The organism is Polaromonas sp., from assembly GCF_029945925.1.
Taxonomy (GTDB): Bacteria; Pseudomonadota; Gammaproteobacteria; order Burkholderiales; family Burkholderiaceae_C; genus Polaromonas.
In genome coordinates, this window is the sequence record NZ_JAQSDN010000009.1 from 1 (window position 1) to 55,890 (window position 55,890).

Annotated in this window: 56 protein-coding genes (1 of these 56 only partly in view); 30 read left to right on the forward strand and 26 right to left on the reverse strand. The window is 64.7% G+C overall.

Annotated features, from left to right (window positions below; all coding sequences use genetic code 11):
- Positions 1–401 precede the first annotated feature (401 nt).
- The 7 genes from PSV40_RS02600 to PSV40_RS02630 all read right to left on the reverse strand — a co-directional run bounded on the left by PSV40_RS02600 (position 402) and on the right by PSV40_RS02630 (position 6,094).
- Positions 402–839: a universal stress protein gene (locus PSV40_RS02600; protein WP_300533801.1), complete on the reverse strand. Its 438-nt coding sequence runs from the start codon at positions 837–839 to the stop codon at positions 402–404.
- 40 nt (positions 840–879) lie between these two features.
- Positions 880–1,161 (reverse strand): DUF427 domain-containing protein, encoded by a 282-nt coding sequence (locus PSV40_RS02605; protein WP_293593505.1) that lies wholly within the window; start codon positions 1,159–1,161, stop codon positions 880–882.
- A 216-nt stretch (positions 1,162–1,377) separates the two neighbouring features.
- Positions 1,378–2,106: a glycine zipper 2TM domain-containing protein gene (locus PSV40_RS02610; protein ID WP_300533804.1), complete on the reverse strand. Its 729-nt coding sequence runs from the start codon at positions 2,104–2,106 to the stop codon at positions 1,378–1,380.
- Between the two features lie 167 nt (positions 2,107–2,273).
- Positions 2,274–2,789 (reverse strand): cupin domain-containing protein, encoded by a 516-nt coding sequence (locus tag PSV40_RS02615; RefSeq protein ID WP_300533806.1) that lies wholly within the window; start codon positions 2,787–2,789, stop codon positions 2,274–2,276.
- A gap of 29 nt (positions 2,790–2,818) precedes the next feature.
- Positions 2,819–4,000, reverse strand: coding sequence for a serine hydrolase domain-containing protein (locus tag PSV40_RS02620; protein WP_300533809.1), 1,182 nt, complete (start codon positions 3,998–4,000; stop codon positions 2,819–2,821).
- An 11-nt stretch (positions 4,001–4,011) separates the two neighbouring features.
- Positions 4,012–5,046: a methionine synthase gene (locus PSV40_RS02625; protein WP_300533812.1), complete on the reverse strand. Its 1,035-nt coding sequence runs from the start codon at positions 5,044–5,046 to the stop codon at positions 4,012–4,014.
- Between the two features lie 43 nt (positions 5,047–5,089).
- Positions 5,090–6,094, reverse strand: a complete 1,005-nt coding sequence (locus tag PSV40_RS02630) for an LLM class flavin-dependent oxidoreductase (protein WP_300533966.1) — start codon at positions 6,092–6,094, stop codon at positions 5,090–5,092.
- Between the two features lie 105 nt (positions 6,095–6,199).
- On the opposite strand from PSV40_RS02630, the gene PSV40_RS02635 reads away from it, so the two are divergent.
- Positions 6,200–6,757: a YaeQ family protein gene (locus PSV40_RS02635; RefSeq protein WP_300533814.1), complete on the forward strand. Its 558-nt coding sequence runs from the start codon at positions 6,200–6,202 to the stop codon at positions 6,755–6,757.
- Positions 6,758–6,916: 159 nt separating this feature from the next.
- Here the strand turns inward: PSV40_RS02635 and PSV40_RS02640 are convergent, their stop codons facing one another.
- A complete protein-coding gene (locus PSV40_RS02640; protein ID WP_300533817.1) occupies positions 6,917–7,810 on the reverse strand; it encodes an ion transporter in 894 nt (297 codons plus the stop codon).
- 162 nt (positions 7,811–7,972) lie between these two features.
- Positions 7,973–9,664 carry a long-chain fatty acid--CoA ligase gene (locus PSV40_RS02645; RefSeq protein ID WP_300533969.1) on the reverse strand — a complete coding sequence of 564 codons (1,692 nt, stop codon included), beginning with the start codon at positions 9,662–9,664 and terminating at the stop codon, positions 7,973–7,975.
- 341 nt (positions 9,665–10,005) lie between these two features.
- On the opposite strand from PSV40_RS02645, the gene PSV40_RS02650 reads away from it, so the two are divergent.
- The 8 genes from PSV40_RS02650 to PSV40_RS02685 all read left to right on the forward strand — a co-directional run bounded on the left by PSV40_RS02650 (position 10,006) and on the right by PSV40_RS02685 (position 20,245).
- Positions 10,006–10,959 (forward strand): tripartite tricarboxylate transporter substrate binding protein, encoded by a 954-nt coding sequence (locus PSV40_RS02650; protein ID WP_300533972.1) that lies wholly within the window; start codon positions 10,006–10,008, stop codon positions 10,957–10,959.
- Positions 10,960–11,243: 284 nt separating this feature from the next.
- Complete coding sequence (locus PSV40_RS02655; protein WP_300533820.1) at positions 11,244–12,410, forward strand: MFS transporter; 1,167 nt, start codon at positions 11,244–11,246, stop codon at positions 12,408–12,410.
- A gap of 11 nt (positions 12,411–12,421) precedes the next feature.
- Entirely contained in the window at positions 12,422–13,111 is a 690-nt protein-coding gene (locus PSV40_RS02660; protein ID WP_300533823.1) for a DsbA family protein, read from the forward strand.
- Between the two features lie 164 nt (positions 13,112–13,275).
- Positions 13,276–13,650, forward strand: a complete 375-nt coding sequence (locus tag PSV40_RS02665; RefSeq protein WP_300533826.1) for a hypothetical protein — start codon at positions 13,276–13,278, stop codon at positions 13,648–13,650.
- Between the two features lie 86 nt (positions 13,651–13,736).
- Positions 13,737–15,017 carry a TolC family protein gene (locus PSV40_RS02670; RefSeq protein WP_300533829.1) on the forward strand — a complete coding sequence of 427 codons (1,281 nt, stop codon included), beginning with the start codon at positions 13,737–13,739 and terminating at the stop codon, positions 15,015–15,017.
- A complete protein-coding gene (locus PSV40_RS02675; RefSeq protein WP_300533832.1) occupies positions 15,014–16,693 on the forward strand; it encodes an efflux RND transporter periplasmic adaptor subunit in 1,680 nt (559 codons plus the stop codon). The genes PSV40_RS02670 and PSV40_RS02675 overlap by 4 nt, the downstream gene beginning before the upstream one ends.
- A gap of 16 nt (positions 16,694–16,709) precedes the next feature.
- Positions 16,710–19,823 carry an efflux RND transporter permease subunit gene (locus PSV40_RS02680; protein WP_300533835.1) on the forward strand — a complete coding sequence of 1,038 codons (3,114 nt, stop codon included), beginning with the start codon at positions 16,710–16,712 and terminating at the stop codon, positions 19,821–19,823.
- A 44-nt stretch (positions 19,824–19,867) separates the two neighbouring features.
- Entirely contained in the window at positions 19,868–20,245 is a 378-nt protein-coding gene (locus PSV40_RS02685; protein ID WP_300533838.1) for a hypothetical protein, read from the forward strand.
- Between the two features lie 12 nt (positions 20,246–20,257).
- Here the strand turns inward: PSV40_RS02685 and PSV40_RS02690 are convergent, their stop codons facing one another.
- Positions 20,258–20,731 (reverse strand): Cd(II)/Pb(II)-responsive transcriptional regulator, encoded by a 474-nt coding sequence (locus PSV40_RS02690; protein WP_300533840.1) that lies wholly within the window; start codon positions 20,729–20,731, stop codon positions 20,258–20,260.
- Positions 20,732–20,801: 70 nt separating this feature from the next.
- Here PSV40_RS02690 and PSV40_RS02695 point away from each other — a divergent pair, with 70 nt between their 5' ends.
- The 10 genes from PSV40_RS02695 to PSV40_RS02740 all read left to right on the forward strand — a co-directional run bounded on the left by PSV40_RS02695 (position 20,802) and on the right by PSV40_RS02740 (position 27,518).
- Positions 20,802–21,446 (forward strand): cation transporter, encoded by a 645-nt coding sequence (locus tag PSV40_RS02695; RefSeq protein ID WP_300533843.1) that lies wholly within the window; start codon positions 20,802–20,804, stop codon positions 21,444–21,446.
- A 138-nt stretch (positions 21,447–21,584) separates the two neighbouring features.
- Positions 21,585–22,034 (forward strand): hypothetical protein, encoded by a 450-nt coding sequence (locus PSV40_RS02700; RefSeq protein ID WP_300533846.1) that lies wholly within the window; start codon positions 21,585–21,587, stop codon positions 22,032–22,034.
- Between the two features lie 111 nt (positions 22,035–22,145).
- Positions 22,146–22,460, forward strand: coding sequence for a hypothetical protein (locus PSV40_RS02705; RefSeq protein WP_300533848.1), 315 nt, complete (start codon positions 22,146–22,148; stop codon positions 22,458–22,460).
- 8 nt (positions 22,461–22,468) lie between these two features.
- A complete protein-coding gene (locus tag PSV40_RS02710; protein WP_300533850.1) occupies positions 22,469–23,887 on the forward strand; it encodes a TolC family protein in 1,419 nt (472 codons plus the stop codon).
- 1 nt (position 23,888) lies between these two features.
- A complete protein-coding gene (locus tag PSV40_RS02715; RefSeq protein WP_300533852.1) occupies positions 23,889–25,307 on the forward strand; it encodes a copper oxidase in 1,419 nt (472 codons plus the stop codon).
- Positions 25,308–25,321: 14 nt separating this feature from the next.
- Positions 25,322–25,909, forward strand: coding sequence for a periplasmic heavy metal sensor (locus tag PSV40_RS02720; RefSeq protein ID WP_300533854.1), 588 nt, complete (start codon positions 25,322–25,324; stop codon positions 25,907–25,909).
- 17 nt (positions 25,910–25,926) lie between these two features.
- Positions 25,927–26,427 (forward strand): cupredoxin family protein, encoded by a 501-nt coding sequence (locus tag PSV40_RS02725; protein ID WP_300533857.1) that lies wholly within the window; start codon positions 25,927–25,929, stop codon positions 26,425–26,427.
- A gap of 75 nt (positions 26,428–26,502) precedes the next feature.
- Positions 26,503–26,970 carry a DUF411 domain-containing protein gene (locus tag PSV40_RS02730; RefSeq protein WP_300533860.1) on the forward strand — a complete coding sequence of 156 codons (468 nt, stop codon included), beginning with the start codon at positions 26,503–26,505 and terminating at the stop codon, positions 26,968–26,970.
- A 20-nt stretch (positions 26,971–26,990) separates the two neighbouring features.
- Positions 26,991–27,278 carry a copper-binding protein gene (locus tag PSV40_RS02735; protein ID WP_300533863.1) on the forward strand — a complete coding sequence of 96 codons (288 nt, stop codon included), beginning with the start codon at positions 26,991–26,993 and terminating at the stop codon, positions 27,276–27,278.
- 54 nt (positions 27,279–27,332) lie between these two features.
- Positions 27,333–27,518 (forward strand): hypothetical protein, encoded by a 186-nt coding sequence (locus PSV40_RS02740; RefSeq protein ID WP_300533866.1) that lies wholly within the window; start codon positions 27,333–27,335, stop codon positions 27,516–27,518.
- Positions 27,519–27,582: 64 nt separating this feature from the next.
- Here PSV40_RS02740 and PSV40_RS02745 read toward each other — a convergent pair whose 3' ends face one another.
- The 6 genes from PSV40_RS02745 to PSV40_RS02770 all read right to left on the reverse strand — a co-directional run bounded on the left by PSV40_RS02745 (position 27,583) and on the right by PSV40_RS02770 (position 31,069).
- The gene (locus tag PSV40_RS02745) at positions 27,583–28,596 is read right to left on the reverse strand and encodes a cytochrome D1 domain-containing protein (RefSeq protein WP_300533975.1); all 1,014 of its coding nucleotides are present in this window, start codon (positions 28,594–28,596) and stop codon (positions 27,583–27,585) included.
- Positions 28,490–29,122 (reverse strand): SRPBCC family protein, encoded by a 633-nt coding sequence (locus PSV40_RS02750; RefSeq protein WP_300533868.1) that lies wholly within the window; start codon positions 29,120–29,122, stop codon positions 28,490–28,492. The genes PSV40_RS02745 and PSV40_RS02750 overlap by 107 nt, the downstream gene beginning before the upstream one ends.
- A 45-nt stretch (positions 29,123–29,167) precedes the next feature.
- On the reverse strand, positions 29,168–29,419 hold the full coding sequence (locus PSV40_RS02755; protein ID WP_300533871.1) for a DUF2933 domain-containing protein: 252 nt from the start codon (positions 29,417–29,419) through the stop codon (positions 29,168–29,170).
- Positions 29,420–29,431: 12 nt separating this feature from the next.
- Positions 29,432–29,881 carry a hypothetical protein gene (locus tag PSV40_RS02760; RefSeq protein ID WP_300533874.1) on the reverse strand — a complete coding sequence of 150 codons (450 nt, stop codon included), beginning with the start codon at positions 29,879–29,881 and terminating at the stop codon, positions 29,432–29,434.
- Positions 29,882–30,027: 146 nt separating this feature from the next.
- Complete coding sequence (locus tag PSV40_RS02765; RefSeq protein WP_300533876.1) at positions 30,028–30,450, reverse strand: hypothetical protein; 423 nt, start codon at positions 30,448–30,450, stop codon at positions 30,028–30,030.
- Between the two features lie 175 nt (positions 30,451–30,625).
- Positions 30,626–31,069 (reverse strand): hypothetical protein, encoded by a 444-nt coding sequence (locus tag PSV40_RS02770; RefSeq protein ID WP_300533877.1) that lies wholly within the window; start codon positions 31,067–31,069, stop codon positions 30,626–30,628.
- Positions 31,070–31,352: 283 nt separating this feature from the next.
- On the opposite strand from PSV40_RS02770, the gene PSV40_RS02775 reads away from it, so the two are divergent.
- The 5 genes from PSV40_RS02775 (at position 31,353) to PSV40_RS02795 (ending at position 39,177) form a co-directional block, all read left to right on the forward strand.
- The gene (locus PSV40_RS02775; RefSeq protein ID WP_300533879.1) at positions 31,353–34,052 is read left to right on the forward strand and encodes an HAD-IC family P-type ATPase; all 2,700 of its coding nucleotides are present in this window, start codon (positions 31,353–31,355) and stop codon (positions 34,050–34,052) included.
- A complete protein-coding gene (locus PSV40_RS02780; RefSeq protein WP_300533882.1) occupies positions 34,049–35,056 on the forward strand; it encodes a sodium:calcium antiporter in 1,008 nt (335 codons plus the stop codon). Before PSV40_RS02775 ends, PSV40_RS02780 begins: the two co-directional genes overlap by 4 nt.
- A 30-nt stretch (positions 35,057–35,086) precedes the next feature.
- Entirely contained in the window at positions 35,087–36,754 is a 1,668-nt protein-coding gene (locus tag PSV40_RS02785) for a cation:proton antiporter family protein (protein ID WP_300533885.1), read from the forward strand.
- Positions 36,751–37,644: a universal stress protein gene (locus PSV40_RS02790; protein ID WP_300533888.1), complete on the forward strand. Its 894-nt coding sequence runs from the start codon at positions 36,751–36,753 to the stop codon at positions 37,642–37,644. Before PSV40_RS02785 ends, PSV40_RS02790 begins: the two co-directional genes overlap by 4 nt.
- Positions 37,645–37,800: 156 nt before the next feature.
- Positions 37,801–39,177, forward strand: coding sequence for a TAXI family TRAP transporter solute-binding subunit (locus PSV40_RS02795; RefSeq protein WP_300533891.1), 1,377 nt, complete (start codon positions 37,801–37,803; stop codon positions 39,175–39,177).
- Here the strand turns inward: PSV40_RS02795 and PSV40_RS02800 are convergent.
- The 3 genes from PSV40_RS02800 to ettA form a co-directional block, all read right to left on the reverse strand.
- Complete coding sequence (locus PSV40_RS02800) at positions 39,162–40,586, reverse strand: GntP family permease (protein WP_300533894.1); 1,425 nt, start codon at positions 40,584–40,586, stop codon at positions 39,162–39,164. The two genes, PSV40_RS02795 and PSV40_RS02800, sit on opposite strands and share 16 nt — an antisense overlap.
- Before the next feature lie 101 nt (positions 40,587–40,687).
- Positions 40,688–41,230: a DUF1415 domain-containing protein gene (locus PSV40_RS02805; protein ID WP_300533897.1), complete on the reverse strand. Its 543-nt coding sequence runs from the start codon at positions 41,228–41,230 to the stop codon at positions 40,688–40,690.
- A 140-nt stretch (positions 41,231–41,370) separates the two neighbouring features.
- Complete coding sequence (ettA, locus tag PSV40_RS02810; RefSeq protein ID WP_293593548.1) at positions 41,371–43,032, reverse strand: energy-dependent translational throttle protein EttA; 1,662 nt, start codon at positions 43,030–43,032, stop codon at positions 41,371–41,373.
- 339 nt (positions 43,033–43,371) lie between these two features.
- Between ettA and PSV40_RS02815 the strand changes: the two genes are divergently transcribed.
- Both PSV40_RS02815 and PSV40_RS02820 read left to right on the forward strand, forming a co-directional pair.
- Entirely contained in the window at positions 43,372–45,084 is a 1,713-nt protein-coding gene (locus PSV40_RS02815; protein WP_300533902.1) for a DEAD/DEAH box helicase, read from the forward strand.
- Complete coding sequence (locus PSV40_RS02820; protein WP_366914939.1) at positions 45,026–45,655, forward strand: epimerase; 630 nt, start codon at positions 45,026–45,028, stop codon at positions 45,653–45,655. Before PSV40_RS02815 ends, PSV40_RS02820 begins: the two co-directional genes overlap by 59 nt.
- A gap of 90 nt (positions 45,656–45,745) precedes the next feature.
- On the opposite strand, the gene PSV40_RS02825 is transcribed toward PSV40_RS02820, so the two are convergent.
- The 7 genes from PSV40_RS02825 to PSV40_RS02855 form a co-directional block, all read right to left on the reverse strand.
- Entirely contained in the window at positions 45,746–46,129 is a 384-nt protein-coding gene (locus PSV40_RS02825; RefSeq protein WP_300533904.1) for a hypothetical protein, read from the reverse strand.
- Positions 46,130–46,171: 42 nt separating this feature from the next.
- Complete coding sequence (locus PSV40_RS02830; protein ID WP_300533907.1) at positions 46,172–46,684, reverse strand: gluconokinase; 513 nt, start codon at positions 46,682–46,684, stop codon at positions 46,172–46,174.
- Between the two features lie 31 nt (positions 46,685–46,715).
- A complete protein-coding gene (locus PSV40_RS02835; protein ID WP_300533909.1) occupies positions 46,716–47,921 on the reverse strand; it encodes a mandelate racemase/muconate lactonizing enzyme family protein in 1,206 nt (401 codons plus the stop codon).
- Between the two features lie 71 nt (positions 47,922–47,992).
- Positions 47,993–49,003, reverse strand: coding sequence for a TRAP transporter substrate-binding protein (locus PSV40_RS02840; protein WP_300533912.1), 1,011 nt, complete (start codon positions 49,001–49,003; stop codon positions 47,993–47,995).
- 43 nt (positions 49,004–49,046) lie between these two features.
- Positions 49,047–50,345, reverse strand: coding sequence for a TRAP transporter large permease subunit (locus tag PSV40_RS02845; protein ID WP_300533913.1), 1,299 nt, complete (start codon positions 50,343–50,345; stop codon positions 49,047–49,049).
- A gap of 51 nt (positions 50,346–50,396) precedes the next feature.
- Positions 50,397–50,960 (reverse strand): TRAP transporter small permease, encoded by a 564-nt coding sequence (locus tag PSV40_RS02850; RefSeq protein WP_300533916.1) that lies wholly within the window; start codon positions 50,958–50,960, stop codon positions 50,397–50,399.
- Positions 50,961–50,987: 27 nt separating this feature from the next.
- Positions 50,988–51,731 (reverse strand): FadR/GntR family transcriptional regulator, encoded by a 744-nt coding sequence (locus tag PSV40_RS02855; RefSeq protein WP_300533918.1) that lies wholly within the window; start codon positions 51,729–51,731, stop codon positions 50,988–50,990.
- Positions 51,732–51,813: 82 nt separating this feature from the next.
- On the opposite strand from PSV40_RS02855, the gene PSV40_RS02860 reads away from it, so the two are divergent.
- The 4 genes in view from PSV40_RS02860 to PSV40_RS02875 are tightly spaced (at most 41 nt apart) and all read left to right on the forward strand, a layout consistent with a single transcriptional unit that may run on beyond the window.
- Positions 51,814–53,556 carry an IlvD/Edd family dehydratase gene (locus PSV40_RS02860; RefSeq protein WP_300533921.1) on the forward strand — a complete coding sequence of 581 codons (1,743 nt, stop codon included), beginning with the start codon at positions 51,814–51,816 and terminating at the stop codon, positions 53,554–53,556.
- A gap of 15 nt (positions 53,557–53,571) precedes the next feature.
- Entirely contained in the window at positions 53,572–54,573 is a 1,002-nt protein-coding gene (gene denD / locus PSV40_RS02865; protein ID WP_300533923.1) for a D-erythronate dehydrogenase, read from the forward strand.
- A gap of 41 nt (positions 54,574–54,614) precedes the next feature.
- Entirely contained in the window at positions 54,615–55,526 is a 912-nt protein-coding gene (locus PSV40_RS02870) for a 2-dehydro-3-deoxygalactonokinase (protein WP_300533926.1), read from the forward strand.
- Positions 55,523–55,890 carry the 5' portion of a 2-dehydro-3-deoxy-6-phosphogalactonate aldolase gene (locus PSV40_RS02875; RefSeq protein WP_300533929.1) on the forward strand. Its footprint extends 271 nt past the window's final position, so the window shows 368 of its 639 coding nt (coding positions 1–368); the start codon lies at positions 55,523–55,525; its stop codon lies beyond the right edge, outside the window. Before PSV40_RS02870 ends, PSV40_RS02875 begins: the two co-directional genes overlap by 4 nt.

Below are 55,890 nucleotides of genomic sequence, written 5' to 3' on the forward strand. Positions count from 1 at the left end.
TCAGGGCTCGCGATTGTTTGAGCCGAAGGCGAGTTCGAGCGAGACCCCGCTTTTGCCGAGCACCACAGGTCGCCCCGAAGCGAAGCGCAGGGGACCCAGACCATCGGGTCGCCTTTCTTTTGGGTACTTTTCTTTGGCGACGCAAAGAAAAGTGCCTCGCCCGCCGGGGCGAGACCCGGCTTGCTGGCGAACCCCGAACGGTGGACGCAACGACGGCTTCGACAGGTTTAGCCAGAACGGAGTCGGAGGAACGCCCACATGGATCCCGGATCAAGTCCAGGATGACAGCCTGAAAGATGGGTTGCTATAAACTCAATAGCTGTCTGCGCACACTGGACAAGGGCTACAGGCCGATTTGATGTAGAAACCGGATGGATCAGGCAAGCGCCCGAGTGAAGAACTCAATCCCGCACCACCAGAATCGGCAGGTGGGCATGTGACAGCACCTGAGCAGCGACGCTGCCGAGCACGAGCTTTTCCAGTCCGCGGCGCCCGTGCGAACCCAGCACGATCAGGTCGGCACCGACAGCACTGGCGGTCTCCAGAATGCCGCGGTAAATCGCGTGGCCTTCGATGATGGAGGCCTTGACCGTCACACCTGCCGCTTCCAGCACCTCCGTGGCGCCCTTGAGGGCTTCGCTGGCTTCCGCCGTGGCCGCCCCGAGGTATTGCGCCTGGCCATAGGCGAAATCGGTGCCGACCCCGCTGAAGGCGTAGGGATCGATCACGTAGATCACCGTCACCGTGCTTTTGAAGGCTTGGGCCAGCCCGCAGGCCTTGTCGACCGCCATCATCGAAGTGGACGAGCCGTCAACCGGCAGCAGGATGTGTTTGAACATGATCAGGCTTCCTTCATAAAAACTCACTCGGGCCGGGACATCAGGGTTCGATCTTCACACCCTTCCAGAAAGCCACATGGCCCTTGATGTTGTCGGCCTCGGGTTTCGGGTCGGGGTAATACCAGGCGGCGTCGGTGTTCATCTCGCCATTGACCAGCAGCGAGTAGTAGCTGGCCTGTCCTTTCCACGCGCACATGGTGTGGTGGTTGCTGAACGTGATGTAGTCGCGGTTGAGCGAACTTTCGGGAAAGTAGTGGTTGCCTTCGAGCACCACGGTGTCGTCGCTTTGCGCAATCACTGCGCCGTTCCAGATGGCCTTCATATCGCTTCTTTCATGGGTTGCCGGGGTCCGCCGTGGGCGGAGGGAAAAGAAAAAAAGGGGGTTGCCTGCCAACAATCTTCGCACACTCTGCAGTGACCGCAAGACCGGCCGGCAAAAGGCAAAGGCAAAGGCAAAGGCAAAAAGAAAAGCGTGATGGGTGACCATCACGCTTTGACGTGGTTTTGTGCGGGATTGCGCCGCCGCAGCGGCGACCCATCAGGCCATGCGCAGGTTGTTGCCTTCAACAATCACGCGGGAGCCGACGGGAATCGAGCTGGACACTTCCACGGTGCGGACCGAACCGTCGTTCATGCGCACGCGCACCTGGTAGACGGTGACCTTCTTCATGTTTTTCTCGACCTGGTTGCCGGCAAACGCGCCGCCGGCGGCGCCCAGCACCGTCATGGCGGTCTTGCCGCTGCCGCCGCCGACCTGGTTGCCCAGCAGGCCGCCGATGACGCCACCGGCCACCGTGCCCAGGCCCACCGTGGTGTTGCCCACGGCCACGCCGTTGACCTCGCCCTGGCGCTGCACGGCAGTCACGGCTTCCACCGTGCCGCAGTCGGCGCAGACCACGGGCCTGGGTGCCGGAATCGGTGCCGGTGCCTGGGCCACGACTACAGGCCGGGGCTGGACCACCGGTTTGGCCGGCGCCGGCCTGGTAGCGGTTGTGCTGGTCGTGCTGTTGCTGGCAAGCGTGGCGGGGGTGCTGGGCGTGCTGTTGCTGGCCAGCTTGGCGGCGGTGCTGGACTGTGTTGTGGGGGCCAGGGCCTCGGTGCCGCCCGGCTGCGCATCGGAGCGGTTGACCACCAGTGCGGCGGCAAGCGCCATCACGGTGACCCCGAGCACGGCCACAATCGCGATCAGCGATTTGCTGTGCTGCATGCGTTGCGAGAAGGCGGGCTGGCTGCCGGGGGCGGCTGGTGTCTGGTTGTTTGTATCCATGTTGGGTACTCCTTGGTTGTGCCCCAGTTGTAACCAACTCAAGTCAACGCAGATGTAGGACGACGTGACATTCGTAAGGGAACGTCACCGCGACCTGTTTGAAAGTGTGCGTTATTGCTCACTTGTGAACAGCTTCACCCGCCGCTCACCGCGGCTTGACGCGTGCTTTACACGCCGCCGTGCGGGTGGGTCGGATCAATCCACAACACCTGCTCGGGCTTTTCGGCCGGCGCGATATCGAGGTTGATGGCCACCGCTTCGCCGTCGCTGCGGCAGAGCACACACTCGAGCAGCTCGGTGGGACTCGCGTTGATTTCCTGGTGCGGCACATAGGGCGGCACATAGATGAAGTCTCCCGGGCCGGCCTCGGCGGTGAACTCAAGGTGTTCGCCCCAGCGCATGCGGGCACGGCCCCTGACGACATAAATCACACTTTCCAGATGGCCGTGGTGGTGTGCGCCGGTCTTGGCGTTGGCATGGATGGTGACGGTCCCGGCCCAGAGTTTTTGCGCACCGACGCGGGCGAAATTGATCGCCGCCTTGCGATCCATGCCGGGCGTGGACGGCACATTGCCGTCCAGCTGGCCCCCGGGGATCACGCGCACACCGTCGTGTTTCCAGTCGGTGCCTTCGGGCGCGTGGGGGTGCCCGTGGGAATGGCTGTGGCCGGTGTCGTGGCTCATGGTATGTCTCCGAAGAAAAAAACTGCTTTCTAGTCCAGCAGGGCAGCGTACACCAGGCTGCGAAACAGCGGCCGGTAGTGGTCGCGCTGGTTGGGCGCCTGGATCATCAGCACGGCATACAAGTCTTCGGCCGGGTCCACAAAAAACGTGGTGCCTGCGATGCCGCCCCAGTAGTACAGCCCCTTTGAGCCGGGCACGGACGCAATGCCGGTGGCGCTGCGCACGGCAAAGCCGAGGCCGAAGCCATAACCGGGCGGCAAGACGTCCCCGGTGACGGGGATGGCGCCCAGGTGGTCGGCGGTCATGAAGTCCACCGTGCGCGAACCCAGCAGGCGCACGCCATCGAGTTCACCCCGGTTGCGCATGAACTGCAGAAACCGCGCGTAGTCCATGGCCGTGGACAACAGCCCGCCACCGCCGCTTTCCATGGCCGCCACGCGGCGCGGCTCCAGCACGCGCATCGGCACGCCGCCGTCCGGGTCGTGTGCAAAGGGCTCGGCAATACGCGGGTGATCGGCCGGCTCCACCGAAAACCCGGTGTCGTGCATGCCCAGGGGAATGAAGATGTCGCGGCGCAGGTACTCGCCCAGGGTCTGGCCGCTGAGCATTTCGACCAGCCGGCCCAGCACGTCCGTCGCGCGGCTGTATTCCCAGACGCTGCCGGGCTGGTACATCAGGGGCAAACCGGCCAGCACGCTGGAAAACTCCGCGTTGCTGCGCTCGCGCGAGCCCATCTGCAGCTTGCCGTACTGGCGCTGCACGTCGGCAGTCCCCAAAAATTCATAGGTCAGGCCGGCCGTGTGGCGCAGCAGGTCCTGCACGGTGGCAGGCCGATGCAGGTCTTCCAGTTCGACCCTGCCCTCCCGCTCCACGGCGACCTTCTGGTTGGCAAATTCCGGCAGGTGCCTGGCCACCGGATCACTGAGCAGCAGCCTGCCCTGCTCCACAAGCATCATCACCGCCACCGACACCACGGGTTTGGTCATGGAGTAGATGCGAAAAATCGAATCGCGGGCCATCGCGCTGCCTGCGGCCGGGTCCTGTTGGCCCAGGCTTTCGAACAGGGCGATCTTGCCGCGGCGCGCCACCAGCGCCACCGCCCCGGGCAGTCGCCCACGGTCAATGTCGGCCTGCAGCACGGCCAGCAGGCGCTGCAGGTGGTCAGGGCACAGGCCGACTTCGGCCGGCGTTGCAAAAGCCAGTTCGGTCATGGCTGCCCGCCTCACGCGCCGTAACGCGCACGCGCCAGCGCCGCACCCTGGGCCAGTGCCTGCAGCTTCTTCAAAGCCACCTCGCGGTCCATGGGCGCCAGGCCGCAGTTGGTGCAGGGCAGCAGGCGGTTCTTCGGCACGTACTTGAGGGCTTCGCCAATGGTGTCGGCCACCTGCTCGGGGGTTTCAATCTCGTCGCTCGCCACATCGATCACACCGACCATCACGTCCTTGCCTTCGAGCAAGGCCATCAGGTGCGGCGGCACATGCGAGTGGTAACACTCGAGGCTGACCTGCTGGATGCTGCTTTTGGCCAGCGCGGGAAACACGGCCTCGTACTGGCGCCATTCCTGGCCCAGCGTTTCCTTCCAGTCGGTGTTGGCCTTGATGCCGTAGCCGTAGCAGATGTGAACCGCCGTCGTGCAGGTCAGGCCCTGCGCGGCACGCTCGAGCGCCTTCACGCCCCAGTCGGCGGCGTCTTTCATGTAGACGTTGAAGGCCGGTTCGTCGAACTGGATGATGTCCACGCCGTCGGCCTGCAGCGCCAGCGCCTCCTGGTTCAGCAACTCGGCAAACGCCATGGCCATCTTCACGCGGTCGCCGTAAAACTGGTCGGCCACGGTATCGACAATCGTCATCGGGCCGGGCAAGGTGAACTTGATCTTTCTGGTCGTGTGCGCGCGCAGCAACTGCGCCTCGGCCGCATGCACACGCCCCTTGAGTTTGAGCGCGGACACGACCTGCGGCACCATGGCGTCGTAGCGGTTGTTGCGTATGCCCATCTTGACCTTGTGCTCGAAGTCGATGCCTTCGACCTGCTCGAGAAAACCGTGCACAAAATGCTGGCGCGACTGCTCACCGTCACCAATCACGTCCAGGCCGGCGTCCTCCTGCGCCTTGATCCACAGCAGCGTAGCGTCAGCTTTGGCCTGGGCCAGTTCGGCGCCTTCGGCCTTCCACCGCGGCCAGAGTTTTTGGGTTTCCGACAGCCAGGCGGGTTTGGGCAGGCTGCCCGCAATGGTGCTGCTGAAAAGTGGTCGTGTCATGAAAGGTCTCCTGTTGTTCTGTGCATGTCTTTTTTCTGTAATGTCAGCCCGCGGGAAATTGGGCCGCCAGCAATTCATAAGAGCGGCGGCGCGCCACCGGGTCGTGCGTCCAGGTGATAACCACCAGTTCCTCGACCTGCAGGGCGTCGGAGAGTGCACGCAGCTTGTCAGCCACCTGCGCGGCACTGCCGACCAGCGCCGTGCGCCGCAGCCGGTCGGCCTCGCCCTGCTCGGCCGCGCTGTAGGGCCGCTGCGCGACTTCGGCCGGTGACTGCAGCGGCCCCAGCGCGCCCTGGTTGCGGTCGATTTTCCAGCGCTCGCGGCTGGCGAAAAGCTGCCAGGCTTCGGCCTCGGTGTCAGCGGCCAGCGCCCATACACACAGCGCGGGTTGCGGTTCGGGATGTTGCGCACTGGGCCGGTACAGCTCGCGGTAAATGGCCAGCGCCTCTTCGACTCCCTGGCCGTCGGTGATGAAGTACGCAAACGCATAAGGCAGGCCATAATGCGCCGCCAGCTGCGCGCCGTAATTCGAGCTGCCCAGCATCCACAGCGTGGGGGTGCCCGGCCCGGTCGGGTTGGCGGTCACGCCGCGGCCCGGGTGGCCTTCGGGCAAGTCGACGCCGCTGACCCAGGCCTGCAGTTCACGCACCTGCCGGGGAAAGTCATCGGCCGCGTGACGCGCGTTCGGGTTGAGCAGCTGGGCGGTGCGCCCGTCCGAGCCAGGCGCACGTCCGACACCGAGGTCGATGCGACCCGGGGCCAGCGCCTCCAGCACGCGGAACTGCTCGGCGACCTTGAGCGCCGAATAATGCGGCAGCATCACGCCGGCACTGCCGATGCGGATGCGCTGCGTGGTGGCGGCGATGGCGGCCATCAGCACCTCGGGCGCGCTGCCGACAATCGTCGGGTGGCTGTGGTGCTCGCTGACCCAGAAACGGTCGTAACCGAGCGCCTCACAGTGCTGCGCAAGCGCAAGCGTTTCGCGGATGGAAGCGTCTTCGCTGCGGCCGGTGACGGCGACGGACTGGTCTAGAACGGACAATCGGATCATGCGCTAACTATAGCCAGCCTGAGGCGCCCGGACACGCGGCCGCACAAAGGTCTGTTCCAATAGGGGGTTACCGCCCGCCCCTCACCCAACCAGCAGACCTCCATGGCACTCAAAGCCACCATCTACAAAGCACAACTGGCCATTGCCGACATGGACCGCGGCGTCTATGCCGACCACAACGTCACGATCGCGCGCCACCCGTCCGAGGCCGACGAACGCATGATGATCCGCCTGCTGGCTTTTGCCCTGAACGTGACAGCCGACGACAACAAAGGCAAGCTGGAGTTCGCCAAGGACCTGTGGGATGTCGACGAGGCGGCCCTGTGGCACAAGGACTACACCGACCAGATCCTGCACTGGATCGACGTCGGCCAGCCCGACGACAAGCGCCTGATGCGCGCCGCCGGGCGCGCCGAACGTGTCACCGTCTACAGCTTTGCCAGCAGCACGCCGGTGTGGTGGAAGGCCATCGAAAGCAAGCTCACGCGCGCGGCCAACCTGGTGGTCTGGCAGATCGAGGCGGCGCAAAGCCAGGCGCTGGCCAAACTGGCCAACCGCACCATACAACTGCAGGTAACGATCCAGGACGGCACGGTCTGGATGAGCACCGGCAGCGAGTCGGTCGAGATCACGCCGATCCGGCTCACGGCCGGCGGCTAGTTCCAATGCTGTTCGCTTGACCGTTCGCCCTGAGCTCGGCCTGTCCTGAACTTGTCGAAGGGTCGAAGCCTGTTTGCACTGTGACCACCCTTCGACAAGCTCCGGGCGAACGGGGTTGTAGCGCTGGAATGCACCACATTGCGGCCAGAACGTCTCCCGTCACGACGCCTTGCCGGCCTGCTGCTGGTAAGGCGGCAGCCGGGCGCCGCAGTTGAAGCAGAAATTCGCATCGGCGGCATGGCCTTCGGTCAGGCATTCGTGGCAGGTGCGCGTGGTCGGCGCCTGGCCCGAATGCGTGCGGCGCTGCGCTGCCATCTCCGCCGTCACGATGCCGGTCGGCACCGCCAGGATGCCCCAGCCCATCAGCATCATGAAGGACGCGATCAGCCGACCCAGGTCGGTCTTGGGCGTGATATCACCGAAACCGACGGTGGTGACGGTGCTGATGGCCCAGTAAACCGAGGTCGGAATGCTGGTGAAACCGTTGGTCTGCCCCTCCACCACATACATCATCGTGCCCATGACCAGCACCACCATCAGCACGGCCGACAGAAACACCAGGATCTTGCGCCCGCTGGCGGCGAGGGCACTCACCAGGAACTGGTATTCCGCGACATAAGCCGCGAGCTTGAACACCCGGAATACCCGCAGCAGCCGCAGCACACGCACATCAATGAGGGCATGCAGTTCGGGGACAAACAGCGCCAGGTAGGTCGGCAACACCGCCAGCAGATCAATGATGCCGAAAAAGCTGGTCGCGTACCTCAGCGGCCGGCGCACACACAGCAGGCGCGCGATGTATTCGACGGTGAACAGCAGCGTGAAAACCCACTCCGCGTAGGTCAGTGCGTGGCCATAAACCAGGCGCACGGCCTGCACGCTGTCGGCCATCACCACGGCAATGCTGAGCAGGATGACGGCAATCAGCGCCTGGTCGAACAGGCGTCCGGCGCGGGTGTCCGCTTCAAAAATGATGGTGTACAGGCGCAGCCGCCAGCCGGCCAGCGGCTTGTCGAGCAAGGGGTCAGAGATGGGCGGTGAAGGTTTTTCCATGAGCGCAAGCAACGCCTCTGGAGCGTCGCACCTGTTCGAAGTCCGGGAGACGAACCTTAACCGATGTGGCCGGCCGCGGGCCGATGCCTCCAAAACACTCTTCTTTTAATAGCTGCCTGCGCCCGCCAGGCAAGGGCTACAGGCACTTTTTATTCAACAACCTCAGGCGGTGGCGCCTTCCGCCTCCTGCAGGGTCCGCCACATCACCTTGCCCGAGCCACTTTTCGGCAGGGCATCGACAAACTGCACAACACGCGGGTACTTGTAGGCTGCCATGTTCTCCTTGCACCAGTCGATGATGTCCGCCTCGCTGACCTGCCCCTTGTGGCTTTGCCGCAGCACCACCACGGCCTTGACGGTCTCGCCGCGGTAGGCGTCGCGCGTGGAGATGATGCAGGCCTCCTGGATGGCCGGGTGCCTGAACATCAGCGCCTCCACCTCGGCCGGCCAGACCTTGAAGCCCGATGCGTTGATCATGCGTTTGAGCCGGTCGGTGATGAAGAAGTAGCCCTCTTCGTCGACCCGCCCGAGGTCGCCCGAACGAAAGAAAGACTTGCCGTCGATCTCGATGAACGCGGCGGCGGTGGCCTCGGGCCGCTTCCAGTAGCCCGAAAAATTCTGCGGCCCGCACATGATGATTTCGCCCTGCTCGCCCAGCGGCATTTCCTCCAGCGTCAAGGGGTCGATCACGCGTGCATCGACATTGAGAAAAGGCACACCCAGGCATTGCTGCTTGGTGGCGTCGGGCGGGTTGCTGTGCGAGGGTGCGGCGGTTTCGGTCAGGCCGTAACCTTCGGCAAAACGCAGGCCGTACTGCTCCCACAGGCGCTGGGCCACAGCCTGCGGCATGGCCGCGCCGCCGCCGCCGATGTAGACCAGGCTGCTCAGATCAAACTCCGCAAAGTTCGGGCTGGCCAGCAGGTCGATCACCATGGTCGGGATGTTGGTCCAGTGCGTCACGCGCCATCTGGAGATCAGCCGGCCCGCCAGTTCGCGGTCCCAGCGCGGCATGATGACCAGCGTCGCGCCGCCGTAGATCGAGGCATGCATGACCGACACCATGCCGGTGATGTGGAACATGGGCACCACCGACAACACCGTGTTTTCCGGTGTGCTGTTGCCCCACAGGCCGCTGGCCACCGCGTTGTGCATGATGCTCGCGTGTGTGTGCATGCAGCCCTTGGGCAGGCCGGTGGTGCCGCTGGTGTAGGGCAGCACCGCCAGGTCCTGCGGCGTCGCGGTGTGGTCGGGCAGCCGGCCCTGCGCGCCCTGCACCAGCGCCTCGGCCCAGGACGTGACCCGGCAATCACCGGCCGCGGGCGCCGGGTGCTGCGTGCCCAGCCACTCCTGCCAGGCTGGCGGCAGCCCGGCCGTTTCGGCCTGCACATCAAAAGCATCGCTGTAATGCGTGACGATCAGGTGTTGCAGCTGCTGCCCGGGCGGCAGCTGGACATTGGCCTTGACCAGCTCGGGCGCCAGATCCGCCGCGGTGATGGCCACCCGGGCGTCCGGGTCGATGATGTAGTGTTTGAGCTCTTCCGCGCGGTTCATCGGGTTGACCGGCACCACCACGGCGTCGGCCCGCAGGATGGCAAAGTGGGCAATCACCCATTGCGGGCAGTTCTGCATGTCCAGCACCACCCGGTCGCCTTTTTTGACGCCCATCTCATGCAGCGTGGCCGCCAGGCGCTCGGCTTTGTCCAGCACCTCGGCATAGGTGAAGACACGTCCAAAAAACACCAGTGCCGCCTTGTTCGGGTAACGCAGCGCGCTGACCGCCAGGTTGTGCCACAGCGAGGTGGCCGGTGCCGAAATGCGGTGCGGCAGGCGCCGGGGCCAGACCTTGTAATGCAGGTCATGGGGAGGGGCTGGGTGAGTCGCTGCCGGTGCAGCGGTGGGGTGATCGGACAAGTCGGGGCTCCAGTTTCACTTCAGGCGGGCCTCCAGCCTACCCCGGCTGCGCCGTCATCGCATCGGGGAAGCTCCGTATAAAAAGCTGTCGCCTCAGCGACCGCGCCTGACTATGATGAAGCTGGAGACCTTTCCCCGAGGGGACCGCCAGAAAAACACAACAGCAACACGGAAACACCGTGTCACGTCTTCCCTTCTTTCCTGTCTCTTCCCATTCTTCCCAGTGCTCCCATTGTTCCGATTCTTTCCGCTGGCTGGTAGCGCCCCGGCCGCGTCGGGCGTGGCTGGTCGCCTGCCTGCTGGCTGCCGCCACCCTGACAACGTCACCGGCGTTTGCCGCCTTTCCCGACAAGCCCATCCGCGTGGTGATCGGTTTCCCGGCCGGCGGACCGCTGGACCAGCATGCGCGCCTGCTGACCGAGCGGCTGCAGGCCGTGCTGGGTCAGCCCGTCATCATCGACTACAAGTCGGGCGCGGGCGGCACGGTCGGGGCGCAGGACGTGATGAAGGCCCCGCCCGACGGCTGCACCCTGATGCTGGCCAACACCGGCGTGATGGTCATCAACCCGGCGCTGTACACGCGGCTGCCCTACAACACGCTGCGCGACTTCACGCCGATCGCCCGCACCGCCATGCAGCCGCTGGCCCTGCTGGTCAAACCCAAGCTGCCGGTGACTACGCTGAAAGAATTTGTCGACTACGCCCGCGCGCGGCCCGGCCAGATCAACTACGGCTCGGCCGGCAATGGCGGCATCAGCCACCTGGTGCCCGAGATGTTCAAGAACGCCACCGGGCTGTTCATGGTGCACATTCCCTACCGCGGCAGCGCCCCGGCCTTCACCGACCTGATGGGGGGCCAGGTGCAGTTCATGGGCGAGTCGATTCCGCAGGCTGCCGCGTACCACAAGCAGGGCAAGGTGCGGGCCCTGGCCGTCACCAGCAAGGCGCGCAACCCCGCGTTGCCTGACGTGCCGACCGTCATGGAGTCCGGCATCAAGAATTTCGAAGTGGTCGGCTTCTACGGCTTCCTGGCGCCTGCCGGCTTGCCGGCGGACGTCACGGCAAAACTGAGCGATGCGTTCAAACAGGTCATGACCAGCGCCGAGATCCGCAACCGCATGATCACGCAGGGCGCCGACCCGGCCTTCATGGGCAGCGACGAGTTTGGCAAATTCCTCGCCGCGGAAATGCCGCGCTGGGCCCAGGCGGTCAAGGCGTCGGGGGCCAAGCTCGATTGACGGCCGCTCGCCCCGCGCGACTGTGGGCGGGGTTGGGGTCGGTGAATCCTGTGGCCGCGTCAGCCGGTGTGTGGCCGCGCTGAAGCAGCGCCCGGCGGCGACGGACGCCGCGCGCGTTTCGCGCCATCCGGGCACAATCAGCAAATGGCCGGACGGCAGTCACTCTGTTTTTGATAGCATTCTGCGCACGGTTGTATTGGGCTGAGGCCCTGTTTTATTGAATATTTCCAGCACCTGCCCTGTGCACGTCAAACGCCCGGGTACTGGGTGCCCACCTGCCTCCCATGCCGCCCGTCCTTTATTTCTTCGCCCTCTGCAACCTGGTCATCGGCAGCGGCGCCTTTGTGCTGGGCGGCATCCTGGTGCCGCTGAGCGAGTCGCTCCACATCAGCCTGGCTGCGGCCGGGCAGGCCATGACGGCCTATGCGGTGTCCACCGCGCTGCTGGCGCCGGTGCTGATCATTGCCACCGCACGCTGGCCGCGCAAACGTGCCGTGCAGCTGGCACTGGCCCTGTTCGCCGCCGGCTGCCTGGTGTGTGCGCTGTCGGGCAACCTCGTCATGCTGCTGCTGGGCCGGGTGCTGATGGGCGCAGGCGCCATGTTCAGCGCCGCGGCTTCGGCGCTGGCCGTCAGCCTGGTGGCGCCGGCACTGCGCGGCCGGGCCCTGTCCATCACCTTTCTGGGCATGAGCATCAGCCACGCAGTGGGTGTGCCGGTCGGTGCCTGGCTCGGCTTTGAATACGGCTGGCGCGTGCCGGTCTGGCTCTCGGCAGGCACCAGCCTGGCGGCTTTGATGGCGGCGAGCTGGTTGCTGCCCGCCAACATGGCCTCGGCCGGCGCCAACTTTTCCGGCTTCGGCGCGGCCGCGCGGCAACCCGCTGTGCTGCGCACCTGGCTGCGCACGCTGCTTTATTTCGTGGCAATTTTCAGCGTGTTTGCCTACATCGGCCCGGTGCTGCAGGCGCTCAACACCATGAGCTCGACGCAGCTGTCCCTCACGCTGGCGGTGTTCGGCCTGGCCGGCGTTGCCGGCACACTGTCGGGCGGCTGGGCCAACGACCGCTTCGGCGCGTTGCCCACCATGCGCGTGCAACTGGCCGTGCTGGTGACCACCATGGCCTTGCTGCCGCTCACGCGCGGCCACCTCTACGCCACCATGGCCACACTCATCGTCTGGGGCATCGCGGGTTTCGGCGTGATGGCGCCGCAGCAAAGCCGCCTGGCCGGCATGGCGCCGGCCCAGGCGCCGCTGCTGCTGAGCCTGAACGGCTCCATGCTGTATGTTGGCACGGCACTGGGCGCCGTCATCAGCGGCGCCATGCTGGACCACCTTCACCTGTCGCAACTCGGCTGGGTGGGCGTGCCCTTCGGCCTGCTGGCGCTGCTGACGCTGGCGTTTGAACCCGCGCATGTCCGGCCCGTGGCCGACGCCACCGCAAACTCCGCCTGAAAGAACACGCCATGACCACGCCAACCCCCGCACTCTCCCTGATCTACGTCGGCGACCCGATGTGCTCCTGGTGTTACGGCTTTGGCGTGCCGCTGGGGCAGTTGCTCGAACGTTTCCCCGAGGTGCCGGTGCAGCTGGTGCTGGGCGGCCTGCGCGCCTACAACACGCAGGTGATGGACGCCGCGCTGAAGGACAAGCTGCGCAACGCCTGGGCCGGCGTGGCGCAGCGCTCCGGCCAGCCGTTTTCACAGGCGCTGTTCGAACGCGCGGATTTCATCTACGACACCGAGCCGGCCTGCCGCGCGGTCGTCACGGTGCGCCAGCACGCGCCGGCGCTGGCCCTGCACATGTACCACGCGATCCAGCAGGCCTTTTATGCGCAGGGACGCGACGTCACCAAGGCGGCGGTGCTCGCTGAAATCTGGGACGAGGTGCATGGCCGCACCAAGGAAGCCTGGGGCCACATTGATTTTCTGCGCGACTTCGAGAGTGAAGACATGCGCCAGCAGACACGTGACGATTTTTTGCAGGCGCAGCGCTGGGGCATACGCGGCTTTCCCGCGCTGCTGGCGGCCCGTGATGGCCAGGCCCAGCTGCTGACCAGCGGCTACTCCGAGGCCGAGGTGCTCATCGAGCGGCTGGCAGCGCTGGAAGGCCAGCGGGACGTAGTGCCCCAGGAGACTGTGCGCCAGACGTCCTAGACGCGGCGTTTATTGGTGCCGGATCCGCCTGGCCCGAGGCTTGCGCGTCGGCCAGCTCGTGCAGAGGAATTGCGCTGAGACCAGCACGCACGAACAGCAGTTCGCCGGACTTGGATCATCCCTTACGCGCCGCGGGGACTTTGCCGGCTGTTAGCATGACGCCCGTGAAGCGTTTTATCTGTCAACTCCTGATTGTCTGGCTGGCGCTGCTGTCGGGCGGCGCCTATGCGCACGCCGCAGCCGACGCCGCGCGGGAACTCGGCCACATCGCCGCCCACGCCGTCGAGGCCCAACTGACCGGCGCAGAGGCCACAGATCAATCCGGTATGACCCAGGAACACGGCCACACCGATTCCTGTAGCCATAGCCACTGCGGCCATGGTCACGCGACCGGCATGCTGGCTGCCGAGTTCCGTTCCACCGATGCGAGCGTCGGCGCCCCGCTGCCGACGCCGCAAGCCTGGGCCAGCCGCGAACAGCCCAACAACATCGAACGCCCCAAATGGAGCTTCACCACCTCATCGGTGGTGAACCTTTGACCTGACGGGCGCCTCAAAAGTCTTTCTTTTCCAGTGGCCTAAGTGCAAAGGTTCGCCGAAGTCTTGATTTGCTTCGGAGAACGCTCTTGCTTGATCTTTCCCCTTTCCGTTTGTCGCGGCTTGCCTGCACATCGTTATTGCTGCCGGCCGCCCTCACGCTTGCCAGTGCGCAGACCGTGCCGCCGCGACCCCTGCCATCCCTGGCCGAAGCCGCAGCGCCCACGGGCGCCACCAGCCTGCGCGAAGCGCTGGATGCGGCCTGGGCCCTGAGCCCGGCAGCCCGCAGCGCCGACAGCCGCCGCGCCCAATTGCAAGCCAGGGAACGCGCGGCATCGTCCTGGATCAACGGCTCGCCCAGCGCCCTGCTGGCGCAGCGCAGCGACCGCTTCAACAACAACAGCGGCTTGCGGGAATACGAAGCCGAGCTGGAACTGCCGATCTGGAGCCCCGGCGTGCGCGGCGCCACCCAGCGTGAGCTGGCAGCGCTGCGCCTGGGTTTCGAGCCGCAGCAACAGGTGGCGCGGCTGAAACTCGCTGCCGAGGTGCGCGAAGCTGCCGCCAGCGTGGCCGTGGCGCGCACCGAACGCGACCTGGCGCAACGCAAACACAGCGAAGCACAAACACTGGCGCAGGACGTGGAACGCCGCGTGAAAGCCGGTGACAGCGCCCGTGTGGACGGCTTGCAGGCGCAGTCCCTGGTCCAACAGGCCGCCAGCGGACAGGAACAGGCGCAGCAGGCCTTGGCCCGTCTGCAAAACCAGTGGCGGGCACTGACCGGCCTGACCGCAGTGCCGTTGCTGGACGAGCCGCCGCCGTCCGCGAGCCCGGTCATGGGTCCAGACCACCCGGTGCTACAGGCCGCGCAGACACGGGTCCAGGCGGCGCAAGCTGCGCTCGAACTGAGCGAAACCGACAAGCGCGACCCGATGTCCGTCGGTGTGGGCATCACGCGCGAACGTTCGGCCTTTGGCGCCGCGAGCGAGAACAGCTTGCGCCTGGCACTGAAAATTCCCTTCGGCACCGACAGCCGCAATGCCCCGCGCATCGCTGCGGCACGCGCAGAACTCGACGCCGCGCAGGCCGAACTGGATGCCACCCAGCGGCAGGTACAGACCGAACTGGCATCGGCACTGGCCGAGCTCGACGCCGCCCGCCGCACGCAGGCCAGCATGGCCGAACGCGCGCGCCTGGGCACCGAGGTGCAAGCCCTGGTGGCCAAGGCGTACCGCCTTGGCGAGTCCGACCTGCCAACCCGGTTGCGCGCCGACAGCGAAAAGTTTGAGGCCGATCTGTCCCTGGCGCGCGCCCGTGTGGGCCTGCAACGCGCCGTTTCCCAATTAAACCAAGCTCTTGGATTGCTCCCATGAACCTCATTTACAAGCCAAATACGCCACCAGCCCATATCCAGAAAGCGCTGGCAGCTATTTTTTTTATAGCGTCTGGTTTGTTTGCCACGGCCTGGGCTGGGGGAGACCACGGTGCAGAAGCGCCAGCGGCGGCAGGTGTGGTCACCTCCCCGCGCATCAGCAGCCATTCCGACCTGTTCGAGCTGGTCGGCGTGGTCGACAACGGCGAGATGAAAATTTACCTGGATCGTTACGAGAGCAACGAGCCGGTCATCGATGCAAAGATCGAGGTCGAGGCCGGCGCAGCCAAAGGGACAGCCGCGCCCCAGCCGGACGGCAGCTACAGCTTCAAACATGACTTGCTTGGCCAGCCGGGCACGCTGGCTGTCAGTTTTGTCGTCGCCGCAGGTAAAGATACCGACCTGCTGGCTGGTGACCTGGTCATCACCGACCCCCACGCCGCGGACGAGCACCTTGACGCAAACCGGCCCTGGCTGCGCTGGGCAGCGTACGCGGGAGCTGCCCTGCTGCTGGCGGCGCTCGCCGGTGCGGCATGGCGAAAGCGCCGCCGCAAAGGCCTGGCCGGCATGTTGATTGCCGCCTGCGCCTTGGGCCTGGGCGCAACCGCCACCCTGGACGCTCAGGCGGGGCCGGGTCACGACCCCGGTGACGAGTCCGCTCCTGCTGCGGGTGGCAACGCGCCGCGGCGCCTGGCCGATGGTGGCGTGTTTTTGCCCAAGGCCAGCCAGCGTCAACTCAGCGTCCGAACCATCAGCATCGAAGAAGCGTCCCTGCCGACAACGGTCGAGCTGACAGGCCGGGTGGTGCTGGACAGCAACGCCGGCGGCAAGGTGCAGCCGACGCAAGCCGGCCGCATCGAAGCCGGTCCTCGCGGCCTGCCGCAACTGGGCCAGGCTGTTCGCAAGGGAGAAGTCCTCGCAGTAGTGCGCGCCTCCACCAGCGCGATTGAACGCGCCAACCAGCAGGCGCAAAGCGCTGAGCTCAATGCCAGCCTCGCCCTGGTGCGACGGCGCGTGGAACGCCTGCAGCAACTTGAAGGCACGGTGCCGCAAAAAGACATTGAAGCCGCGCAGTCCGATGTTTCCAGTCTGCGGCAGCGCGCCGCCGCCGTGGCCGGCAGCGTGTCGGCCACCGAAGCTCTGGTGGCACCGGTCTCGGGGGTGATCGCCGCCGCCGGCGTGGTGGCCGGACAGGTGGTCAATGCCGGCGACCTGCTGTTCGAAATTGTTGATCCTTCTCGCATGGGTGTGGAGGCCAGCGCCTTTGATGCCGCGCTGGCCGCCAACATCGCCTCGGCCAGCGCCAGCCCCGCGCCCGGCGCCAACGTGCCACTGCAATTTGTCGGTGCCGGGAGCAGCCTGCGCGAAGGCGCGATCCCGCTGGTCTTCCGCACCCTGCCGGGCAAAAACACCATACCCCTGTCCATCCACCAGCCGGTCAAAGTGACGGTGCAGACCAAGAGCCAGGTCAAGGGCTTTGCCGTGCCGATGGGTGCGGTGGTCAAAAATGCCAGCAACCAGGACATGGTGTGGATCCACACCGATGCCGAGGTGTTCCAGCCGCGCACCGTGCGCCAGGTGCCGCTGGACGGCAGCACCGCTGCGATTGTGGATGGCCTGAAAACCGGTGACCGGGTGGTGACGCAGGGCGCGCCGCTGGTCAACCAGGTTCGCTGAAACAGGGCCGCACACCATGTTTGAAAAACTCATACACGCCTCCCTCGCCAACCGCCTGATGGTGGTGGTGCTGTCGGTGGTGCTGCTGCTGACCGGTGCGCTGACGCTGGTGAAGATGCCGGTGGACGTATTCCCCGACCTGAACAAACCAACGGTCACGCTGCAGGCCGAAGCCGGCGGCATGGCGCCCGAGGAGGTCGAGCAACTGATCACCGCGCCGCTGGAAATCGCCATGGGCGGCATCCCGGGCGTGGAAAGCATTCGCTCGATCTCCAGCGTCGGCCTGTCCTTCGTCTACGTCACCTTCGACTGGAAGACCGACATCTACCGCGCCCGCCAGATGGTCGGGGAACGGCTGCAATTGGCGCGTGAGCAATTGCCCCAAGGTGTGACCCATGTCGGCATGGGGCCGATCAGCTCCATCATGGGCGAGATCATGCTGCTGGCCCTGCCCATCGACACCAGCAAGATCAGCCCGATGGCGGTGCGCGAGTACGCCGACTTCGTGATGCGCCCGCGCCTGCTCACCCTGCCCGGCGTGGCCCAGGTGGTGCCGATTGGCGGCGAGGTGCGCCAGTACCAGGTGCAACCCGACACCGCCCTCATGGCAGCGCTGAAGATTGACCTCGAAAGCATCGAAGCGGCGCTCAAGGGTTTTTCAGGCAACTCCAGCGGCGGTTTTCTCGAACTCAATTCACGCGAGTACCTGATACGCAACATCGGCCGCACCACCCGACTGCAGGACCTGGAGCGCCTGCCGGTAGCCTTTCAAAACGGCAAACCGATCCAGCTCAACCAGGTGGCCAAGGTCACGTTTGCGCCAGCCATCAAGCGCGGCGATGCGGGCTTGAACGGCCAGCCCGCCGTGATTCTCAGCATCCAGAAACAGCCTGCCGCTGACACCGTGGTACTGACGGAAAAAATCGAAGCCGCCATCGAAGAGCTGAAAAAAGGAATGCCGCCGGGCATGGGCGAGCCTAAAGTCACCATGCGCCAGGCTACCTTTATTGAATCGTCGGTGAACACACTCAAAGGCAAGTTGATGCTGGCATTTGCCGTTGTGGCGGTGGTACTGTATTTATTTCTGCTGAACGTTCGTACCACCGTGATTTCGCTGGTGGCTATACCGATTTCGTTCATGGCGACCGTGCTGGTTTTCAAGTATTTCGGTTTTTCCATCAACACCATGACGTTGGGCGGTCTGACGATTGCCATCGGCGAGTTGGTCGACGATGCCGTGGTGGGCGTGGAAAATGTGCTGCGCCGCCTGAAGATGGACCGCGCCGCGCATCCCACCAAGCGGCTCGACCCCTTGAAGTTGATTGCCAAGGCCACACTGGAAGTGCGCTCGGGCATCGTGATTGCCACCTTGATTGTTGTGCTGGTGTTGGTGCCGCTGTTCTTTTTGCCGGGTGTCGAGGGGCGCTTGATGCAGCCGCTGGCTGTTGCCTACATCGTCGCCATGCTTGCCTCAATGCTCGTCTCGGTGACGCTCACGCCGGTGATGGCGTATTACCTGCTGCCGGGAATGAAAGGGCTGGACCATGGAGATACGCGGGCCCAGCTATGGCTGAAAGCACGCTACGTGAAAGCACTGGCATATGTGCTGGGGCGTCCTCGCACCTGGGTGCTGGCCGGCGCGGCGGCAGCGCTGCTGGCCATGGCGGCCGTGCCGTTTTTTCCTACCACCTTTTTACCTCCGTTTAACGAAGGCGTGGCGCTGGTCGGCCTGCGCCTGAACCCCGGCACCACGCTTACTGAGTCGGCCCGCATCAGCACGATTGCCGAAAAGGCTCTGGCGAATGTGCCTGAGGTCGAACATGTGGGCCGCCGTTCGGGCCGAGCCGAGCTGGACGAACATGCCGAGGGTGTGCATGCATCGGAGCTCGACCTGAAACTCAAGCGCAGCGAGCGCAGCCTGGAAGAGGTGTTTGCCGACATCCGCAGCCGTATCGCCACCTTGCCAGCGGCCATCGGCATTGGCCAGCCGATCAGCCACCGCATCGACCACATGTTGTCGGGCGTGCGTTCGCAGATCGCCATCAAGATTTTTGGTGATGATCTGGACACCCTGCGCACACAGGCCGAGGCGCTGCGGCAAAAGCTTGCCGGCATCAACGGTGTGGTGGACCTGGAAATCGAAAAGCAGGTGCTGACGCCCCAAATCAGAATCCAGGTGGACTACGACCGTGCCCTGGGTCTGGGCCTGCCACCCGCCAAGCTGCTGCAGGAGCTGCAGGTGTTGATAGACGGCGAAAGCGTGACGCAAATCGTTGAAGGCAGCCGCCGCTTCAACCTGGTGCTGCGCCTCCCGGAGGCCTCGCGCGGCATCGAGGGCTTGCGCAATCTGATGATAGACACCCCGGGCGGCCGGGTACCCCTGAGCCAGTTGGCCAACGTGGAAGAGGGTGACGGGCCCAATCAGGTCAGTCGAGATGACGGGCGCAGGCGCATCGTACTGGCGGCCAATACGCAAGGACGGGCGCTCAGCGACGTGGTAGCCGACATACGGGGGGCAATTGCCGCCACTGCACTGCCCGAGGGTTACTTCATCACGATCGGCGGTCAGTTCCAGGCGCAGGAAGACGCCTCGCGCCTGATCGGGCTGCTTTCGCTGGGCTCGGTGGCCTTGATCTTTTTAATTCTTTACTCGCGCTACCGCTCCGGGATACTGGCCGCCATCATCATGGCCAACATACCGCTGGCTTTGGTCGGCGCGGTGGTGGGGCTGTGGTTGTCGGGTCAGCCACTGTCGGTGGCTGCACTGGTGGGATTTATCACTTTGGCTGGCATCGCGATTCGCAACGGTATTTTGAAGGTCTCGCACTACATCAACCTGTGCGCGTTTGAAGGGGAAAATTTTGGCCACACCATGCTGCTACGCGGTTCGCAGGAGCGCTTGACGCCGGTGCTGATGACCGCGCTGGTGGCAGCGCTGGCATTGGCCCCGCTGCTGTTTGAGGCGGATATGCCGGGCACAGAAATTTTGCACCCGGTGGCGGTGGTGATTTTCTCCGGCCTGATCACCTCGACCCTGCTCGACTCGTTTTTGACGCCGGCGATGGTCGCGCTGTTTGGCCGCAAGCCCATTGAAGCGCTTGTCGCCGATTCCGGTTCTGAAACGTTTTAACCTCACCCGTTCATTTTTTATCCACCACCTGAAAGGTAACTTCAATGAAACTCCATCCCCTCGGTCTGGCCATCTGCATTGCACTTTCCAGCACAGCCGCCCTGGCTGCAGGCAACCACGGCCACGACCCCAAATTCGGCGGCGTGGCGGTCGAAACCAAAGCGGGCGATCTGGAAATCGTCGCCAAGCCGGATGCCATCGTGATTTACGTCAGCGACCACGGAAAACCCATGAAGCTGGACGGCGCGAAGGCCAAGGTCACGCTGCTCAATGGCACCGACAAATCCGAAATCGAGCTCCTGCCTGCCGGCGACAAGCTGCAAGCCAAAGGCGCCTTCAAGGTCGCCAAAGGCACCAAAGGTGTTGCGGTGGTCACGTTGGCAGGCAAGCCTCCGGCCACGGCGCGTTTTGAGATCAAGTAACGCCAAGCGTTCTTAAACGTGGCGCTTCTTCGGCACCGCGCGAGATGGGGCTGAGGCCTGCGCATCGGCCAGCTCGTGCAGCGCTTCAATGATGTGGCAATGGGCGTCCCGGCCGTCGCAGCGGCTGCGCAGGGCCTTGAGGTCTTTTTCCAGCGCCTTCAGTTCCGCCAGCCGCGCGCGCACATGGCCCAGGTGCCCGTCGAGCGCGTCGCGTGCGGCCGCGCAATCCGTCTTGTTGTTCAGGTCCAGCCCCAGCAGGGTGCGCACCTCGGCCAGCGACATGTCCATGGCCCGGCACAGGCGGATAAAACGCAGCTGGTGCACATCGCCTTCGCTATACAAACGATAGCTGTTCTCACCCCGTCCATGCGGGCTGAGCAGGCTTTCCTTTTCATAAAACCGGATGTTCGCGGGGCTGACGCCGCTTTGCCGCGCGGCCTCGCCGATCTGGTAAGCCCTGGGGGCAGAGAGACTTGACACAGGCATCGCTTGACCTTGAAGTGACTTGAGGGTTTCCAATCATGCCATCAACACTATGCTTCCGGAGAACCCCTCGATGTCTGCCCACTGCTGCGACCACGACCACGACGCCACCGCCGCCCAGGCCAACAGCCCGCGCTACCGGAAAATCCTCTGGATCGCACTGCTCATCAACTTCACCATGTTTGCGCTGGAAATCGCGGCGGGTTTTCGCTCCGGCTCGGTGTCGCTGCTGGCCGATGCCATCGATTTCTTCGGCGATGCCGCCAACTACGGCGTGAGCCTGGCGGTGTTGTCCCTGGGCGTGGTCTGGCGTGCCCGTGCCGCACTTCTGAAGGCTTCCAGCATGCTGGCCTTCGGCGTGTTTGTGCTGGCGCGGGCATGGTGGGTGGCCACCCAGGGCGGTACGCCCGAGGCCTTGACCATGGGCGCGATCGGGCTGCTCGCGCTGATCGCCAACGTGTCGGTTGCGGCCATGCTGTATGCCTGGCGCGAAGGCGACGCCAACATGCGCAGCGTCTGGCTGTGCTCGCGCAACGACGCCATCGGCAACCTCGCGGTGATGCTGGCCGCGTTCGGCGTGTTCGGGACCAGGAGCGCCTGGCCGGACCTGGCCGTGGCGGCGGTCATGGCCAGCCTGGCCATCTGGGGCGGCTGGTCGGTGATGCAGCAGGCACGGCGCGAGTTGCGGGCCGGCCGCTTGGCGCAAAAGGCTGCGTGAACAGCTTCACGCCCGCGCAGCGCCGCCAGGTGTTCACGCAGCGGATGCGCAGTTTCAGCCGGCTGATCCGGCAGGCTGCTGCGGTAACCGAATCACCTTGCTTTTTGAACTTTCCGCCCGCCACCGTATCATCTACTTATGCGACGCCCCCTGTTCATCGCCATGATCTTCCTGCTGCTCCTGCGCGGGATGGTGGGCGATGCCATGGCTACCGGCATGGCCGCCGGTCATCTGCAACAGGTGGCTTCCGCTACAGAATTCGTAGCTGCTTACGCCCATGAATCAAGGGCAGACGGTCATTTTGACCATGACATGGCGATGGAGCCGGCAGCATCCATGACTCATTCGGCGGCAATTCCTCCGGATTGCGCAGGACACGCCTCTGGCCAGACTTCCGACCCCATGACCCAGGGCGCCACCGGGCACTGCGACTCCTGCGCCGCCTGCCAGTCCTGCAACACGGTCGCGCTGTCGCCGGTAACAGCCAGCACCGATTCCCTCGCCATTCCCCCTGCGCGGGCGCATTCGCCGACCGCGCGATTTGCCAGCGCCGTCGCCGCGCTGGGCCAAAAACCACCCATTTCCTGACTTCCAGGCCCGTACTGGGTCTGTACTTGCCATCCGGCACGGGCAACCTGCCCTTTTTGCCGGATTCGCGCGATTTTTACGATCGCCCCGCTTGTCCGTCAGGAGATTTTTGTGACCTTCCGTATCCTTTTTTGCATGCTGCTCCTGCCGCTGGGCAGCGTCCATGCGCAAGACGCACCGGCCCCGCAGGCCGCCGACCCCGCGGCGCCCGTGTCGGCGGTGAGCTACCGCTCCGTGTTTGCCGACTTGCCCACCGGCGTGGAAGTCGGTCGCGAGGACTGGAAAAAAGCCAATGCCGACGTTGGCCGATTCACGCGCGGCCATGTCGACATCCTCAAATCGGAGCAGCAGCAGGCAGCGCCAGCGGCCCCTGCGGCCACGCCGGATACCGCCCCACCTGCGGCAGCCCATCCCCACACACATTGAGCCTCACCATGTTTTCATTCCAAAAATCCGCAACGGCCCTGCTGGCGGTCGCGACACTGGCCGGCTGTGCCAGCCTGTCGCCCGACGGCAACCAGACGGACATCAACACCCTGACCGCCGGCAAAACAGCGGGCATCAACGCGCCGGTCGGGCGCGGCGACAGCGCGGAGACCCGCGACGCGGTGACGCGGCTGCTGGCCGGGCCGCTGACCGCCGAGTCGGCCGTGCGTATTGCGCTGCTGAACAACCCGGGCATCCACGCCTCCATGGCCTCACTGGGTATCAGTGATGCCGACCGCGTGCGCGCCGGCACGCTGCCGAACCCGCATTTCTCGATTGGCCGTTTCGTCGAAGGCAGCAAGGTGGAGATCGAGCGCGGCATCGGCTTCAACGTCATCGGCCTGCTGACCCTGCCCTGGCGCGCCAGATACCAGAACCAGCAGCATGAGGTGGCCAAACTGCAGGCCGCGCAGGAGGTCGTCAAACTCGCCTCTGACACGCGCAAGGCCTGGATCAACGCCGTCGCCGCCCAGCAGACCGCCAGCTACATGAAGGACGCGAAGGAGGCGGCCGAGGCCAGCGGTGAACTGGCGCGGCGCCTGGCACGTGTGGGCAACTGGAGCAAGCTGAACCAGGCGCGCGAGCAGGCTTTTGTCGCGGATGCTGCGGCACAACTGGCACGCAGCCAGAACGCAGCTTATGCCGCACGCGAAAAACTCACACGACTGATGGGCCTGTGGGGCGCGCAGACGCAGTTCACGCTCAGTGATCGCCTGCCGGAGCTGCCGAAAACCATCGCCGACATGCCGGACATCGAGGCCCGCGCGCTGCGCGACCGCCTCGACGTGCGCGCCAGCATGGCGCAGGCAGGCTACGTCGCCGACAACATGGGCTTGACGCGCAGCACCGGCTTCATCAATGCCCTCGACGCCAAGTATTCACGCAACACCACCTTTGACAATGCCTCGGGCGACAAGGAGATCAAGCGCGGCTGGGAGCTGGAGCTGCCACTGCCGATTTTTGACTGGGGCGGCGCCAGCAACGCGCGCGCGCAGGGCCAGTACATGCAGTCGGTGGCGCGTGTGCGCGAAACAGCCATCCAGGCCCGCTCCGAGGCGCGCGAAAGTTACCACGCCTGGCGCACCGCGCATGACCTGGCGCTGCATTACCGCGACGAGGTGGTGCCGCTGCGCAAGTTCATCAACAACGAACTGCTGCTGCGTTACAACGGCATGCTCAGCAGCGTGTTCGAGTTGCTGGCCGATACACGCACCAGCATCACGGCGGTCAACGCCAGCATCGAAGCGCAGCGCGACTTCTGGCTGGCCGACACCGACCTGCAAACCACACTGACAGGGACCTCCGCCGGCATGGCGCCCCTGGCCGCCGGCGCTGCTGCCAGCGGCAGCGACGCCAAAGGACATTGACATGAACATCAACAACGAACGCAGACGATTTTTTGCCGGTGCAGCCGCTGCCACGGTGACCGCGGTGGCCGCCAGCGCGGTGAGCCGCGTCGCCATGGCCGCCCTGCCCGAGCCGGTGTTGCAGGACAAGCCCGACACCATGCCGCCGCTGGTCCCCGGCACGGGCCGGCCCTACAACCCGGTGGTCACGCTCAACGGCTGGACCCTGCCCTGGCGCATGAACAACGGTGTGAAGGAATTTCACCTGGTGGCCGAGCCGGTGGTGCGCGAGATGGCGCCAGGCTTCAAGGCCAACATGTGGGGCTACAACGGGCAAAGCCCCGGCCCGACCATCGAGGTGGTGGAAGGCGACCGCGTGCGCATTTTTGTCACCAACAAGCTGCCCGAACACACCAGCGTGCACTGGCACGGCCAGCGCCTGCCCAACGGCATGGATGGTGTGTCGGGCCTGACCCAGCCGGCCATTCCGGTCGGCAAGACTTTTGTGTATGAGTTTGTCGCGCGGCGGCCCGGCACCTTCATGTACCACCCGCACGCCGACGAGATGACGCAGATGGCCATGGGCATGATGGGTTTCTGGATCACCCACCCGAGAGCGAAACACCCGCTGATCGACGAGGTGGACCGCGACTTCGTGTTCCTGCTCAACGCCTACGACATCGACCCCGGCAGCATGACACCCAAAATCATGACCATGCTGGACTTCAACCTGTGGTCGTGGAACAGCCGGGTCTTCCCGGGCATCGACACGCTCAACGTGCGCCAGGGCGACAAGGTGCGCATACGCATGGGCAACCTGACCATGACCAACCACCCGATCCACCTGCACGGCCATGAATTTTTGGTGACCGGCACCGACGGCGGCCCCACGCCGAAATCGACGCGCTGGTACGAGGTGACCACCGATGTCGCGGTGGGCCAGATGCGGCAGATCGAATTTCTGGCCGACGAGGAAGGCGACTGGGCCTTCCACTGCCACAAGAGCCACCACACCATGAATGCGATGGGCCACGACGTGCCAACCATGATAGGTGTGGACCACCGCGGCCTGATCAAAAAGCTGCAGAAGGCCGTGCCCGACTACATGGTCATGGGCGAACGCGGCATGGCCGACATGGGCGAGATGGAAATGGAAATCCCCGAGAACACCGCCCCCATGATGACCGGCACCGGCCCGTTCGGCTCGGTCGAAATGGGCGGCATGTTCAGCATGCTCAAGGTGCGCAAAAACCAGAAGCCCGGCGACTACAAGGACCCGGGCTGGTACAAGCACCCGGCCGGCACAGTCGCCTACGAATGGACCGGCGCACTGCCCGACCCGGCGCGCCCGCGCGCGGGCAGCAAGGCCATGCCGGCCGCCTCACCGGGCCCCGTGACACAGGTCCAGATCCGAAAACCTTCCGGCCATGCCGGCCACTGATTCAATGGACACCCATGACAACCCGATTTACTCTCAAATTAATAGCTGCCGGCGCTTTACTGATGGGGGCTGGAGGCACATTTGGCCAACATTCGCACCAGCCGTCACATAACGCCAGCCCTTATGCAGGTCAGCAAATACGCGAGATCAAGGCCCTCTCGTCCACCCAGACCGCCGACCTGCTGGCCGGCCAGGGCATGGAACTGGCCAAGGCCGCCGAACTCAACGGCTACCCCGGGCCCATGCACACGCTGGAGCTGGCCGCGCAACTCGAACTGAGCGCGGAACAGAAGCAGGCCAGCGAAACGCTGATGAACCGCCACAAGGCGGAGGCTCGGGACCTGGGCACCCAGCTGGTGGAAGCCGAACGTGCGCTGGATCAGGCTTTTGCGTCGCGCCAGATCGATGCAACCCGGCTGGCGGCCCACACCGAAAGCATAGGCCGGCTGCAGGCCCTGCTGCGCAAGTCGCATCTGGACACCCATCTGCAGCAAGCCGCGCTGCTGACACCTGCGCAGATCACCCGTTATGCGCAGCTGCGCGCTTATGCCGGGCCCGCCGCTGGCGCAGCACCAGCCACCGCTCCCATTCACAAGCACTGATCCGAAAGAAACACTTCATGAAAAAACTTCACCCTTTCCTCGCCGCGCTGCTGCTCGCAGGCGCCACCACCTTGAGCCTTGCCCACGGAGACGATCCGAAAACCGGCAAGGCCGCCGTGGTTGCCAAAGAGCAAAAGGAATGGGGCATCGCCGGCGACGCCAAATCCGTCACCCGCACCGTGACCCTGACCATGGACGACAACATGCGTTTCACGCCCGACAAGCTGAGCTTCAAGCAGGGGGAGACCGTGCGCTTTGTCATCCGCAACCAGGGCAAGATGCTGCACGAGCTGGTCATCGGCACGAAAAAGGAGCTCGATGAACATGCCGCCCTGATGCTGAAGTTCCCCACCATGCAGCACGACGAACCCTACATGGCCCACGTCGGCGCCGGCAAACGCGGCGGCCTGATCTGGACTTTCAACCGCCCCGGCGAATTTGACTTTGCCTGCCTGATCGCCGGCCACTACCAGGCGGGCATGGTTGGCAAGATCAGCGTCGCCGCGGCAACCCACTAACCCATTAACCCGCTAACGCGTTAACCCGATAGCCCGATAACCCCCGACGACACCCAATCCCTCAAGGAGCATCTCATGCAAAGACGATTTTTTGTACAAGCCATGGCCAGCCTCACCGGGACCGCTCTGCTGGCACCCACGCTGATGGCACAGACCCGGCCGCAGGTCGAAGTCTGGAAAGACCCCAACTGCGGTTGCTGCAAGGACTGGGTGGTCCACATGGAAGCCAACGGTTTCGATGTCAAGGTGCACGATAGCGGCAACACTGCCGCCCGGAAACGGCTGGGCGTGCCCGACAAGCTCGGCTCCTGCCACACCGCGCTGGTCGGCGGCTACGCCATCGAAGGCCATGTGCCGGCCCGCGAGGTGCATCGCCTGCTCAAGGAACGTCCGGCCGCTGTCGGCCTGTCGGTGCCTGGCATGCCGGTTGGCTCGCCCGGCATGGATGGCCCCGAGTACGGCACGCGCAAGGACCCGTATGACGTGGTGCTCATCAGCCGCAGCGGGACGACCCGCGTTTATCAAAGTTATCACCGCGCCTGAGCGCATTCAAGGGAATTGACATGAAATACTTCACCACACTGATCGCCACCCTCGTGACGTCGGCCGCGTTCGCGCAGGCTGCCCTGCCCGTCTCTGAAGCCGAGGTCCGCAAGGTCGACAAGGACGCCGGCAAGATCACCCTCAAACACGGCGAAATCAAGAACCTGGACATGCCGCCCATGAGCATGGTGTTCCAGGTCAAGGACAAGGCCCTGCTCGACAAGGTCCAGGCCGGTGACAAGATCAGCTTCACGGCCGACAAGGTCAACGGCGCCTATACGGTGATGTCGATCGAGCCGGCCAAATAAACATGAGCCGCGGCCAGCGAGTGCAAGAAAGCCGTATTCGCATTGGCTGGATTGATGCTGGCGTTCAGTGGCGTGCTGCAATGGCGCAACCGGTCTGCTTCCCGCGCGCTCGATCCGGCACTGCGCCAGGCCTGCCTGCGCACCCGGAAAACTTCAACCCGGGTGTGCGGTGTGAGCGCGGTGATCTACCTCCCGGGCGGCTGGTTTGCATTCAATCAGCAGTGGCTGGACACGTTCTGACCGTGCTACCTGCGAGGCGCTTTCTCACAGGTCACGCATCGCCCTGAAATCCGGCCGAAGCTTGTCACGGTCTCACGCTGACGCCGTTGGGCCCTTTGCCAACGGGTACGGTTGCCGCCACACTGCGCTTCCTGATATCGAGCACCGACAGCGTGCCGGCGTAGGTGTTCGTGATGTAGGCGTATCGTCCGTCCCGGTCAATGGCCACGCCGTGAGCGCCGGCGCCGGTTTCAACGGTCTTGATTACCTTGAAAGTACCGAGATCGATCATGCTGACGGTCTTGCCTGGTTTTTTTCGCGTGCCCTGGTTGGCAACAAGCAAGGTGGTGGAATCCGGCGTCGCGAACAACTGAATGGGAACCGTTCCGACAGCAATCCTGTGCAAGATCTTGCGGGTCGCAGGATCGATCACCGCAACAGCGTTTTCTCCGGACAGTGAAACGAACGCCAGACGCCCGTCGGGCGTAAAGCCAACCTGGGCTGGCCCTTTGCCCACCGGTATTTGCGCCACTTCCTTTTGACTGGCTGTATCCACCACGGATACCGTGCCCCCCTTGAGGTTGGCAACATAGGCCTGCGTGCCGCCCGGGCTGAATCGAATGCCGTGGGGAAATTTTCCAACCGCTATCGTTGACACCCGGCGTTGCGTCGAGGCATTTATCACGCTCAATGTGTTGTCGCCGCCGTTGGTGACGTAGGCAAAGCGACCATCCGGAGTCAGCACAACATGCGCTGGATGCAAACCTACCCCTACTTTCGCAACCACCGCATGGGTCGTGGTGTCAATCACCCAGACGGCACCAGCATCGCCCATGGCCTGATGCTCGTCCTTGCCCATGCCTTGATGAGCAGAAGCATCTGCGGTAGCCGGCTCTCCATTGTTGGTCACCCACACCCGCGTGCCATCCGGTGAGACTTGCACGTTGTGCGGCTTTGCGCCTACACGCACGTTGGCAAGCGTCTTGAACGACTCAGCATCCAGCACGCTGACCGTGTCGGCCTCCTCGTTCGCTACATACACCTTGTCTGCCGCCAGGCCGACACCCGCGACACCCCATCCTGACAGCATTGCCACCATCACCAGCCAGTTCCTGATTCCAGACATGATTACTCCTTGTTAAAAAATTCATTGCATCCCGGGCCATGCGTGTCACGCACCACTCTGCGTAAGCCTGGCCCAGGAGTTTTCCCAGCCAGCGCCCGGCCAGGCCGGTTGGAGAGCTGTAGTCAATCCAGACACGCAAGCGGGTACCGGTGGCTGCCGGGGAAAGTTCGAATCCCATGCGGTACCGGCCGATCACCAGCAAGCGCGGCTGACCGCGCGTTTCCCAGGTTTTCCGGACAGGAGGCTCATAGCGGGTAACAACTTCCTCCACATGCAAAGACACACCGAGAACTCGGCCTTTCATGCGTATCACTGATCCGACCGCCTGACCCCGCTGGCTGTCGAGCTCTGTTTTCATCGTTGCGCCCGCCATCATGAGAGACCGCTTCTCCATGTGCGCGGACAGCCGTCTGTGATCGTCCAGCCATGCGAAGATGGCTGTGGAATCTGCGGCAATCCCGACCAGCGCTTCCCGATGAAGCTGGAACGGCGCATTCATGCACGGTTCCGCCGCGGGCCGTGGTGAAGGGTTTTCAGTTCCATCTCATGACCCCTTCCCGTGGCTCGTGTGCTCCGGCTCCTGTCGCCGATGCCCATGGCCGCCATGGCCGTGCCCATGCATCAGGTGCATCAACGGACAGGCCAGCAAAAGCAGGTACGGCCAGTAGCCCAGAACATGGCCCCAGTGCTCACGCAGAAGGTAGAAGCCGGCGATCAGGGCGGCCGTTGCGACCGCCATGCCGGCAGGCCGGCGCCAGAACGATGGCACCTGTCGATCATTGTCAAACGGGTCCATGATGACTCTCCTTCAAAGCTGCCAGCGAAAAATCCGGGGGGCGGATTCACCCGGTCGCGCAATCCTGAGTTCAATCACGCCCGGTCGTGGCGCCGGAACATCGAAGGCCAACACCCCTTCCCGGTGATGGCCGCCGGGTGGCGCGCCCTGCCAGCTCACAGGCCTGAATGTGCGCCCCTCGTCGGTCACCAGGGTGGCGCTCCGGGTCAGGTCATCGCTCAGGTCCGCACTGTGTGTGTCCAGCACGACCATGAACTCCCACCGGCTGTCCGGGTTTCCGATCGACTTCGGTGTCACCCTGACCGTTACCCCTTGATCGCTCGTCGACTGCGTGGCGATCGCATCAGGACTTGCCTGAGCCATCACACCCCAGGGCACTGTCGCCAGCACAAGGCCGGCGCAGGCCACCCCGCCAGCGAACAAGCAGCGCCGACTCAATTTGTAGCCTCTTGTGTCAAGCATGCCGATCTCCTCGAAAAACAATCTGTACTGAAATCCAGCCTGCGGCCAGCGTCCCGAGGCACGACGACATCGCACGGCAACGGCAGGCCGATGCCAGGTTCAGCCGCCAGCGCGTGGTCCATCTCGGCGCCAAGGCTGGCAACTCCTCACCTGGCGGGCGCAGGCGGCATGCGGTCCATCATCATTTTCATCATGGTCTGCATCATCTCCATGCGTTTTTCCATCATCTGCTGGCGCGCGTCCAGGTCGCCGGCCATACCCGGCATGCCTTTCATGCCGCCCATGCCAGCGCCGGACATACGGTCCATCATGGCCATGCCGTCCTGCATCGTTTTCATGTGTTCGGCCATCAGTTTGTTGCGCTCTTCTGCGGTCTTGGCGTTCATCATTTTTTCGTGCAAGCCCTGCATGGTCTTCATCTGCGCATCCATCCTGGTCATCTGGTCAGATGCAGCCATGCTGGGGGTGCTTGTGCTGCCCATGCGCATGGCAGGGGCTGTATTGCAGGCAGTCAATGCGCCGACAGCGGTGAGCGCTACGGCAAGGGGAATAAATCGGAATTGGGTCATGACAGACTCCTGGTGGGTTGAAGAAAGAACGGGGAATGCATCGTATGTGGGTAAACACAGGCGCTGGCGCGATGCCTGACGCCCCCCTCTTTCACCTGGGCACAACGCCCTTTGGACCGGGAAATGGACGCAGGTCTGCGGAACGCGAGGTTCCGGGCCAGCCGTCAGAAGGCGGCTAAAGTGCCAGCCGCGAGTAGCGAACCCGAATGGGCCGCTCAGGTAAGGTGGGCTGGACGTCGTCCATCCGCCGAGACGTCGGAGCAGCAGGCGTCACCGCTGTCCAGAGAATTGACATGAGAGGCGCCGGACCAGGATCGGCCTGGGTCGCCTTCAAGTCTTGTTTGGGTAGAGAGTGCGCGCCATCGTCGCAGACCTTCAGGCACGGCGCCTTGGAGGGATGCGAGTCACCATCGTGACCAGCAACAACTCCCGCATGACCCGGGGAGACAAGGGGCGTCTGCGCTGTTTCGGACGATTCGACGGGTGCTGCGTGGGCGTGCGTGATGCGCGCTTCCAGCAAGCAGGCATTGGCGACCCCTGAAGCCAGCGCAAACAGCCACCCCAGCAACACCAGAAATGCGGTGTGGCGTTTGCTACGGGTGCTGAAAGAAAGCTTCATGGAAGTACAGGTTCTGAGGTCGATGCTAACGGGGCTCCGCAACGGCTAATTGATATGTATCAAAGGGAGTGGTGCCTGTGGGTACCTTATGCAGGTGGCACCTTACCAACGGTCACGAACTCCTTGTGCGCAGCCTCGGCCCCTGAAGAGCGGCGTGATCGCCGCGATGGCAACGGGCTTGATGTAACGCAAGCGGCAGGGCATCCCGTTCGCTGAGGCTGCGGCATGCGGACCGGGGTGGCCGATTTTTGCGCTACCCTGACGGCAACAACCTGCCCTGCCCATGACCGCCAAGACCCTCTCCTCACACAGCGGGCCCACGCCCGTTCCTCCACCGTGGCATGCCTTGCCGGCCGGCGAGGTCCTGGCCCAACTGGCCTGCGACCCCGCCGTCGGGCTCAGCGCCGCAGACGTGGAGCAACGACGCGCGCGCGAAGGCGCCAATGCCCTGCCTGAGCCGCAGCGCCGCTCCATGCTGGCGGTGTTTGCGCGCCAGTTCAAGAGCCCGCTGATTTACATCCTGTTCGCCGCCGCCGTCCTGGCGGTTGCCATGGCGCACTACGGCGACGCGGTGGTCATCCTGGTCGTGGTGCTGGTCAACGCCGTGGTCGGCACCTTCCAGGAGGGCCGTGCAGAACGTTCGATGGCCTCGCTGCGCCGGCTGGCGGCGCTGCGGGTGCGGGTGCTGCGCGATGGACAGGAGGCGCTGATCGCGGCGCGTGACCTGGTGCCGGGTGATCTGCTGCTGCTGGCGGCCGGCGACGCGGTGGGCGCCGATGCCCGCCTGATCGAGGAAGCCCAGCTGCAAGTCGCCGAGGCCGCGCTGACCGGCGAATCGGTCCCGGTCAGCAAGGCGGTGGCGCCACTGGCCGAGTCCACCGGGCTGGCGGACCGTCGCAACATGCTGTTCTCCGGCACCTACGCAACTGCCGGCCGCGCGCGGGCGGTGGTCGTGGCCATCGGCAGTCACACCGAAGTCGGCCGCATTGCCGGGCTTACCGAAACCGCAGCCGACCCCCAGACGCCGCTGGAGCAGCGCATCGCGCAGTTTGGCCGCGCGCTGGTCGTCGCCGCGCTGGTGCTTTTTGTCGCGGTGGTCGCGCTCGGGATGTTCCGGGATCTGCCGCTGGCCGATGTGCTGATGGTGGCCATCAGCCAGATGGTGTCCATGGTGCCCGAAGGCCTGCCGGTGGCCATGACCATCGCGCTGGCGGTCGGCATGCAGCGCATGGCGGGGCGCGGCGCCATCATCCGCCGCCTGTCGGCCGTCGAAACCCTGGGCTCGACCACCGTGATCTGCACCGACAAGACCGGCACCCTGACGCGCAACGAAATGACGGTCAACACCTTGTGGCTGCCCGGTGGGCTGGAGGTGTCCGTCAGCGGCACGGGCTACGCACCCGAGGGCCAACTGAGTTCTGATGATGCGGCCCTGCTGCCGCTGCTGCAGGCCGCCGCGCTGTGCAACGACGCGCAGCTGCTGCCGCCCGAGGAGGCGCGCACGCAGTGGTCGGTGCTGGGCGACCCGACAGAAGGCGCGCTGAAGGTGCTGGCCGCCAAGGCGGGCATAACCCTCGAAGAACTTGCCCGCGAGGCGCCGCGCGAGGCCGAACTGCCCTTCGATGCCGACACCCGCATGATGGCCACGCGCCATCGTTTTGCCGATGCACCGCGCCGTGTGTTTATCAAGGGCGCACCCGAAGTGCTGCTGCATTTGTGCGCGGCCGACGGAACCGCCGTGATCCACGCGGCCCGCGCGGCCGCCGACGCCATGGCCGCACGCGCCCTGCGGGTGCTGGCCTTTGCCGTGGTGGAAGACGATGTGTTGGACCCCGAGGCCGGTTTCGACGCGCTGGCCGGTCGCGCCCACCTGCTCGGCCTGGCCGGCCAGATCGACCCGCCGCGCGAGGAGGTCAAGGCCGCCGTCGCCGAATGCCGCGCGGCCGGCATCCGGCCCGTCATGGTGACCGGCGACCACAAACTCACCGGCCTGGCGATTGCGCGTGAACTCGGCATTGCCCGTGACGGTGACCGCGCGGTGGACGGCGCCGAGCTCGAACGCATGAACGAGGCGGACCTGCGCGACGGGCTCGATCACATCTCGGTCTTTGCGCGTGTGCATCCGGCGCAAAAGCTGCGCATCGTCGAAGCCCTGCAGGCGCACGGCGAGGTGGTGGCGATGACCGGCGACGGCGTCAACGACGCGCCCGCGCTGGCGCGCGCCGATGTGGGAGTGGCCATGGGCATCACCGGCACCGAGGTGGCCAAAAGCGCGGCCAAGATCATCATCGCCGACGACAACTTCGCCACCATCGTCGCCGCGGTCGAGCAGGGACGTGTGGTTTACGGCAACCTGAAAAAAGTCATTCTCTACCTGTTCGCCACCTCGATGGCCGAGGTACTGGTGCTGCTGCTGGCGCTGCTGGCCGGTTATCCGCTGCCGCTGGTGGCGGTGCAGATCCTGTGGATCAACATCGTCACCGAGGGTACCGTGACGGTGAACCTGGTGATGGACCCGCCCGACGGCGACGAGATGCGCCAGCGCCCCGTGCAGCGCAATGACCGCCTGCTCGGCCGGCAGATGTTGCTGCGCGTCGCGCTGATGACGCCGATGATCGCCGCCGTGACCTTGGGCTGGTTCGCCTGGCGACTCGGACAGGGCTTGCCGATTGATCTGGTGCGTACCGAAACATTCACCGTGCTGGCGATGTGCCAGTGGTTCAACGTACTCAGTTGCCAGTCGGCCACCCGCTCGGCGCTGCAGCTGGGGCTGTTGAAAAACCCCTGGCTGCTCGGCGGCCTGGCCCTGAGCATAGGGCTGCAACTGCTGGTGTTGTATGCCCCGTTCATGAACACCCTGTTTTACACGGTGCCGCTGGCGCCCGCCTCCCTGCTGCCCTTGTTGCTGCTGGCCAGCAGCGTGTTGTGGGCCGAAGAACTGCGCAAGTTGATCGTGCGCCTGCGCCGAAAGCGGACCGCATGAGCCTGATCGTACTCGTCCCGCAGTTCCTGCTGTGCGCGGTGTTGATCGCCGGCGCGGGGTATGTGTTGTGCCAGAGTGCCGACCAGATCGCCAAAGCAACCGGACTCACGGGCGGCTGGATGGGCCTGGCGCTGCTGGCCACGGTGACCTCGCTGCCCGAGCTGGCCTCGGGCATCAGCGCCGTCACCCTCATCAATGCGCCCAATCTGGCCGTGGGCAACGCGCTCGGCGCCTGCGTGTTCAACCTCGTGTTCCTGGTGGTGATCGACGCGTTGCAGCCACACCAGCCGATCTACCGCCGTGCCAGCGCGGCGCACCTGCTGTCCGCCGCCTTCGGCGTGGTGATGCTGGGCTTTGTCGCCATGAGCCTGCTGCTGCCCGCGGCCACACCGGCCATGCTGCATCTGGGGCTGTACAGCCCGGTACTGCTGGTGCTTTACCTGCTGGCGCTACGCAGCGTCTTCGCACACGAGCAGTCGCTGCGTACCCCTCCTGAACCCGATTCCGCCGCCGCGCCGCCGCAGCAGCTGAGGCGGCAGTGGCGCCGCTTCGGGCTTGCAGCGCTGGTGGTGCTGGCGGCCGGCAGCTGGCTGCCCGCCATTGCCGACCAGCTGGCCCAGGCCATGGGCTGGAGCCGCAGCTTTGTCGGCACGCTGTTCATGGCGCTGGTGACCACGTTGCCCGAAATCGCGGTCACGCTGTCGGCCCTGCGCCTGCGCGCGCTCGACATGGCCATCGGCAACCTGCTCGGCAGCAACCTGTTCAACGTGACCATTCTGGCAATCGACGACCTCTTTTACACCCGCGGGCCGCTGCTCGCCGACGCCGCGCCCGTGCATGCGGGCACGGCAATCGCCGCCGTGGTCATGAGCGGGCTGGTGATGATCGGGCTGGTGATGCGGCCCCAGGGTCGCGTGTTGCGTTTTGTCAGCTGGGTCAGCGTGGGCCTGCTGGCCACCTACCTGCTCAATGCGGTGCTGGTGTTCCTGCACGGTGGTGCTTGAGAATAAACTGCTGAACAGGCAGCTGACATCATGGACTTTCTGCAAAATCCTTTCTCCGAGCTTGCACTGCTGCTGCTGGTCTGCGCCTTTGTCGGCGCGCTGTTTGTGCGGCTGCGCCAGCCGGTGCTGATCGCCTACATCGTGGTTGGCATCGCCGTGGGCCCGGCGGGTTTCGGATTCGTGGCCGCACACGACCAGATCGACCTGCTGGCGCAGATTGGCGTCACGGTCCTGCTGTTTGTGGTCGGGCTCAAGCTTGACCTGAAGCACATACGCCACATTGGCGCGGTGGCGCTAGCCACCGGTCTGGGGCAACTGGCATTCACGATCGTGTTTGGCTTTGCCCTGATCCTGCTGCTGGGCAGGGCTCCCATGGAGGCGCTGTACGTGGCCGTGGCGCTGACGTTTTCCAGCACCATCATCATCGTCAAGCTGCTGAGCGACAAGCGCGAGCTCGACAGCCTGCACGGCCGCATCGCGGTCGGTTTCCTGATCGTTCAGGACGTGGCGGTCGTCATCGCGATGATGGCCATGAGCGCGCTCGGCGGACCCGATGGCACGGCCACCTGGGTGGAGGTCCTGTTTTCGCTCGCCTGGCGCCTGGGCGCCGTCACCGCGGTGATGTATGTGCTGATGCGCTGGCCGCTGCCGAAACTGGTGGCCGCGATGGCGCGCTCACAGGAGCTGCTGCTGGTGTTCGCGGTCGCCTGGGGGGTGGCGTTTGCAGCGCTGGGCGAATGGGCTGGTTTCAGCAAGGAGGCCGGGGCCTTTCTGGCGGGCTTCTCGCTGGCCTCGACGCCCTACCGCGAGGCCGTGAACGCACGGCTGACCGGCCTGCGCGATTTCCTGCTGCTGTTTTTCTTCATCGACCTGGGCGCCAAGCTGGACTTCTCGACGCTGGGTGCGGAACTCGCACCTGCCGTCGTGCTGTCGCTCTTTGTGCTGATTGGCAACCCGCTGATCGTGATGGCTATCATGGGCTACATGGGTTATCGCAAGCGAACCGGCTTCATGGCGGGGCTGACGGTGGCCCAGATCAGCGAGTTCTCCATCGTGTTTGTAGCCATGGGCATCTCGCTCGGGCACGTGGGTGTGCAGGCGCTGGGCCTGACCACGCTGGTGGGACTGGTGACCATCACCGTATCGACCTACATGATTCTTTACTCACAGCCGCTGTACACACGCCTTGCGCCATGGCTGACGGTGTTTGAACGCAAGCACCCGTTTCGCGAGCTGGCGGTCGAGCGCCAGCCCGGCGGCAACGAACAGGCCGAGGCCATCGTTTTCGGCCTGGGCCGCTACGGCAGCCGCTTGCTGGCGCAGCTGCGCGCGGCCGGTGTGGAGGCCATTGGCGTGGACTTTGATCCCGAGGCGGTGCGCACCCTGCGCCGCCAGCGGCTGCCCGTTCGCTTCGGCGACGGCGAGGACCCCGACTTCGTCGAAACGTTGCCCCTGGCGCAGGTGCACTGGGTGATCACGACCTTTCCGCAGTGGGAGTCCAACCGGGCCCTGCTGCACGCGCTCCACACCGCGAAATTCAGGGGCACCATCGTCGGTGCGGTGCGCGACGCGGCGCACGGACGTGCCCTGAAGACCGCAGGTGCCGACTACATATTGAACCCCTTCGACGATGCCGCCGACCATGCAGCGCAATACCTGGCCACCCACATCCACGCCCCCAAGGAGGACCTGTCATGAACCCGATGAATTCCATACTGGCAGCTACCGATTTCTCGGCACCGGCGCGTCACGCCGCTGACCGCGCGGCACGCCTGGCCCACGAAACCGGCGCGCAGCTCACCCTGATGCATACGGTTTCCGGCCGCGCGCTGGACGAACTGCGGCAGTGGCTGGGTGCCGGCCATGCCGCAGAAGCACAATTGCTCGAAGATGCGGAACAACAGTTGCGCAAGCTGGCCGAGGAGCTTGCCAGCACCCGGCGCGTGAAAACGCAGACACACCTGGCCACCGGCCCCGTGGTGACCGAGATCGAGCGCGAGGCCGATGCCGTGCAGGCCTCTCTGGTGGTGCTCGGTGCCCGGGGCGCGGGCTTTCTACGCCGGCTGGTGCTGGGCAGCACATCGGAGCGGCTGCTCAAACACACCCACCGGCCCGTGCTGGTCGTCAAACAAACACCGCACGAGCCTTATCGCCGCGTGCTGGTGGCGCTGGACTTCTCGCCCTGGTCGGTGCACGCGATTGCACTGGCCCGCCGCGTGGCGCCGAATGCCCGGCTGGTGCTGCTTCACGCCTTCGAGGTGCCGTTTGAAGGCAAGCTGCGCGTCGCCGGGGTGGACACCGCCACGATAGAACATTACCGCCGGCAGGCCGGCGCACTCGCCACACAGCAGTTGCACCATATCGCCCAGCAGGCCGGCCTGGCGCCGAGTCACTGGGACGCCCGCGTGATCGAAGGCGATCCGTGGCAGCGCATCGTCGAGCAGGAACAGGAGTGCGACTGCGACCTCGTGGTGCTGGGCAAACATGGCCGCTCCGCCGCCGAGGAGCTGTTTCTCGGCAGCGTGACCCGCTCGGTGCTGACCGAGGGAAGCGGCGACGTGCTGGTGTCCATGGCCGGCGCTGCCTGACGCGAGGCCTTCTCCGCCTGCACTTCTGGAAGAAGCCGCTTTTTGCTATGATATTCATAGCTGCTGGCGCACGTCAATCAGGGGCTTGAGGCCGTTTTTATCAATAATCCAGCGTCGTACGCCCGGCCGATTCATGCCGCATGTTAAGGTGCCGGCATGCCCAAAACCATACGCTACACACTGCTGTCGCTGCGCGATCTGGCCGTCTCCGCCGGCCCCTTTGTGGTGCTGGCCGCCACGCTGCTGGTGCTGGCCTACTGGTGGCTGGACCCCAACCCGCCCAAACGCGTCACGCTGGCCACCGGTCCCGCACAAAGTGCGTACGAGGAATTCGGCAAGCGTTACGCGCGCATCCTGGCCAAGGACGGCATCGCCGTTGAACTGCTGCCCTCCGAAGGCTCGGCAGCCAACCTGCAGCTGCTGCGCGAAGGCAAGGCCGATCTCGGTTTTGTGCAGGGCGGCACCAGCGCCACCGATGTGGACACCGACGAGGAACTCGAATCGCTGGGCAGCCTGTTTCTGGAGCCGGTGTGGCTGTTCTATCGCGAAGAGGCCGCACGGAAAGTCGCGGCGGCAACCTCCGGCAACAGCAGCCAGGGCGCGGACGCCGGCGCGGTGCTGGCCTCGCTGACGCAATTGCAGGGCCTGCGCGTCAACGTCGGCACGCCCGGCAGCGGTGTGCCCAACCTGATGAACAAGCTGCTGGAGAGCAACCGCATCGAGCCCGGCGCACTGAAGATTTCCCAGCTCGAACAGACCCCCGCCACCGTCGCCTTCCTGCAAGGTGAGCTGGACGCGATCGTGTTTGCTTCGGCGCCCGAGTCGCTGATGGTGCAGATGCTGCTGCAGACCCCGGGCATCAAGCTGATGGACTTTGCCCAGAGCGAAGCCTACTCCCGGCGCTTCGCCTTCCTGAGCCCGGCCGTGCTGCCGCGCGGGGTGGTGGATCTGGCCGGCAACATTCCGCCGCAGGACGTGCGCCTGGTCGCGCCCACCACCACCTTGCTCACGCGCACCAGCACCCATCCGGCGCTGCTGCAGCTGTTTGCGCTGGCCGGCAATGAGATCCACGGCAGCGCCGGCTGGTTCAAGCACGCCCGCGAATACCCCAATGTCAAGAACAACGAACGGCCAGTGGCCAAGGAAGCCGAGCGCAGCATCCAGGCCGGCGCGCCGCTGCTGCAGCGCTACCTGCCGTTCTGGGTGGCCAACCTGGTCGAGCGCATGTGGCTGGTGATGGGCATCATCATTGCGGTACTGCTGCCGCTGTCACGCATCGTGCCGCCGCTTTACGAGTTCCGCGTGCGCTCACGCATCTTCCGCTGGTACGGACAACTCAGGGACATCGAAAACCGCATTGACGGCGTTGACGAAGCCGGCGCCCTCCACGAGGAGCTCAACAGCCTGGAGCACCGCGCCGAGAAAATCAGCGTGCCCCTGTCCTATACCGACGAACTCTATGCGCTGCGCGCCAACATCCAGCTGGTGCGCAAGAAGCTGCTTCGGCGCCAGACACCTCAGAAAGAACCGTAAGCACTGCCCAGCCACACGACGGCCACCAGCACAACCACCGGCACGACCACCGCGACCACAAAGATGTCCAGGTAGGACTGGCGGTGTGTCAGCCCGCAGATGGACAGCAGCGTGATGACCGCGCCGTTGTGCGGCAAGGCGTCCAGCCCGCCGGTGGCGATGGCGGTCACGCGGTGCAGCAGGTCCGGGTGGATGCCTGCGGCATGCGCCATGGCCAGGTAGGTGCTTCCCAGGGTTTGCAGCGCAATGCTCATGCCGCCCGACGCCGAGCCGGTGATGCCGGCCAGCACATTGACGGAGATGGACAGCGACACCAGCGGGTTGCCTGGCGCAATGCCCAGCACGGCGTCACGGATCAGCGTAAAACCCGCCAGCGAAGCGATCACGGCGCCGTAACCCACCTGCGAGGCGGTGTTGAAAATAGGCGCCACCGCCGATGTTGCCCCGGCGTCCAGCGTGTCTCCCAGCGCGGGCAGACGGCGCCAGGCCAGCACGATCAGCAGCAGCACACCCGCCGTCAGCGCCACGATGATGGACCAGACGCCGCGCACCGCATCCATGCCGACGGCCCCATACAGCGCCTGTGCCAGGTAGCCGGCATCCACGCGCGGCGACACGATTTCGGCCATCAGGTAGTTCAGCGCCACCACCGTGACAATGGGCGCCAGCGCCAGCGTGACAGGCAGGGGCGGCACATCCGTGCTGGCGCTGCTGGACGCGACCGCCTCGCCGACCGCAGCCTGCGCCGGCCCGTCCTCGCCATAGGTCTCGCCCCGGGCCGCTGCATGCCGCGCACGATGCGAGAGCCACACCAGGCCCAGCACCAGCATCAGCAGGCCGGCCAGCAGCCCCAGGCCGGGCGCGGCAAAGGGCGTGGTCCCGAAGTAGGGCATGGGGATGGCATTCTGGATCGCCGGCGTGCCCGGCAACGCGGTCATGGTGAAGGTGAAGGCGCCGAGCGCGATGGTTGCCGGAATCAGGCGCTTGGGCAGGTTCGCGGCGCGAAACAGTTCAACCGAAATCGGGTACACGGCAAAAGCCACGACAAACAATGAAACGCCGCCATAGGTCAGCAAGGCGCAAGCCAGAACCACTGCGGACACGGCGCGGCGCGCACCCAGCCGTTCAACAATGGCCAGGGCCAGCACGCGCGCTGCGCCCGAAGCCTGCATCAGCTTGCCGAACAGCGCGCCGAGCAGGAAAAGCGGAAAAAATGCGATCACAAAACCGCCCAGCGCCTTCATGAAAACCTGGGTGTAGCTCGCCAGCAAGGGCGCGTCGGGGCTGAGCAGCACCGCCAGCAATGCCAGCACCGGGGCGAGAATCAGCACGCTGATGCCGCGGTAAGCCAGCCACATCAACAAGACCAGCGACAGCAAGATGCCGGCGATGCTGCTGCCCGCCGTCATGCGCGCGGCGCCTTTTGGTCAGAAAAAAACAAACTCTTTTCCTCTGTTCAAGTTCTGGCCCGGCCGGGGTCAGGGGCAAGGGAGGGATGGCGCCGCGCCCCTCAGGGCTTGCTCAGCAACGCCTGCCAGCCTGCGTGGCCCAGCTTTTCCAGCGTCTGGATGTTGACGTCAAAGATGGCATCAGCCTCGGGAAAGGCCTCGACCGCTCGCTCCACGCTGTCTTCGCGCAGAAGGTGCAGGATGGCAAACGGTGCGCGGTTGGTGAAGTTGCCGATGTCGTCGGGCTCGGTACCGTCAAACTGGAACTTCGGGTGAAAACTGGCCAGCTGGATCACCCCTTCAAGCTCGTGCTCGGCCACCACGCCTTCGGCTATTTCCAGGAAGTCATTGAAGTCCAGGAAGTCATCGAACAGCGTGGGATGGATCAGCAGCGTGGTGTCGATCTGCTCTGCCGGCGTGGCCACCAGCAGGTCGAGCTCCCTGTCGAGGTCTTCGAGCAGATCGTCAGCATGACGCGCATGGCTGACCACCAGACGCACCTGGTTCTTGACATACACCGCCTTGGCAAACGGGCACAGGTTCAGCCCGATCACGGCTTTTTCCAGCCAGTGCCGGGTTTGATTGAGGACTTCGTCGTCGGTCATAACCATCTCCAGAGAGCTACCGCAATGAGCGATCAGAGGGCTCTTAAACCCAGCAAGGGCCGCGGAACCGGCTTCGCCGGGCCGCAGGCGCAGCGCCCCCTCGGGGGCAGCGCATTACACGAAGTGAAAAGCGTGGGGGCTTAATGAAGTGCCTTGAACCGCATGCGTTTGGGCTTGGCACCCTCTTCGCCCAGACGTTTCTTCTTGTCGGCTTCGTACTCCTGGTAGTTGCCGTCGAAGAAGGTCCACTGGCTGTCGCCTTCGGCCGCCAGGATGTGGGTGGCGATGCGGTCCAGGAACCAGCGGTCATGGCTGATCACCATGATGGAGCCGGCGAATTCGAGCAGCGCGTCTTCGAGCGAACGCAGCGTTTCCACGTCGAGGTCGTTCGAGGGTTCGTCGAGCATCAGCACGTTGCCGCCAGCAATCAGGGTCTTGGCCAGGTGCAGGCGCCCGCGCTCGCCACCGGACAGGGTGCCCACGCGTTTTTGCTGGTCGGCACCGTTGAAATTGAAGCGGCCCGCATACGCACGGCTGGGCATGGTGAACTTGCCGACGGTCAACATGTCGAGGCCGCCGGAGATGTCTTCCCAGACGGTTTTTTCGTTGGCCAGGTCGTCACGGTGTTGGTCGACAAAAGCCATGCGCACGGTCTTGCCGATCACCACCTCGCCGCTGTCGGGCTGCTCCTTGCCGGCGATCAGCTTGAACAGCGTGGACTTGCCGGCGCCGTTCGGGCCGATGATGCCGACGATGGCGCCGGCCGGAATTTTGAAGCTCAGGTTGTCGATCAGCAGGCGGTCGCCGAAGGACTTGCTGACATTCTTGAACTCGATGACTTCATTGCCCAGGCGCTCGGCCACCGGAATGAAAATCTCCTGGGTCTCGTTGCGCTGCTGGTATTCAAAATCGGACAGCTCTTCAAACCGCGCCAGACGCGACTTGCTCTTGGCCTGGCGCGCTTTCGGGTTCTGGCGCGACCACTCGAGCTCTTTCTTCAGGGCCTTGGCGCGGGCTTCCTCGCCCTTTTGCTCCTGCGCCAGGCGTTCGCCCTTTTGCTCCAGCCAGGTGCTGTAGTTGCCTTTCCAGGGGATGCCGCGGCCGCGGTCCAGCTCCAGAATCCACTCGGCGGCGTTGTCCAGGAAGTAGCGGTCATGGGTGATGGCCACCACGGTGCCGGGGTAACGCTGCAGGAACTGCTCCAGCCAGTCCACCGATTCGGCGTCCAGGTGGTTGGTCGGCTCGTCGAGCAGCAGCATGTCGGGCTTGGACAGCAGCAGGCTGCACAGGGCCACGCGGCGTTTTTCGCCGCCCGAGAGGACGCCGACCTTGGCATCCCAGGGCGGCAGGCGCAGGGCGTCGGCAGCGATTTCGAGCTGGTGCTCGGAGTCGGTGCCCGAAGTGGCGATGATGGCTTCGAGCCGCGCCTGCTCGGCGGCCAGCGCGTCAAAGTCGGCATCGGGCTCGCCGTAAGCGGTGTACACGGCTTCGAGCTGGGCCTTGGCGGCAAACACCGCGCCCATGCCGGCTTCCACGCTCTCGCGCACCGTGTGCTCGGGGTCCAGCTTGGGCTCCTGCGGCAGGTAACCGATGTTCAGGCCCGGCATGGGCATGGCCTCGCCTTCGTACTCTTTGTCCAGACCGGCCATGATCTTGAGCAACGTGGACTTGCCGGAACCGTTGGTGCCGAGCACGCCGATCTTGGCGCCCGGGAAAAAACTGAGGGAAACGTCCTTGAGAATCTGACGCTTGGGCGGCACGATCTTGCCGACCTTGTTCATGGTAAATACGTACTGGGCCATCGGGATTCAACTTCTAATAAGGGAAAAAACAACGCAGGGTACCTGACCGGGCCGGCCTGCAAAGCAGGCTGGCCGGCGGTGATGCTGCAAACAAAAACCACACACTTTAGCTGGGGGGCAGGCACCCTGAATCAAGGCGCGTTTCTGGCGTGAACCCCCCGATTATCGTTCCATGCGACAATACACGGGTTGCTGGCTCCAGTTGCCTGCAGCAATTAGGCACACCTTCGGTGACAGTTTGGGTGCCCAGCCTGACTTTTTTACCCGTCTGCCTTTCACTGGCGGAGGCTTCAACAGCCCCCGACTGGCCGATCTTTGGCACCTCCGCGTGCACCATCAATGACTTTTGAAAATCTGAACTTGGCCCCGGCCATTCTTAAAGCCGTGCTTGAGCAGGGCTATACCGTTCCCACGCCCATCCAGGCCCAGGCCATTCCTGCCGTCCTGGCAGGCGGCGACCTGCTCGGCGGCGCCCAGACCGGCACCGGCAAAACCGCGGCCTTCGTGCTGCCCATGCTGCAGCGCCTGTCCTCCGAGCCGTCCCTGAAAAACAAGCGCGGCGTCAACGCCGTGCGCGCCCTGATCATGACCCCGACGCGCGAACTCGCCGCGCAGGTTGAGGAAAGCGTTCGCCTCTACGGCAAATACCTCGAACTCTCCTCCATGGTGATGTTCGGCGGTGTCGGCATGGGCGCGCAGCTTGAAAAGCTCCGCCGCGGCGTCGACATCCTGGTGGCCACCCCCGGCCGCCTGCTGGACCACGCCAGCCAGGGCACGCTGGACCTGAGCCAGGTGCAGATCCTGGTGCTCGACGAGGCCGACCGCATGCTGGACATGGGCTTCATCCACGACATCAAGAAGGTGCTGGCCCTGGTGCCCAAGCAGAAGCAGACGCTGCTGTTTTCCGCCACCTTCAGCGACGAGATCCGAGACCTGGCCAACGGCCTGCTGCGCGACCCGCTGCACATCCAGGTGACGCCGCGCAACACCACGGTGCAGCGCATCACGCAGACGATCCACCCGGTCGGCCGCGGCAAGAAAAAAGCGCTGCTCACGCACATCATCAACGAGCACAACTGGAGCCAGGTGCTGGTGTTCACACGCACCAAGTTCGGCGCCAACAATGTGGCCGAACACCTGACGAAAAACGGCATCCCCGCGATGGCGCTGCACGGCAACAAGAGCCAGACCGCCCGTACCCAGGCGCTGGCCGACTTCAAGAGCGGCAGCATCCGCGCGCTGGTGGCCACCGACATTGCCGCCCGCGGCATCGACATCGACGAGCTGCCACATGTCGTGAACTATGAAATCCCCAATGTCAGCGAAGACTATGTGCACCGCATCGGCCGCACCGGCCGCGCCGGCAACAGCGGCGAGGCGGTGAGCCTGGTCTGCCTGGACGAGGAAGGCTTCATGCAGGACATCGAGCGTTTCACCAAGCAGAACATCGAAAAAGTCATCGTGCCCGGTTTTGAAGCCGAACCCGGCGAAAAAGCCGAGCCGCTGGCCATGGGCCGCCAGACCATCTGGGGCGGCCTGGGCAAGCCGCCCAGCCGTGACGTGATGCAGGCAGCCGCCAAGGCGGCACGCAGCGAAATGATGACGCGCATCCGCGAGAACAAGCCCCAGGCGGGCCGCGGCGCCGGCAATGGCGGCGGCGGCAACGGTGGTGGCAATGGTGGTGGCCGCGGCCGCAGCGGTGGTGGTGGTGGTGGTGGTGGTGGCCGCAGCCAGCCCCAGGGTGGCCAGCCACGCCAGAACTCGGGTTATTCTTCGCAAGGCGGCCAGCCACAGCAGCTGCAAGCGAGGAACTCCAATGCACAACCCCCACGCCAGCGCGAACCTGAAGAACGCGGCGACGCCCAACCGAGCAGCCATGTCTCTTCCGGCTTCCCGTCCTCCGGCCAGCCCACCGGCGGCAACCGCGGCAACTACCGCGGCGGCGGCCGGCCAGCCGGCGGTGGCGGTGGCGGCGGCCGCTCGGGTGGCCCTGGTGCTAGGGGCAACGGGTCTGGTCGGTCGGGAAATTCTGGCTCGTTTACTGGGCGATAAAACCTACTCGGCGGTCCACTGCGTGGGCCGCCGCAAGCCTGCTCCTGTGCACCCCGGACTGGTGGTGCATCTGACCGATTCGCTCCGTGATTTTCCAGCCCCGCCAGTGGACGATGTCTTCATCGCGCTGGGCACCACCATCAAGGTGGCGGGCAGCCAGCAGGCGTTCCGGGCGGTCGATTTCGACGCCGTCGTGGCCCTGGCCAGATCAGCGCGTGACGCCGGCGCGACCCGCCTGGGCATCGTCAGCGCCATGGGTGCCGACGCGAAGTCCCCTGTTTTTTACAACCGCGTCAAGGGCGAGATGGAAGACGCTGTCAGCCAGCTCGGCTACGACAGCGTGGTGTTCGCACGCCCGTCGGTACTGGCGGGCGACCGCGAGGCGCTGGCGCAAGCCACCCGCCCCGGCGAACAGCTCGCCCTGGTCGCCATGCGCCTGTTCAAGCCGCTGATTCCGCGCAACTACCGCGTGGTGGCAGCCGCCGACGTCGCCGCGGCCCTGGTGAGCGCGGTCCATGCCGGCCAGCCGGGACGCCGCGTGTTGCTCTCGGGCGAGTTGCAAGCCGCCTGATCATTTCAAGCCATTTTGGCCACCAGCCCTTGACAGACGGGCGCCACCAGCTACTGATTCAATAGCAATGGGTCCCTGCCCGTGCGGCTTTCAGCCCTGCACAAACAGCGTTACCAGCGGGTCCGGCCCGACTTGGCGGCTCCAGTGGCCGTGGATGGCCGCGTCAAACGAGGCGCCAGTCGGGAGCAGATCAGCCGAATAAAAATGCGCCCCGGGCTTGAACACGCGCGATGTGCCGTCCTGCAGGCCAATTTCCATCTGGCCGCCAAGAATGACCACCCATTGCGGTGTCACCGTGCAATGAAACTGGCTGCGAAACCCCACCGGGCTGTGGCGCAGCTGGTAACCGGTAGACGGCAGCAAGGGCGACAACAGCGCTTGCGGCGACCCTTCGGTCAGCGCAACCGGCTCGTCGCGGAATCCGGCGCGACCGTCGGGGCCGGTGTAGAGCGTGGTTTTGGTGAAAACAGTCATGGCAAGTCCGAGAAAAGTGTGAAGAGTAAATATAGGTTGGGTTCAGGCACCGGTGGTTCGCCGCCAGGCCAGCACGGCAGCCACGATCTCTTCGGGCCGGCTGGACAGGTCGAAGCTTTGTGCATTTTCCTCCGGGCCGGGCGCTTCCAGCGTGCTGAGCTGGCTGGCCAGCAGCGACAGCGGCATGTAATGGCCGGTTCGCGCGGCCATGCGGGCCGCGAGCAAGGCGTAGTCGCCCTGCAGATGGAGAAAACGGGCGTCGGGCGCACCGCGCCGCAGGATGTCGCGGTAGGCCCGCTTGAGCGCCGAGCACGACAGCACCAGGCCCCGCCCGGCCGCCTGCGCCTGCTGGAGCCGTCCGGCCAGCGTTTGCAGCCAGCCCTCGCGGTCCTCGTCGCTCAGCGCGACCCCGGCCGCCATGCGCGCCACGTTGCTGGCGGGATGCAGGCTGTCGCCCTCAAGGAACTCCAGGCCCAGGGCTGCCGCCAGCTGGGCGCCCACGGTGCTTTTGCCGCAGCCGCTGACCCCCATGACCACAAAAATATCGGAACTCATTGGCGTCACATTCTGCCTTGCCAACCAACGCCTAGGCTGACCAGCGCACCGTGGCGTCGGCGCGTTGGTGCAGGTCGGGCAACAGCTCCAGCCCCAAGCCGGGTTTGCCGTTCAGGCTGAGCATGCCTTGGGTCACCGTGGGCAACTCGGTCACGAGTTCCCTGTACCAGCCGGTGTAGAAAGCGCGCACGCTTTCCTGGATCAGGGCATTGGGGGCATGCAGGGACAGGTGGCTGGACGCCGCCCAGACCACCGGCCCGGTGCAGTCGTGCGGCGCCACCGGCAGCTGCCAGGCGTCGGCCATGGCCGCAATCTTGCGGGCTTCGGTCAGGCCGCCGCACCAGCTCAGGTCCAGCATGGCCACACCGGCCACACCGGTCTGCAGGTAGTCCTTGAAGCCCCACTTGTAGCTCAGAGTCTCGCTGGCGCAGATCAGCGCGTCGCAGTCTTTCGAATATTGTTTGAGCAGGTCCAGCGAGTCCATGCGAATCGCGTCTTCGTGCCAGAAGGTGTTGAAGGGCTTGAGCGCGCGCGCGATTTTCTGGGCCATCGGCAGCCGCCACAGGCTGTGGAACTCCACCATGATGTCCATCTGCTCGCCGACCGCGGAGCGGATCTTGCGAAACGGCTCCAGCGCGAGGTCCAGGTCCGCGTTGCTGATGTATTGCCCATCGCTTTTTTCGGCCGCTGGATCGAAGGGCCAGATCTTCATCGCCGTCACGCCTTCGGAGAGCAGCGATTCGGCGAGTTCGTCGGCCCGGTGCAAAAAACCTTCGAGATCTTCGTACGGCCCGGCGTTGGCCTTTTTCGCGTCACCGATGCCCCAGTTGGCGCTGGTCTGGTTGACGGTGCTGCGCACATACTGGTAGCCGGCGCAGGTGTTGTAGATGCGTATGCTGTCGCGGCTCTTGCCGCCCAGCGCGGTGTACAGCGGCATGTTGGCCGCCTTGCCGAAAATGTCCCACAGCGCGATGTCAATGGCCGAGTTGCCGCGCGTTTCCACGCCGGAGCCGCGCCAGCCGAGGTAACCGGTGATGTCCTTGTTGCGCGCCTCGATGGCCAGCGGATCCTTGCCCAGCAGCTTGGGACCGGCCCACTCGTGGATATAGGCTTCCACCGCTTGCGCGCCCATGAAGGTTTCGCCGAGGCCGACCAGGCCTTCGTCGGTGTGGATGCGGACCCAGATGATGTTGGGAAACTCGCCCAGGCGCAGGGTTTCGACTTTGGTGATTTTCAAGGAAGACTCCGAAAAAAAAGGCCGCAAGAGTGAACCCCTACGGCCTTGTCGCGATCCGGCCGAAGCGCCGTTTAGCCGCCGCGTGCCTTCTTCAGCGCGTCCATCACCATCTTGACAGGCTCGGCGCCAATCGTCGGGACGTTCTTGTCATAAACGGGCTTGACCTTGTCGAACATGCGTTTCTGCTCGGCCGCACTCACCTCGTTGACCGTCATGGTCTTCCTCAGATTGGCCAGCGACTTCTCGTTCAAGGCACGGTTGGCCGCGCGCTGGACCTTCTGGCCTTCCATCGCCGCTTCACGCAACACCGCCTGCTCCTGCGGGTTCAGCTGATCCCAGAGCTTCTTGCTGTACAGCACCAGGAACGGTGTGTAGGCATGGCGCGTCACGCTCAGGTACTTCTGCACCTCGCTGAACTTCGAGGTCTCGATGGTCACGAAGGGATTTTCCTGGCCATCGATGGTTTTGGTTTCCAGCGCGGTGAACACCTCGCCAAACGCCATGGGCACGGCGTTGGTGCCAAGCGTCTTGAAGGTGTCCAGGAAGATGTTGTTCTGCATCACACGGACCTTGACGCCTTCAAAGTCTTCCGCTTTGGCGACCGGCCGCTTGCTGTTGGTCAGGTTGCGGAAACCGTTTTCCCAGTAGGCCAGGTTGATCAGGCCGGCTTCTTCCAGCTTTTTGTTGAAGTAGGCGCCGGCCGGGCCGTCGAGCACCGCGTCGGCTTCCTTCTCGTTGGCAAACAGGAAGGGCAGATCGAAGGCGCCGAGCTCCTTGACGATGCCCACCAGCGGCGAGCTCGAGGTGCACACCATCTCCTGGGTGCCGGCGCGCAGCGCCTGTGTCGCGGGCAAATCACCACCGGCGGAGCCGCCCCAGAAAGCGTTGATTTTCATCTTGCCGCCGGTCTTGGCGGCCAGCACTTCCTGCATCTTCTTGACACCGACGCCGACCGGGTGGTCCTCGTTCACGCCATTGGTGAACTTGATGGTGCGCTCGGCATACTGCGCGAAACTTGAAGTGGCCACCAGCAAGGCGGCCGCGGCCAGGGCCGAAGCGAGGGTTCTGCGTTTGAAAAACATGGTTGTCTCCTTTATATAAACGACAGGGGTTGGGAAAGGGAAATCACCGCATCAGCCATTTGAGCGGCTCGGTGACGATGGCTGGAAAAACAATCAACAGGGACAACACGGCCAGTTGCGCCAGCAGAAAGGGCAGAACGCCCTTGAACGCGGTGTCCATGCTGATCTTTGCAACGCCGCACACCACGTTGAGCACGGTACCCACCGGCGGCGTGATCAGGCCGATGGCGTTGTTCATGATGAACATGATGCCGAAATACACCGGGTCGATGCCGGCCTTGAGCACCACCGGCATCAGCACCGGCGTGAGGATCAGCACCGTCGGCGTGAAGTCGAGCGCGGTGCCAACAACCACGACAAGCACCATCATCACCACCATCAGCAGCATCTTGTTGTCCATGAAAGGTGCCATCAGGCCGGCAACTTCCGTGGGAATGTTGGCCACCGTGATCAGCCAGGCGCTGACCATGGCTGCGGCCACGAGGAACATCACCACGGCCGTGGTCTTGCCGGCCGCCAGGATGAGGCCATACAGCTCGGACCACTTGAGTTCGCGGTAGATGAACATGCCGACGACAAAGCTGTAGACCGCGGCCACCACGGCCGCTTCGGTCGGCGTGAAGATGCCGAACTTCATGCCGCCAATGATGACGATGGGCAGGGTCAATGCAAAGCCGCCTTGAGCCGTGATGCGCAGCCGGTCAGGCATGGGCATCCTGGGGGCCGCAGGCACGTTTTCCTTCCTGGCCAACCACCACCAGGTCAGCCCGATCGCCGCGCCCATCAGGATGCCCGGCACGATGCCGGCCAGAAACAGCTTGGTGATGGAGACGTTGCCGGCCACGCCGAAAATGATCAGGCCGATGGAAGGCGGTATCACCGGCGCAATGATGCCGCCAGACGCAATCAGCCCCGAGGCCCGGCCCACGTTGTAACCGGCAGCCCGCATCATGGGAATCAGCAGCGCGGCCAGCGCAGCGGTGTCCGCAATCGCCGAGCCCGACAGCGACGCCATGATCACCGCCGCAATCACCGTGACGTAACCGAGGCCGCCGCGAAAATGCCCGACCCAGGCCATCGCGAGGTTGACAATGCGGCGGCTGATGCCACCGGCATTCATGAACTCGCCGGCCAGCAGGAAAAACGGCACAGCCAGCAGGGGGAAGTTGTCGGCACCGTCGACAAAACGCTGGGCCAGGATCTGGCTGTCGAAAGTGACGAGGCCGCTGGTGGCGGCCAGGAAAGCCATCAGCGCGACACCGCAGACCAGCAGTGCATAGGCGATCGGCATGCCAATCGCCATGGCGGCCAGCAGGCTGAGGATAAAAACGCTAACAGTCATGTGTTGGCCTCGCGCCTGCACCGTACCGTGCGTCCTGAGCTTGTCGAAAGATCATGCCTTGCTTCCCTGGATTTGTTTTTCGACGTCGGCCAGGCCTTCGGTTTCGATCACCTGCACCAGCTCTTCCTCGCTGATGCGCCCCGTCACCAGCCGGAACAGCACGTTGAGATTGATGATGGCCATCACCACACTGACGACGTAGCCGATGCCGTAAATCCAGATCATGGAAATGCCGACCACCGGCGAAACATTGGTGACCTGCAGCTCGTGCATCTTGAAAGTGCCCATGAAAAAAAGCACATTGCAAAACAGCATCAGGGCTTCGCTCAGGAAGAGGCAGACTTTTTTGCCCAGCACCGGCAGGTGCTTGATCAGCGTGTCCACGCCCAGATGCCCGCCTTCGTGCATGGCCAGCATCGCGCCGATGTAGGTCAGCCAGATGAAGAAATACCTCGACATTTCGTCGGAGACGGAGATGCCGGAATTGAAGGCGTAACGCAGCACCACGTTGCCGAACACCATGATGACCATGGCCACCATGCAGACGACCACCAGCAGCTCCAGGAACTTGAAGAACCTGTAAATCGCCGCATCCATCATTTTTTGCAAATTCATCTTTCGCCTGTTGTCGGGTGGGATGGCTCAGGCCGCCTTGAGCTGCCGTGCGGGGCTGCTCAGAATGGGCAGGCGGCGCCGCGAGGCCAGCACCTCTTCGATGTCTTCTTTCGCGCCGTCGATCAGCACGCGGATCGCGCGCTCGGCTTCGTCGGGCTGGTGCGCGATCACCGCGTCCAGCACGGCACGGTGCAGCGGCAGGGAGTGGGCCGGGCCGTCCTTGCGGCGTGTGGAAATTTCAAAGCTGGTGCGCAGCAGCGCGCCCAGCGCCTTGCTCATCTGCACCAGCATGCGGTTGCGGCTGGCGCGCAGCAGGCCCTGGTGAAAACGCAGGTCGTGCGTGACATAGTCGCCGCCCTCTTCGACGGCATGTTTCATACCTGCATAAGCGGCCTCGACCTCGGCAATGTCCTGCGCCGTGGCGCGCTCTGCCGCCAGGCGCATCGCGGCGGGCTCCACCACACGGCGCAGGTCCTGCAGGTCGCGCAAGAATTCGGGGGTCAGTCCCGCCTTGGACTGCCAGATGATGACGTCGGGGTCGAACCAGTTCCAGTGGTCCTCCGACAACACGCGGGTGCCCACCTTGGGCCCGGTGGTCATCAGGCCCTTGGCGATCAGCGACTTGACCGCCTCGCGCACCACCGTGCGGCTGACACCGAGTTCCTGGCACAACACCGGCTCGGGCGGGATCGACGCCCCCACGGCATACCGGCCCGCAACAATGGCTTCGCCAAGGTGGTCAACCGTGTTGCCGTGGACGTTTTTGATCATTGCCGCCTGTTTAGTGGTTATTACTAGGAGTCGCGGCGCAATGGTATGACGATAATATGTTTATCAATTAAGGATTTTCCCTATGACCGACCCCAAGACCCCCCGGAAGAAACCCGAAGAGCTGCGCAGCCAGCAATGGTTTGGCCGCCAGGACCGCGACGGCTTCGCCTACCGCAGCTGGGTCAAGGGCAAGGGTGTGCCGCACGACCAGTTCGACGGCCGGCCCGTCATCGGCATCTGCAACACCTTCAGCGAACTAACGCCCTGCAACAGCCACTTCCGCACGATTGCCGAGCAGGTCAAGATCGGTGTGTATGAGGCCGGCGGTTTCCCGCTCGAGTTCCCGGTCATGTCCTTGGGCGAAACCCTGCTGCGCCCGACCGCCATGTTGTACCGCAACCTCGCCAGCATGGACGTGGAGGAAAGCATTCGCGGCAACCCGATCGACGGCGTGGTGCTCTTGATGGGCTGCGACAAGACCACACCTTCGCTGGTGATGGGTGCGGCCAGCGTGGACCTGCCCACCGTGGGCGTCAGCGGCGGCCCCATGCTCAGCGGCAAATGGCGCGGCCAGGAGCTCGGCTCGGGCACGGGCGTCTGGAGCATGAGTGAGCAGGTGCGTGCAGGCACCCTCAAGCTCGCCGACTTTTTTGAAGCTGAAAGCTGCATGCACCGCAGCCACGGCCACTGCATGACCATGGGCACGGCCAGCACCATGGCCAGCATGGTCGAGGCGCTGGGCATCGGCCTGCCGGGCAACGCGGCCTACCCGGCCGTCGATGGCCGGCGCAATGTGCTGGCGCGCATGGCCGGACGCCGCGCGGTCGAGATGGTGCATGAGGACCTGACACTCTCGAAAATCCTGACACGCGAGGCCTTCGAAAACGCCATCAAGACCCTGGCGGCGATTGGCGGCTCCACCAACGCGGTGATCCACCTGATTGCCATGGCCGGGCGTATCGGCGTCAAGCTCACGGTGGACGACTTCGACCGCCTGGCCAGCGAGTTGCCCTGCCTGGTCAACCTGCAGCCTTCGGGAAAATTCCTGATGGAAGACTTCTGCTACGCCGGCGGCCTGCCGGTGGTCATGAAGGAAATCGCGCAGCACCTGCACACGGGCGCCATCACCGCCAACGGAAAAACCATCGGCGAGAACATTGCCGATGCGCAAAACTACAACACCGAAGTGATCATGCCGCTGGCCACGCCGTTCAAGGACAAGGCCGGCATTGCCGTGCTGCGCGGCAACCTGTCGCCGCGCGGCGCCGTCATCAAGCCGAGCGCTGCGACGCCCGCACTCATGGTGCACACCGGCCGCGCGGTGGTGTTTGAAAACATCGAGGATTTCCACAAGCGCATCGACGACGAAGACCTCGACATCGACGAGACCTGCGTGATGGTGCTGAAAAACTGCGGCCCCAAGGGTTACCCCGGCATGGCCGAGGTGGGCAACATGCCGCTGCCACCCAAGGTGCTGCGCAAGGGCATCACCGACATGGTGCGCATCAGCGACGCCCGCATGAGTGGCACCGCCTACGGCACCGTGGTGCTGCACACGGCGCCCGAAGCGGCGGCCGGCGGCCCGCTGGCGATTGTGCAGAACGGCGACCTGATCGAACTCAATGTGCCCGAGCGCAAGCTGCATCTGCACATCAGCGACGAGGAACTGGCGCGCCGCCTGGCCGAATGGAAGGCACCCCCGCCGCCGCTGTCTTCGGGTTACTGGAAGCTGTATGTCGACCATGTGCTGCAGGCCGACGAGGGTGTGGACCTGGACTTCCTGGTCGGCAAACGCGGCTCCTTCGTGCCGCGCGACAACCACTGATTCACAAGGCTTGACATGAAATTACTCATCACGGGCGGCGCCGGTTTTGTGGGCGCCAGGCTGGCCCGCGCGATTCTCCAGAAGGGCCGGCTCGATGGCCAGGCCATTGACGAGCTGCACATTGCCGACATGTTTGCACCGCCCGCCGATCTGGCGGCCGACAAGCGGGTGCGGGTGCACACCGGCCCGCTGCTCAATCAGTCGGCCCTGTTTGCCAGCGGCTTCGACGCCGTGTTCCACCTGGCCTCGGCCGTGTCGGGCGAGTGCGAGCTGGACTTCGACCTGGGCCTGCGTTCCAACCTCGACAGCACCCGCCTTCTGCTCGACGGCCTGCGCCAGGCCGGCAATGCCCCGCGCCTGGTGTTCGCCAGTTCGGTGGCGGTATTCGGCCCCGACGCGTCCAACCCCCTGCCCGACCTCGTGAGCGACCACACCCTGCCGTCGCCGCAGACCTCCTACGGCACCCACAAGCTGGTGTGCGAACACCTGATTGCCGACTACACCCGCAAGGGTTTTGTCGATGGCCGCTCGGCGCGCCTGATGACGGTCACCGTGCGCCCGGGCAAGCCCAACGGCGCGGCGTCCTCGTTTTTTAGCGGCATCATCCGCGAGCCCCTGGCCGGCGAGGAAACCACCTGCCCGGTGGACGCCAACGTCACACATCCGGTGTCATCGCCGTCGAACACGGTGCATGGCCTGATCACCGTGTTCGAGGCCAGCCAGCAAGCCATGGGCGGGCGCCTGGCACTCAACCTGCCCGGCCTCAATGTCAGCGTCGGCGAGATGCTGCAGGCCCTGGAAGAGGTTGCCGGCCCCGAGGTCCGCCGGCGGGTGCGCTTCGAACGCGACGAACGCATCGCCGGCATCGTGGCCAACTGGGCGCGCGGCGCCAGCGCCGGCCGGGCGCACGCCCTCGGCCTGAAGCCCGACGCGTCCTTCAAGGCCATCATTGAACAGTACATCGAGGATTGCCGCAGCCCCGCCTACCCGGCGGGTGCCCTGCAGGGCATGTCCTGAACCATGCCCACCGGCATGCCTGGCCCCATCCCTGGTCCCGCATGAACGGCCGACGACTGCTGGCCGTGGACTGGGGCACCTCGTCGCTGCGCGGGGCGCTGGTCGCGCCCGATGGCCAGGTGCTGGAAGAACGTGCCCTGGCGCGCGGCATCCTCAGCGTGGCGGCCGGCGAATTTCCGGCAGTTTTTGAAAACGCGTTTGGCGACTGGATGACGGCCGGCACGCTGTGCCTGATTTCGGGCATGGCCGGCAGCCAGCAGGGTTGGCGGGAAGCGCCCTACTGCGCCTGTCCGGCCGGTTTCAGCGACATCGCCGCGAGGCTTGAATGGCTGGAGCCTGGCCGCATTGCCATCGTGCCCGGCCTCAGCATCAGCACGGACGGTGTCCCCGATGTCATGCGCGGCGAGGAAACGCAGATCGTCGGTGCCCTGCTGCTGCTGGGCATCGCCGATGCACGCCTGGTGCTGCCGGGGACCCACAGCAAATGGGTCACGGTCGCCGGCGGCCGCATCACGGATTTTTCGACCTGGATGACCGGCGAGTTTTACGCCCTGCTGCGCCAGCACTCGATTCTGGCGCGCACGCTGCCCGCGGGGGAGCCGCCGGCAGACACCGCCGCTTTCGGGCAGGGCGTGGCCCGCGCGCTGGCCGGCCCCGGCCTGCTGCACACGGCCTTCAGCACGCGCACCCTGTCCCTGTTCCAGCGCATGGCGCCCGATACCCTGCCCAGCTACCTGTCAGGGCTGGTCATCGGCGAAGAACTCAAGGGCCAGAACCTGCAGCGCGGCGAGTCCGTGGTGCTCATGGGTGCAGAGGCGTTGACCGCGCGTTATGAACAGGCGCTGGCGCAGCTGGACGTGACGGTCCGGCGCGTGGGCGCCAGTGCCACCTGGCGCGGCCTGCGCGCCATTGCCGATACCTTGCCTACACCCCCCTCTTCCATGAACCCATGAACGCCTCCCCAAAATTTGCCGCTGCCCTGCAGACCCTGCCGCTGGTCGCCATCCTGCGCGGCCTGCGCCCTGCCGAGGCCGTCCCGGTGGGCCAGGCGCTGCTGTCAACCGGCTGGACGCTGATCGAAGTCCCGCTCAATTCACCGCAACCGCTGGACAGCATTGCGGCCCTGGCCGCCGCCTGTCCCCAGGCCCTGGTCGGCGCCGGCACGGTGCTGAGTGTGGAGGACGTGCGCGATGTACAGGCCGCGGGCGGCCAGCTGATTGTGTCGCCGAACTTCAACCCGGCCGTCGTGCGCGAAGCCGTGCGGCTGGGTCTGGTCTGCCTGCCCGGCGTGATGACGGCCAGCGAGGCCTTTGCCGC

Excerpts from the sequence above, each read along its gene's own strand:
- PSV40_RS02660 (WP_300533823.1), top strand. The coding sequence starts at position 12,422 with ATGACCACGCCAACCCCCGCACTCTCCCTGATCTACGTCGGCGACCCG.
- PSV40_RS02840 (WP_300533912.1), bottom strand. The coding sequence starts at position 49,003 with ATGTTTTTCAAACGCAGAACCCTCGCTTCGGCCCTGGCCGCGGCCGCC.
- PSV40_RS02760 (WP_300533874.1), bottom strand. The coding sequence starts at position 29,881 with ATGCTTGACACAAGAGGCTACAAATTGAGTCGGCGCTGCTTGTTCGCT.
- PSV40_RS02815 (WP_300533902.1), top strand. The coding sequence starts at position 43,372 with ATGACTTTTGAAAATCTGAACTTGGCCCCGGCCATTCTTAAAGCCGTG.
- denD (WP_300533923.1), top strand. The coding sequence starts at position 53,572 with ATGAAATTACTCATCACGGGCGGCGCCGGTTTTGTGGGCGCCAGGCTG.
- PSV40_RS02765 (WP_300533876.1), bottom strand. The coding sequence starts at position 30,450 with ATGACCCAATTCCGATTTATTCCCCTTGCCGTAGCGCTCACCGCTGTC.
- PSV40_RS02795 (WP_300533891.1), top strand. The coding sequence starts at position 37,801 with ATGCCCAAAACCATACGCTACACACTGCTGTCGCTGCGCGATCTGGCC.
- PSV40_RS02680 (WP_300533835.1), top strand. The coding sequence starts at position 16,710 with ATGTTTGAAAAACTCATACACGCCTCCCTCGCCAACCGCCTGATGGTG.
- PSV40_RS02720 (WP_300533854.1), top strand. The coding sequence starts at position 25,322 with ATGACAACCCGATTTACTCTCAAATTAATAGCTGCCGGCGCTTTACTG.
- PSV40_RS02715 (WP_300533852.1), top strand. The coding sequence starts at position 23,889 with ATGAACATCAACAACGAACGCAGACGATTTTTTGCCGGTGCAGCCGCT.
- PSV40_RS02855 (WP_300533918.1), bottom strand. The coding sequence starts at position 51,731 with ATGATCAAAAACGTCCACGGCAACACGGTTGACCACCTTGGCGAAGCC.
- PSV40_RS02640 (WP_300533817.1), bottom strand. The coding sequence starts at position 7,810 with ATGGAAAAACCTTCACCGCCCATCTCTGACCCCTTGCTCGACAAGCCG.
- PSV40_RS02690 (WP_300533840.1), bottom strand. The coding sequence starts at position 20,731 with ATGCCTGTGTCAAGTCTCTCTGCCCCCAGGGCTTACCAGATCGGCGAG.
- PSV40_RS02615 (WP_300533806.1), bottom strand. The coding sequence starts at position 2,789 with ATGAGCCACGACACCGGCCACAGCCATTCCCACGGGCACCCCCACGCG.
- PSV40_RS02605 (WP_293593505.1), bottom strand. The coding sequence starts at position 1,161 with ATGAAGGCCATCTGGAACGGCGCAGTGATTGCGCAAAGCGACGACACC.
- PSV40_RS02685 (WP_300533838.1), top strand. The coding sequence starts at position 19,868 with ATGAAACTCCATCCCCTCGGTCTGGCCATCTGCATTGCACTTTCCAGC.
- PSV40_RS02800 (WP_300533894.1), bottom strand. The coding sequence starts at position 40,586 with ATGACGGCGGGCAGCAGCATCGCCGGCATCTTGCTGTCGCTGGTCTTG.
- PSV40_RS02635 (WP_300533814.1), top strand. The coding sequence starts at position 6,200 with ATGGCACTCAAAGCCACCATCTACAAAGCACAACTGGCCATTGCCGAC.
- PSV40_RS02825 (WP_300533904.1), bottom strand. The coding sequence starts at position 46,129 with ATGACTGTTTTCACCAAAACCACGCTCTACACCGGCCCCGACGGTCGC.
- PSV40_RS02780 (WP_300533882.1), top strand. The coding sequence starts at position 34,049 with ATGAGCCTGATCGTACTCGTCCCGCAGTTCCTGCTGTGCGCGGTGTTG.
- PSV40_RS02675 (WP_300533832.1), top strand. The coding sequence starts at position 15,014 with ATGAACCTCATTTACAAGCCAAATACGCCACCAGCCCATATCCAGAAA.
- PSV40_RS02785 (WP_300533885.1), top strand. The coding sequence starts at position 35,087 with ATGGACTTTCTGCAAAATCCTTTCTCCGAGCTTGCACTGCTGCTGCTG.
- PSV40_RS02735 (WP_300533863.1), top strand. The coding sequence starts at position 26,991 with ATGAAATACTTCACCACACTGATCGCCACCCTCGTGACGTCGGCCGCG.
- PSV40_RS02710 (WP_300533850.1), top strand. The coding sequence starts at position 22,469 with ATGTTTTCATTCCAAAAATCCGCAACGGCCCTGCTGGCGGTCGCGACA.
- PSV40_RS02805 (WP_300533897.1), bottom strand. The coding sequence starts at position 41,230 with ATGACCGACGACGAAGTCCTCAATCAAACCCGGCACTGGCTGGAAAAA.
- PSV40_RS02625 (WP_300533812.1), bottom strand. The coding sequence starts at position 5,046 with ATGACACGACCACTTTTCAGCAGCACCATTGCGGGCAGCCTGCCCAAA.
- PSV40_RS02860 (WP_300533921.1), top strand. The coding sequence starts at position 51,814 with ATGACCGACCCCAAGACCCCCCGGAAGAAACCCGAAGAGCTGCGCAGC.
- PSV40_RS02870 (WP_300533926.1), top strand. The coding sequence starts at position 54,615 with ATGAACGGCCGACGACTGCTGGCCGTGGACTGGGGCACCTCGTCGCTG.
- ettA (WP_293593548.1), bottom strand. The coding sequence starts at position 43,032 with ATGGCCCAGTACGTATTTACCATGAACAAGGTCGGCAAGATCGTGCCG.
- PSV40_RS02730 (WP_300533860.1), top strand. The coding sequence starts at position 26,503 with ATGCAAAGACGATTTTTTGTACAAGCCATGGCCAGCCTCACCGGGACC.
- PSV40_RS02850 (WP_300533916.1), bottom strand. The coding sequence starts at position 50,960 with ATGAATTTGCAAAAAATGATGGATGCGGCGATTTACAGGTTCTTCAAG.
- PSV40_RS02790 (WP_300533888.1), top strand. The coding sequence starts at position 36,751 with ATGAACCCGATGAATTCCATACTGGCAGCTACCGATTTCTCGGCACCG.
- PSV40_RS02755 (WP_300533871.1), bottom strand. The coding sequence starts at position 29,419 with ATGGACCCGTTTGACAATGATCGACAGGTGCCATCGTTCTGGCGCCGG.
- PSV40_RS02725 (WP_300533857.1), top strand. The coding sequence starts at position 25,927 with ATGAAAAAACTTCACCCTTTCCTCGCCGCGCTGCTGCTCGCAGGCGCC.
- PSV40_RS02775 (WP_300533879.1), top strand. The coding sequence starts at position 31,353 with ATGACCGCCAAGACCCTCTCCTCACACAGCGGGCCCACGCCCGTTCCT.
- PSV40_RS02740 (WP_300533866.1), top strand. The coding sequence starts at position 27,333 with ATGCTGGCGTTCAGTGGCGTGCTGCAATGGCGCAACCGGTCTGCTTCC.
- PSV40_RS02600 (WP_300533801.1), bottom strand. The coding sequence starts at position 839 with ATGTTCAAACACATCCTGCTGCCGGTTGACGGCTCGTCCACTTCGATG.
- PSV40_RS02830 (WP_300533907.1), bottom strand. The coding sequence starts at position 46,684 with ATGAGTTCCGATATTTTTGTGGTCATGGGGGTCAGCGGCTGCGGCAAA.
- PSV40_RS02745 (WP_300533975.1), bottom strand. The coding sequence starts at position 28,596 with ATGGTGGCAATGCTGTCAGGATGGGGTGTCGCGGGTGTCGGCCTGGCG.
- PSV40_RS02695 (WP_300533843.1), top strand. The coding sequence starts at position 20,802 with ATGTCTGCCCACTGCTGCGACCACGACCACGACGCCACCGCCGCCCAG.
- PSV40_RS02750 (WP_300533868.1), bottom strand. The coding sequence starts at position 29,122 with ATGAATGCGCCGTTCCAGCTTCATCGGGAAGCGCTGGTCGGGATTGCC.
- PSV40_RS02770 (WP_300533877.1), bottom strand. The coding sequence starts at position 31,069 with ATGAAGCTTTCTTTCAGCACCCGTAGCAAACGCCACACCGCATTTCTG.
- PSV40_RS02620 (WP_300533809.1), bottom strand. The coding sequence starts at position 4,000 with ATGACCGAACTGGCTTTTGCAACGCCGGCCGAAGTCGGCCTGTGCCCT.
- PSV40_RS02700 (WP_300533846.1), top strand. The coding sequence starts at position 21,585 with ATGCGACGCCCCCTGTTCATCGCCATGATCTTCCTGCTGCTCCTGCGC.
- PSV40_RS02845 (WP_300533913.1), bottom strand. The coding sequence starts at position 50,345 with ATGACTGTTAGCGTTTTTATCCTCAGCCTGCTGGCCGCCATGGCGATT.
- PSV40_RS02610 (WP_300533804.1), bottom strand. The coding sequence starts at position 2,106 with ATGGATACAAACAACCAGACACCAGCCGCCCCCGGCAGCCAGCCCGCC.
- PSV40_RS02655 (WP_300533820.1), top strand. The coding sequence starts at position 11,244 with ATGCCGCCCGTCCTTTATTTCTTCGCCCTCTGCAACCTGGTCATCGGC.